52 protein-coding genes (2 of these 52 cut by a window edge) are annotated in these 55,154 nt (G+C 74.6%); 27 read left to right on the top strand and 25 right to left on the bottom strand.

Annotated elements, in window-relative coordinates:
• Positions 1 to 722, top strand: partial view of a LysR family transcriptional regulator gene (locus ACFVN3_RS01605; RefSeq protein WP_378229876.1) — the 3' portion only. It extends 199 nt beyond the left edge of the window; only the last 722 of its 921 coding nucleotides appear in the window; its start codon lies beyond the left edge, outside the window; it ends in the stop codon at positions 720 to 722.
• Between the two features lie 6 nt (positions 723 to 728).
• Here the strand turns inward: ACFVN3_RS01605 and ACFVN3_RS01610 are convergent, their stop codons facing one another.
• The gene (locus tag ACFVN3_RS01610; RefSeq protein ID WP_047231031.1) at positions 729 to 1,139 is read right to left on the bottom strand and encodes a VOC family protein; all 411 of its coding nucleotides are present in this window, start codon (positions 1,137 to 1,139) and stop codon (positions 729 to 731) included.
• Between the two features lie 10 nt (positions 1,140 to 1,149).
• Entirely contained in the window at positions 1,150 to 1,683 is a 534-nt protein-coding gene (locus tag ACFVN3_RS01615; protein WP_378229879.1) for a helix-turn-helix transcriptional regulator, read from the bottom strand.
• A gap of 34 nt (positions 1,684 to 1,717) precedes the next feature.
• Here ACFVN3_RS01615 and ACFVN3_RS01620 point away from each other — a divergent pair, with 34 nt between their 5' ends.
• From ACFVN3_RS01620 to ACFVN3_RS01655, 8 genes are all read left to right on the top strand, one after another.
• Positions 1,718 to 2,479, top strand: coding sequence for an IclR family transcriptional regulator (locus ACFVN3_RS01620; RefSeq protein WP_378229881.1), 762 nt, complete (start codon positions 1,718 to 1,720; stop codon positions 2,477 to 2,479).
• A 150-nt stretch (positions 2,480 to 2,629) separates the two neighbouring features.
• A complete protein-coding gene (locus ACFVN3_RS01625) occupies positions 2,630 to 3,619 on the top strand; it encodes a metal ABC transporter substrate-binding protein (protein WP_378229883.1) in 990 nt (329 codons plus the stop codon).
• Entirely contained in the window at positions 3,616 to 4,380 is a 765-nt protein-coding gene (locus ACFVN3_RS01630; RefSeq protein ID WP_378229885.1) for a metal ABC transporter ATP-binding protein, read from the top strand. The genes ACFVN3_RS01625 and ACFVN3_RS01630 overlap by 4 nt, the downstream gene beginning before the upstream one ends.
• Entirely contained in the window at positions 4,377 to 5,249 is an 873-nt protein-coding gene (locus ACFVN3_RS01635) for a metal ABC transporter permease (protein ID WP_378229887.1), read from the top strand. The genes ACFVN3_RS01630 and ACFVN3_RS01635 overlap by 4 nt, the downstream gene beginning before the upstream one ends.
• Before the next feature lie 133 nt (positions 5,250 to 5,382).
• Positions 5,383 to 5,883, top strand: coding sequence for a hypothetical protein (locus ACFVN3_RS01640; protein WP_378229889.1), 501 nt, complete (start codon positions 5,383 to 5,385; stop codon positions 5,881 to 5,883).
• A gap of 141 nt (positions 5,884 to 6,024) precedes the next feature.
• Positions 6,025 to 7,665, top strand: a complete 1,641-nt coding sequence (locus tag ACFVN3_RS01645) for a bifunctional phosphatase PAP2/diacylglycerol kinase family protein (protein ID WP_378229891.1) — start codon at positions 6,025 to 6,027, stop codon at positions 7,663 to 7,665.
• Between the two features lie 170 nt (positions 7,666 to 7,835).
• Positions 7,836 to 8,135, top strand: a complete 300-nt coding sequence (locus tag ACFVN3_RS01650; protein ID WP_378229893.1) for a hypothetical protein — start codon at positions 7,836 to 7,838, stop codon at positions 8,133 to 8,135.
• Between the two features lie 206 nt (positions 8,136 to 8,341).
• Positions 8,342 to 9,427: an LLM class flavin-dependent oxidoreductase gene (locus ACFVN3_RS01655; protein WP_378229895.1), complete on the top strand. Its 1,086-nt coding sequence runs from the start codon at positions 8,342 to 8,344 to the stop codon at positions 9,425 to 9,427.
• 74 nt (positions 9,428 to 9,501) lie between these two features.
• Here the strand turns inward: ACFVN3_RS01655 and ACFVN3_RS01660 are convergent, their stop codons facing one another.
• Positions 9,502 to 10,566 carry an NAD-dependent epimerase/dehydratase family protein gene (locus ACFVN3_RS01660; RefSeq protein WP_378229897.1) on the bottom strand — a complete coding sequence of 355 codons (1,065 nt, stop codon included), beginning with the start codon at positions 10,564 to 10,566 and terminating at the stop codon, positions 9,502 to 9,504.
• Positions 10,567 to 10,726: 160 nt separating this feature from the next.
• On the opposite strand from ACFVN3_RS01660, the gene ACFVN3_RS01665 reads away from it, so the two are divergent.
• Positions 10,727 to 10,981: a type II toxin-antitoxin system Phd/YefM family antitoxin gene (locus tag ACFVN3_RS01665; protein WP_047231025.1), complete on the top strand. Its 255-nt coding sequence runs from the start codon at positions 10,727 to 10,729 to the stop codon at positions 10,979 to 10,981.
• On the top strand, positions 10,978 to 11,370 hold the full coding sequence (locus ACFVN3_RS01670) for a type II toxin-antitoxin system VapC family toxin (RefSeq protein WP_378229900.1): 393 nt from the start codon (positions 10,978 to 10,980) through the stop codon (positions 11,368 to 11,370). Before ACFVN3_RS01665 ends, ACFVN3_RS01670 begins: the two co-directional genes overlap by 4 nt.
• A 35-nt stretch (positions 11,371 to 11,405) precedes the next feature.
• On the opposite strand, the gene ACFVN3_RS01675 is transcribed toward ACFVN3_RS01670, so the two are convergent.
• Both ACFVN3_RS01675 and ACFVN3_RS01680 read right to left on the bottom strand, forming a co-directional pair.
• Positions 11,406 to 12,317: a siderophore-interacting protein gene (locus ACFVN3_RS01675; protein WP_378229902.1), complete on the bottom strand. Its 912-nt coding sequence runs from the start codon at positions 12,315 to 12,317 to the stop codon at positions 11,406 to 11,408.
• 104 nt (positions 12,318 to 12,421) lie between these two features.
• Positions 12,422 to 13,549 (bottom strand): epoxide hydrolase family protein, encoded by a 1,128-nt coding sequence (locus ACFVN3_RS01680; RefSeq protein WP_378229904.1) that lies wholly within the window; start codon positions 13,547 to 13,549, stop codon positions 12,422 to 12,424.
• A gap of 130 nt (positions 13,550 to 13,679) precedes the next feature.
• Here ACFVN3_RS01680 and ACFVN3_RS01685 point away from each other — a divergent pair, with 130 nt between their 5' ends.
• Both ACFVN3_RS01685 and ACFVN3_RS01690 read left to right on the top strand, forming a co-directional pair.
• Positions 13,680 to 14,630 (top strand): helix-turn-helix transcriptional regulator, encoded by a 951-nt coding sequence (locus tag ACFVN3_RS01685; RefSeq protein WP_378229906.1) that lies wholly within the window; start codon positions 13,680 to 13,682, stop codon positions 14,628 to 14,630.
• A 92-nt stretch (positions 14,631 to 14,722) separates the two neighbouring features.
• On the top strand, positions 14,723 to 15,286 hold the full coding sequence (locus tag ACFVN3_RS01690) for a GNAT family N-acetyltransferase (protein ID WP_378229908.1): 564 nt from the start codon (positions 14,723 to 14,725) through the stop codon (positions 15,284 to 15,286).
• A 10-nt stretch (positions 15,287 to 15,296) separates the two neighbouring features.
• Here the strand turns inward: ACFVN3_RS01690 and ACFVN3_RS01695 are convergent, their stop codons facing one another.
• A complete protein-coding gene (locus tag ACFVN3_RS01695; RefSeq protein WP_378229910.1) occupies positions 15,297 to 15,725 on the bottom strand; it encodes a type II toxin-antitoxin system VapC family toxin in 429 nt (142 codons plus the stop codon).
• On the bottom strand, positions 15,722 to 16,009 hold the full coding sequence (locus tag ACFVN3_RS01700; protein ID WP_154797530.1) for an Arc family DNA-binding protein: 288 nt from the start codon (positions 16,007 to 16,009) through the stop codon (positions 15,722 to 15,724). The genes ACFVN3_RS01695 and ACFVN3_RS01700 overlap by 4 nt, the downstream gene beginning before the upstream one ends.
• Before the next feature lie 108 nt (positions 16,010 to 16,117).
• Between ACFVN3_RS01700 and hrpA the strand changes: the two genes are divergently transcribed.
• On the top strand, positions 16,118 to 20,836 hold the full coding sequence (gene hrpA, locus ACFVN3_RS01705; protein WP_378229913.1) for an ATP-dependent RNA helicase HrpA: 4,719 nt from the start codon (positions 16,118 to 16,120) through the stop codon (positions 20,834 to 20,836).
• Positions 20,837 to 20,879: 43 nt separating this feature from the next.
• Here hrpA and ACFVN3_RS01710 read toward each other — a convergent pair whose 3' ends face one another.
• The 3 genes from ACFVN3_RS01710 to ACFVN3_RS01720 all read right to left on the bottom strand — a co-directional run bounded on the left by ACFVN3_RS01710 (position 20,880) and on the right by ACFVN3_RS01720 (position 24,061).
• On the bottom strand, positions 20,880 to 21,815 hold the full coding sequence (locus ACFVN3_RS01710; RefSeq protein ID WP_378229915.1) for an endo alpha-1,4 polygalactosaminidase: 936 nt from the start codon (positions 21,813 to 21,815) through the stop codon (positions 20,880 to 20,882).
• Positions 21,816 to 21,899: 84 nt separating this feature from the next.
• Positions 21,900 to 22,748 (bottom strand): class II fructose-bisphosphate aldolase, encoded by an 849-nt coding sequence (locus tag ACFVN3_RS01715; RefSeq protein ID WP_378229917.1) that lies wholly within the window; start codon positions 22,746 to 22,748, stop codon positions 21,900 to 21,902.
• Positions 22,745 to 24,061: an alpha-glucosidase/alpha-galactosidase gene (locus ACFVN3_RS01720; protein WP_378229919.1), complete on the bottom strand. Its 1,317-nt coding sequence runs from the start codon at positions 24,059 to 24,061 to the stop codon at positions 22,745 to 22,747. The genes ACFVN3_RS01715 and ACFVN3_RS01720 overlap by 4 nt, the downstream gene beginning before the upstream one ends.
• Positions 24,062 to 24,203: 142 nt before the next feature.
• Between ACFVN3_RS01720 and ACFVN3_RS01725 the strand changes: the two genes are divergently transcribed.
• Positions 24,204 to 25,043 carry a DeoR/GlpR family DNA-binding transcription regulator gene (locus ACFVN3_RS01725; protein WP_378229921.1) on the top strand — a complete coding sequence of 280 codons (840 nt, stop codon included), beginning with the start codon at positions 24,204 to 24,206 and terminating at the stop codon, positions 25,041 to 25,043.
• A gap of 31 nt (positions 25,044 to 25,074) precedes the next feature.
• On the opposite strand, the gene ACFVN3_RS01730 is transcribed toward ACFVN3_RS01725, so the two are convergent.
• The 6 genes from ACFVN3_RS01730 to ACFVN3_RS01755 form a co-directional block, all read right to left on the bottom strand.
• Complete coding sequence (locus tag ACFVN3_RS01730; protein ID WP_378229923.1) at positions 25,075 to 26,010, bottom strand: 1-phosphofructokinase family hexose kinase; 936 nt, start codon at positions 26,008 to 26,010, stop codon at positions 25,075 to 25,077.
• On the bottom strand, positions 26,007 to 27,011 hold the full coding sequence (locus ACFVN3_RS01735) for a carbohydrate kinase family protein (RefSeq protein ID WP_378229925.1): 1,005 nt from the start codon (positions 27,009 to 27,011) through the stop codon (positions 26,007 to 26,009). Before ACFVN3_RS01735 ends, ACFVN3_RS01730 begins: the two co-directional genes overlap by 4 nt.
• Positions 27,008 to 27,943 carry a carbohydrate ABC transporter permease gene (locus tag ACFVN3_RS01740; RefSeq protein WP_378229927.1) on the bottom strand — a complete coding sequence of 312 codons (936 nt, stop codon included), beginning with the start codon at positions 27,941 to 27,943 and terminating at the stop codon, positions 27,008 to 27,010. The genes ACFVN3_RS01735 and ACFVN3_RS01740 overlap by 4 nt, the downstream gene beginning before the upstream one ends.
• Positions 27,943 to 28,863: a carbohydrate ABC transporter permease gene (locus ACFVN3_RS01745; protein ID WP_378229929.1), complete on the bottom strand. Its 921-nt coding sequence runs from the start codon at positions 28,861 to 28,863 to the stop codon at positions 27,943 to 27,945. Before ACFVN3_RS01745 ends, ACFVN3_RS01740 begins: the two co-directional genes overlap by 1 nt.
• Positions 28,860 to 30,158 (bottom strand): ABC transporter substrate-binding protein, encoded by a 1,299-nt coding sequence (locus ACFVN3_RS01750; protein WP_378229931.1) that lies wholly within the window; start codon positions 30,156 to 30,158, stop codon positions 28,860 to 28,862. Before ACFVN3_RS01750 ends, ACFVN3_RS01745 begins: the two co-directional genes overlap by 4 nt.
• Positions 30,159 to 30,287: 129 nt before the next feature.
• The gene (locus ACFVN3_RS01755) at positions 30,288 to 31,175 is read right to left on the bottom strand and encodes an SIS domain-containing protein (RefSeq protein WP_378229933.1); all 888 of its coding nucleotides are present in this window, start codon (positions 31,173 to 31,175) and stop codon (positions 30,288 to 30,290) included.
• 196 nt (positions 31,176 to 31,371) lie between these two features.
• Here ACFVN3_RS01755 and ACFVN3_RS01760 point away from each other — a divergent pair, with 196 nt between their 5' ends.
• A complete protein-coding gene (locus tag ACFVN3_RS01760; protein WP_378229935.1) occupies positions 31,372 to 32,466 on the top strand; it encodes an amidohydrolase family protein in 1,095 nt (364 codons plus the stop codon).
• Positions 32,467 to 32,475: 9 nt separating this feature from the next.
• Here ACFVN3_RS01760 and ACFVN3_RS01765 read toward each other — a convergent pair whose 3' ends face one another.
• The gene (locus ACFVN3_RS01765) at positions 32,476 to 33,231 is read right to left on the bottom strand and encodes a hypothetical protein (protein ID WP_378229937.1); all 756 of its coding nucleotides are present in this window, start codon (positions 33,229 to 33,231) and stop codon (positions 32,476 to 32,478) included.
• A gap of 202 nt (positions 33,232 to 33,433) precedes the next feature.
• On the opposite strand from ACFVN3_RS01765, the gene ACFVN3_RS01770 reads away from it, so the two are divergent.
• From ACFVN3_RS01770 to ACFVN3_RS01780, 3 genes are all read left to right on the top strand, one after another.
• On the top strand, positions 33,434 to 34,642 hold the full coding sequence (locus ACFVN3_RS01770; protein WP_378229939.1) for a beta-ketoacyl-[acyl-carrier-protein] synthase family protein: 1,209 nt from the start codon (positions 33,434 to 33,436) through the stop codon (positions 34,640 to 34,642).
• Between the two features lie 10 nt (positions 34,643 to 34,652).
• Positions 34,653 to 35,189 carry an O-acetyl-ADP-ribose deacetylase gene (locus ACFVN3_RS01775; protein ID WP_378229941.1) on the top strand — a complete coding sequence of 179 codons (537 nt, stop codon included), beginning with the start codon at positions 34,653 to 34,655 and terminating at the stop codon, positions 35,187 to 35,189.
• A 110-nt stretch (positions 35,190 to 35,299) separates the two neighbouring features.
• Positions 35,300 to 35,518, top strand: a complete 219-nt coding sequence (locus ACFVN3_RS01780; RefSeq protein WP_378229943.1) for a PspC domain-containing protein — start codon at positions 35,300 to 35,302, stop codon at positions 35,516 to 35,518.
• Between the two features lie 91 nt (positions 35,519 to 35,609).
• On the opposite strand, the gene ACFVN3_RS01785 is transcribed toward ACFVN3_RS01780, so the two are convergent.
• Complete coding sequence (locus ACFVN3_RS01785) at positions 35,610 to 38,660, bottom strand: esterase-like activity of phytase family protein (protein ID WP_378229945.1); 3,051 nt, start codon at positions 38,658 to 38,660, stop codon at positions 35,610 to 35,612.
• A 412-nt stretch (positions 38,661 to 39,072) separates the two neighbouring features.
• Here ACFVN3_RS01785 and ACFVN3_RS01790 point away from each other — a divergent pair, with 412 nt between their 5' ends.
• Both ACFVN3_RS01790 and ACFVN3_RS01795 read left to right on the top strand, forming a co-directional pair.
• Positions 39,073 to 41,337: a hypothetical protein gene (locus ACFVN3_RS01790; protein WP_378229947.1), complete on the top strand. Its 2,265-nt coding sequence runs from the start codon at positions 39,073 to 39,075 to the stop codon at positions 41,335 to 41,337.
• A 208-nt stretch (positions 41,338 to 41,545) separates the two neighbouring features.
• Positions 41,546 to 42,340, top strand: a complete 795-nt coding sequence (locus tag ACFVN3_RS01795) for a hypothetical protein (RefSeq protein WP_378229949.1) — start codon at positions 41,546 to 41,548, stop codon at positions 42,338 to 42,340.
• Between the two features lie 75 nt (positions 42,341 to 42,415).
• Here ACFVN3_RS01795 and ACFVN3_RS01800 read toward each other — a convergent pair whose 3' ends face one another.
• Genes ACFVN3_RS01800 through ACFVN3_RS01810 form a run of 3 tightly spaced genes read right to left on the bottom strand, consistent with a single transcriptional unit; the run spans position 42,416 to position 44,905 of the window.
• On the bottom strand, positions 42,416 to 43,012 hold the full coding sequence (locus ACFVN3_RS01800; protein WP_378229951.1) for a GNAT family N-acetyltransferase: 597 nt from the start codon (positions 43,010 to 43,012) through the stop codon (positions 42,416 to 42,418).
• A gap of 40 nt (positions 43,013 to 43,052) precedes the next feature.
• Positions 43,053 to 43,904 (bottom strand): ABC transporter permease, encoded by an 852-nt coding sequence (locus ACFVN3_RS01805; RefSeq protein WP_378229953.1) that lies wholly within the window; start codon positions 43,902 to 43,904, stop codon positions 43,053 to 43,055.
• A complete protein-coding gene (locus tag ACFVN3_RS01810; protein ID WP_378229955.1) occupies positions 43,901 to 44,905 on the bottom strand; it encodes an ATP-binding cassette domain-containing protein in 1,005 nt (334 codons plus the stop codon). Before ACFVN3_RS01810 ends, ACFVN3_RS01805 begins: the two co-directional genes overlap by 4 nt.
• A gap of 120 nt (positions 44,906 to 45,025) precedes the next feature.
• Between ACFVN3_RS01810 and ACFVN3_RS01815 the strand changes: the two genes are divergently transcribed.
• Positions 45,026 to 45,901, top strand: a complete 876-nt coding sequence (locus ACFVN3_RS01815; protein ID WP_378229957.1) for a TetR/AcrR family transcriptional regulator — start codon at positions 45,026 to 45,028, stop codon at positions 45,899 to 45,901.
• 96 nt (positions 45,902 to 45,997) lie between these two features.
• On the opposite strand, the gene ACFVN3_RS01820 is transcribed toward ACFVN3_RS01815, so the two are convergent.
• Positions 45,998 to 47,707 carry a tetratricopeptide repeat protein gene (locus ACFVN3_RS01820; RefSeq protein WP_378229959.1) on the bottom strand — a complete coding sequence of 570 codons (1,710 nt, stop codon included), beginning with the start codon at positions 47,705 to 47,707 and terminating at the stop codon, positions 45,998 to 46,000.
• Between the two features lie 20 nt (positions 47,708 to 47,727).
• The gene (locus tag ACFVN3_RS01825) at positions 47,728 to 49,308 is read right to left on the bottom strand and encodes an AAA family ATPase (RefSeq protein ID WP_378229961.1); all 1,581 of its coding nucleotides are present in this window, start codon (positions 49,306 to 49,308) and stop codon (positions 47,728 to 47,730) included.
• Positions 49,309 to 49,470: 162 nt separating this feature from the next.
• Here ACFVN3_RS01825 and ACFVN3_RS01830 point away from each other — a divergent pair, with 162 nt between their 5' ends.
• The 4 genes from ACFVN3_RS01830 (at position 49,471) to ACFVN3_RS01845 (ending at position 52,515) form a co-directional block, all read left to right on the top strand.
• On the top strand, positions 49,471 to 49,932 hold the full coding sequence (locus ACFVN3_RS01830; RefSeq protein WP_378229963.1) for a hypothetical protein: 462 nt from the start codon (positions 49,471 to 49,473) through the stop codon (positions 49,930 to 49,932).
• Positions 49,929 to 50,288, top strand: coding sequence for a winged helix-turn-helix domain-containing protein (locus ACFVN3_RS01835; RefSeq protein WP_378229965.1), 360 nt, complete (start codon positions 49,929 to 49,931; stop codon positions 50,286 to 50,288). The genes ACFVN3_RS01830 and ACFVN3_RS01835 overlap by 4 nt, the downstream gene beginning before the upstream one ends.
• 87 nt (positions 50,289 to 50,375) lie before the next feature.
• Positions 50,376 to 51,002, top strand: coding sequence for a DNA-3-methyladenine glycosylase I (locus ACFVN3_RS01840; RefSeq protein WP_378229967.1), 627 nt, complete (start codon positions 50,376 to 50,378; stop codon positions 51,000 to 51,002).
• Positions 51,003 to 51,072: 70 nt separating this feature from the next.
• The gene (locus tag ACFVN3_RS01845; RefSeq protein WP_378229969.1) at positions 51,073 to 52,515 is read left to right on the top strand and encodes an L-serine ammonia-lyase; all 1,443 of its coding nucleotides are present in this window, start codon (positions 51,073 to 51,075) and stop codon (positions 52,513 to 52,515) included.
• 66 nt (positions 52,516 to 52,581) lie between these two features.
• Here the strand turns inward: ACFVN3_RS01845 and ACFVN3_RS01850 are convergent, their stop codons facing one another.
• A complete protein-coding gene (locus ACFVN3_RS01850; protein WP_378229971.1) occupies positions 52,582 to 53,124 on the bottom strand; it encodes a DapH/DapD/GlmU-related protein in 543 nt (180 codons plus the stop codon).
• Between the two features lie 29 nt (positions 53,125 to 53,153).
• The gene (locus ACFVN3_RS01855) at positions 53,154 to 54,458 is read right to left on the bottom strand and encodes a glycosyltransferase (protein ID WP_378229973.1); all 1,305 of its coding nucleotides are present in this window, start codon (positions 54,456 to 54,458) and stop codon (positions 53,154 to 53,156) included.
• Between the two features lie 153 nt (positions 54,459 to 54,611).
• On the opposite strand from ACFVN3_RS01855, the gene ACFVN3_RS01860 reads away from it, so the two are divergent.
• Positions 54,612 to 55,154 carry the 5' portion of a TetR/AcrR family transcriptional regulator gene (locus tag ACFVN3_RS01860; RefSeq protein ID WP_378229975.1) on the top strand. Its footprint extends 108 nt past the window's final position, so the window shows 543 of its 651 coding nt (coding positions 1-543); it begins with the start codon at positions 54,612 to 54,614; the stop codon falls past the right edge of the window.

Here is a 55,154-nt window from a genome sequence, read left to right on the forward strand (position 1 = left end):
ACCTCGAGGCCGGGTACCGCCGGATCCTCGAGGGCGTCGAGTCCGCCGCGAGCACCGCGCGGGCCGCGCGCGAGACCTTGACGTTCGGCGTCATGGGCCCGCTCTGGCAGGAGCTCGCCCCCGTCACGGCGCTCTTCCGCGCCCGCAACCCCCACGTCGACCTCCGCATGCGCGAGGTCCGCATCGACGAGCCCTTCCGCCTCCTGCGCGACGGCGAGGTCGACGTCGCGCTCCTGTGGCTGCCCGTCGAGGAGAAGGACCTCGCCGTCGGTCCGGTGACCTTCACCGAGCCGATCGTGCTCGCCGTCGGGCGCACGCACCCGTTGGCCGCGCGCTCGTCGGTGTCCGTCGCGGAGCTCGCCGACGAGAACGTCCTCCCGTCCGGGCTGCCGGTCCCCGACTACTGGGAGGACGCCGTCAGCCCGGTCCCCCGCAGCGAGCCCGACCGCGGCGGCACCGCCCCGACGCGCGAGGAGGTGCTGTGGCGCGTCATGTCCGGCGACGGCGTCGCCGTCGCGTGCGCCCAGGGCATCCGGTACCTCGAACGTTCGGACGTGGCCTACGTGCCGCTCGACGAGCGGCCGGTGCTGCGCTGGGGTCTCGTCCGACGCGCCGGGCCGATCCCCCCGCTCGTCGCCGAGTTCTCGCAGGTCGCGGCCGAGCTCGGGCCGCTCGCGCTCACGCTCGACCTCGAGGCCGCCGGATCGAGCGGCCGGGTCTGACGACCCTCAGCGGCGCTGCTGGATGCGGATCTCGTTACCCGCGGGGTCGCGGAACGCGCAGTCGCGCACGCCGTAGGGCTGGTCGATCGGCTCCTGCACGACCTCCGCCCCCGCCGCCTCGATCCGCGCGAACGTCTCGTCGACGTCCGCCGTCGCGAGGTTCACGCCGAAGTAGGCGCCCTTCGCGACGATCTCCAGGAGCGCGCGCTTGTCGTCGTCGCTGAGGCCGGGCGTCGCGGCCGGCGGGTGCAGCACGATCGCCGTGTCCGGCTGGTCGGCCGGGCCCACGGTGATCCACCGCATCCCCTCGTAGCCGACGTCGTTGCGGATCTCGAAGCCGAGGACGTCGCGGTAGAAGGCCAGCGAGGCGTCGGGGTCGGTCTGGGGAAGGAAGCTGGAGTTGATGGTGAGGTTCATGGGAACGACGCTAGGACCGTCGTCCCGCCGGCGCTTCTCGATTCCTGACCGGTCGCGTGACGCGGCGCGCGACGCACGCCGGCATCCCGTCCAGGCGCTCCGCACCGGGGTCGGCGCCGGTCCCGATGCCGCGTGAGGCGGCCGCGGCGGCCGCCCGGGACTCCACGGGCGCGGGAGAAGCGGCGTCGGGTTCCGCCGCACGGCGCCGGTAGACGCTCGGCGGTACGCCCACGAGCTCGGTGAACCGCGTGCTGAACGTCCCCAGCGACGAGCACCCCACGGCGAAGCACACGTCCGTGACGCTCAGGTCGCCGCGCCGCAGCAGCGCCTTGGCGCGCTCGATGCGCCGCGTCATGAGGTACGCGTACACCGACTCCCCGTACGCCGCCTTGAACTCGCGGCTCAGGTGCCCCGCCGACACGTGCACGCCGGCCGCGAGCGCGGCGACGTCCAGCGGCTGCGCGTACTCGCGGTCGATCCGGTCCCGGACGCGACGCAGCCGCGCGAGGTCGCGCAGGCGCTGGTCGTCGGGCAGGGTCGTCACGCCTCGATCGTGCCACGCGCCTACCGTGGTCTCCATGCCGAGCGACGTCCCCGCCGCGCGCCAGGCCGTCCGCGTGCTCACCTACCTCGCCGCGCAGGCGGGCCCGTCGCCCGCGGCCGCCGTCGCGCAGGGCCTCGGGCTCCCCCGCTCGACCGTGTACCACCTGCTCTCCGTCCTCGTGGACGAGGGGTTCGTGACGCACCTCCCCGAGGAGCACCGGTACGGGCTCGGCACCGCGTCGCTTGCGCTCGGGTCGGCGTACGCGCGCCAGGCGCCGCTCGCCCGCCTCGCGCGGCCCGTCGTCGCGCGCCTCGTCGAGTCCACCGGCGAGAGCGCACACCTCGCCGTCCTCAACGGGCGCGAGGTCCTCTACCTCGTCGAGCAGCGCGCGCCGCGCCGCCCGACGCTCGTGACCGACGTCGACGTCCGCCTCCCCGCCCACCTCACCGCGAGCGGTCGCGCCGTCCTCGCCGGCCTGCCCGCCGCCCAGGTCCGCGCCCTCTTCCCGAGCGCCGCCGCGTTCGCCGACCGCACGGGCGTCGGACCGCAGTCCCTCAGGGCCCTGCGTGAGGTCCTGCGCGGTGTCCGACGGCGCGGGTGGGCCGAGGAGGACGGCGAGGTCACCCCCGGTCTCGCGTCCGTCGCCCACGCGGCGGTGGACCACACCGGCCTCCCCGTCGCCGGCATCGCCCTCACCTTCTGGGCCGACGACGCCCCGCCCGCCCGACGTGCCGAGCTCGCCGCCGCCGTCGGACGCGCCGCGACCGAGGTGAGCCGCCGCCTCGGCGCGAGGTAGAGGCCTGGTAGCGCCAGGTAGAGGCGTGGTACGCCCGCGCTGCTACCAGGCCTCTACCTCGGCGGACCAGGGCTCTACCTCGGCAGTCAGGTGCTCTCGTGGGTGGCGCGGGCGTTGCGTTCACCGGTCTCCCGGACTAGATTTTTCGGTATGCCGAACTTTGCTTCCCGGGCTACCGGAGGATCCCTCGTTCGCGTGGCCGTCGCGGCCGGGGTGGCCGCGCTCGCCGTCGCGGGGTGCTCGGCCGGGACCGACGCCGGGAGCGGGGCTTCCGTCGACGACGGGCGGCCCGTCGTCCTGACGACGTTCACCGTGCTGGCGGACATGGCGCAGAACGTCGCGGGCGACCACCTGCGCGTCGAGTCGATCACCAAGGTGGGCGCGGAGATCCACGGCTACGAGCCGACGCCGGGCGACCTCCGCAAGGCGGCGGACGCGGACCTGATCCTCGACAACGGCATGGGGCTCGAGGCGTGGTTCGGGCGGTTCGTCGACGGGCTGGACGTGCCGCACGTCGTCGTGAGCGAGGGCGTCGACGCTCTTCCCATCGAGGACCCGCTCGGCGATGACACGGCCGAGGAGTACCAGGGCAAGGACAACCCGCACGCGTGGATGTCGCCCGTCAACGGTCAGCTCTACGCGCAGAACATGGCCGACGCGTTCGCCGAGCTCGACCCGGCGCACGCGGACGACTACGCGGCGAACGCCGCGGCGTACTCGACCGAGCTCGCGGCCGTGCACGACGAGCTCACCGACGCGCTCGACACGCTCCCCGAGGGCCACCGCGCGCTCGTCTCGTGCGAGGGCGCGTTCTCCTACCTCGCGCGCGACGCGGGCCTCGCCGAGCAGTACCTCTGGGCGGTCAACGCGGAGCAGCAGGCGACACCGCGGTCCGTGGTCGGCGCGATCGAGTTCGTCGAGGAGCACGACGTCCCGGCCGTGTTCTGCGAGTCCACGGTCTCGGACAAGGCGATGCGCCAGGTCGCGCAGGAGTCCGGGGCGGCGTTCGGCGGCACGCTCTACGTCGACTCGCTCTCGGAGCCCGGCGGCCCCGTGCCGACCTACCTCGACCTCCTGCGGCACGACACGAGGACCATCGTCGCGGGCCTCGCCGGCACGACGACCGAGGGCGACGCGTGAGCGCGGGCGAGCGGGCGCCGTCGGGCACGCCCGCGATCGACGTGCGCGACCTCACCGTCCACTACGGCGACGTCCTCGCGCTCGACGGCGCGACCCTCGCCCTCGGGTCGGCGCACGGTCCGGGGACCGTGTGCGGGCTCGTGGGCATGAACGGGTCGGGCAAGTCGACGCTGTTCAAGGCGGTCATGGGCATGGTGCGCCCGGACCGCGGCACCGTCCTGGTCGACGGCGCACCCCCGGCGCGCGCCCGGCGCGCCCAGGCCGTGGGGTACGTACCGCAGAGCGAGGACGTCGACTGGGCGTTCCCGCTGAGCGTGCGCGACGTCGTCATGACGGGCCGCTACGGGTACCAGGGCTTCACGCGGCGCACCCGGCCCGCGGACCGGGAGGCGGTCGAGCACGCGCTCGAGCGCGTCGAGCTCACCGACCTGGCCGACCGGCAGATCGGCGCGCTCTCGGGCGGGCAGCGCAAGCGCGCGTTCGTCGCGCGCGGGCTCGCGCAGGGCGCGACCATCCTCCTGCTCGACGAGCCGTTCGCGGGCGTCGACAAGCGCACGGAGGCCACGATCACCGCGCTGCTGCGCGAGCTCGCGGCCGGCGGCGCGACCGTCCTCGTCTCGACCCACGACCTGCACGCCCTGCCCGAGCTCGCGGACGAGGCCGTGCTGCTCCAGCAGCGCGTCCTGCTGCACTCGACGCCCGCAGAGGTCCTGCGGCCGGAGAACCTCGCGCTCGCGTTCGGCGTGGAGGTGGCCCCGTGACCGACCTCCTCGCCACCCTCCTCGAACCCCTGTCGTTCGAGTTCTTGCGCACCGCGCTCGCCGTCACGGTGACCGCCGGGATCGTGTGCGGCGTGCTGTCGTGCTGGCTCGTGCTCGTCGGATGGTCGCTCATGGGCGACGCCGTCTCGCACGCCGTGCTGCCCGGCGTCGTGCTCGCGTACGTGGTGGGGGCGCCGTTCGCGCTCGGGGCGCTCGTCTTCGGGCTGCTCGCGGTCCTGCTCATCGGCGCGGTCCGAGACACGAGCCGCGTGAAGGAGGACGCGGCGATCGGGGTCGTGTTCACGACGCTCTTCGCGCTCGGCCTCGTGCTCATCTCCGTCACGCCCAGCCAGACCGACCTCAACCACATCCTGTTCGGCAACCTGCTCGGGGTGTCGCGCGCCGACCTGGTGCAGGTGCTGGTCCTCGGCGCGGTGACGCTCGCGGTCGTCGTGCTCAAGCGGCGCGACCTCACGCTCTACGCGTTCGACCCGACCCACGCGCACGCGATCGGGCTGTCGCCACGGCGGCTCGGCGCGCTGCTCCTCGGCCTGCTCGCGCTGACCGTCGTCGTCGCGCTCCAGGCGGTCGGCGTCGTGCTCGTGGTCGCGCTGCTCATCACTCCCGGCGCGACGGCCTACCTGCTCACCGACCGGTTCTCCCGCATGCTGTGGATCTCGCCGCTCGTCGCGGCGGTGTGCGGGGTCGTCGGGATCTACGTGAGCTACTACCTCGACACCGCGTCGGGCGGCACCGTCGTGGTCGCGCTCGGCGTCGCGTTCGCGCTCGCGTACCTGTTCAGCCCCCGCCACGGCCTGATCGGGACCCGCGTGGCCGCCGCACGGCGCCGCCGCCTCGTCCGGGTCTGACCCTCCGCTCGGCGGGATGCGCACGTTCCGGACGTCGGGCGACGTGTCGCCCCCGTGCGCTGTGTGCGAAATCTCCATGAATTCGCCCACGATTCCCTGGCTCTTCTCAGGTTCGACCGGGAGACTGGGTGCCATGTCAGCGAGGACGAGCGAGCCCACGACGCCGCAGCGCACGCGCACGTCTGCCCGGTTCGCCGCGGCGAGCCTGCTCGCGCTCTCCATGATGCTCCCGATGTGCGCCACGGCGACCGCCGCCGAGGTCCAGCAGCTCATCGCCGACGCGCAGGTCCAGACCGAGACGATCGGTGACGACCTCGACCGCGTCCACGCCCAGCTCCCCGCCCTCCACCCCGTGCTCCGCAACGACGTGCTCGACGCCGTCGAGTCGGTCCAGGCAGCGACGGACGAGGCCCGTTCCGCTCTCGACCGCGCGACCGACGGCGACGAGGCCGCGGACGGCCGGGCCGCCGTCGCGCTGGCGGACGCGCAGGTCGCCCTCGATGCCGCGTCCGCGCAGCTCCGGTACGCGACGGACCTCGCGCACGACGCGGGCGAGGGCGTCGCCGTCGCGCTCGAGCGGCTTCAGGCACACATCGACGTGCTCCGTGGCGAGACGAGCCGCGCCGGGGTCTGACCCGCCCTCCCCAGCTCTCGCGAGATCGACCCGCACGGTCGAGATCGACCCTCGGGAGGTCGATCTCGTGACGGAGGGGTCGACCTCGCGGGAAACCAACGCCGCCGCGCGGTCCGTCGTCACGCTTCCTACGATGGCGGGATGCCGCGCGTCACCGGGATCGTCAAACCGCACGAGGCGTTCCCCGGGGTCGCCCGGCTCGACCGCGCGGTCAACGGCTGGACCAACCGCCGCGCCCTGGGATCCCTCGCGGACGCAGCCCTCTCGCGCCTGTCGACCGCGGCCGACCACAGCGTGCTGTGGGCGGGCACGGCCCTCGGGATCGCCGCGACCGGCCGGCTCGGGCGCGAGGCGGCGCTGCGCGGCTACGGCTCGCTGCTCGTCTCGAGCCTCCTCGCGAACGTCGTCGGCAAGACGGTGTTCGGCGGCGAGCGACCCTCGCTCGAACCGCTGCCCCTGTGGCGCCGGCTCGCCGACCCGCCGACGTCGCCGTCGTTCCCGTCCGGCCACTCGGCGTCGGCGGCGGCGTTCGTCACCGGCGTCGCGGTCGAGTGGCCCACGCTGGGCCTGGCGCTCGCGCCGTTGGCGGGAGCGGTGATGTACTCGCGCCTCCACACCGGCTCGCACTGGTTCTCGGACGTCGCCGCGGGCGCCGCGCTCGGGGCGGGGGTCGCCCTCGTGGGTCGTGCGCTCGTGCCCGGCGGGGCAGAGCGCGGCCCCGACGTGCCCGCCGGCCCGCCCGCCGTCGTCCCGGCGCTCGACGACGGAGTGGGGCTCTTCGTCGTCGTCAACCCCGCGGCAGGGTCGGGCCGCCTGCTCAAGGAGGACCCGCTCGTCGCGCTGCGCGAGGGCCTCCCGCGCGCCGTGGTGCACGTGCTGAGCGAGGACGACGACCTGCGCCGCCTGTACGACGACGCCGCCGCGGACGGCGCACGGGCCCTCGGCATCAGCGGTGGCGACGGCACCGTCGCCACGGCCGCGGCGGCGGCCCGCGCGCACGACCTGCCGCTCGCCGTCTTCCCCGGCGGCACGCTCAACCACTTCGCGCGGGCGGCCGACCTCACCTCCATGGGCGCGACGGTCGCGGCTGTCCGCACCGGCTCGGGCGTGACGATCGACGTCGCGGACCTCGAGGTCGACGGGGACGACGGCCCGCCACGGACGGTGCTCAACACCTTCTCGGCGGGCGTCTACCCGGAGCTCGTCACCGAGCGCGAGAAGCACGAGCACCGCCTCGGCAAGTGGCCGGCGGCGGTGCTCGCCGCTGCGCGGGTGCTGCGGCGCGCGCACCGGGTGCGGATGGCGGTGGACGGGCACGAGGGTGAGTACTGGTCGCTGTTCGCGGGCGTGAACCGCTACTACCCGCAGAGCCTCGCCCCGGTCGAGCGGCGCCGGCTGGACGACGGCGTGCTCGACGTCCGCACGGCCCGCGCGGAGCGGCGCGCGAGCCGGCTGCGCACGTTCCTCGAGGTCGCGGCGGGCGACACGGGAACCCGCCTCGCGCGCCGGGTCCCGGGCGTGCGGCGGCACCTCGTCGTCGACGCGACGGCGGTCCCCTCGCTCGAGCTCCGGTTCCCGGCGCGGGGCGCGGTGGTCGGCCCGGACGGACCCGACGGCGGGCCCTCGTCAGGGGCCGCCTCGGCGCCGCCCGTGGTGCTCGCGCACGACGGCGAGACGCTCGCGCTCGACGGCGCCGCGGGTGCCGGACCGGTCACCGTCCGTCTCACGATGCGGCACGGTGCGGTGCGGCTCTACGCGCCGAGCGACCCGACGGCGGGGTAGTACGTCGCCCCTATCCCTTTTGTCGCTCTTTCACTGACATCGGGGAGAACTCCCCCTGTTCAGGCACACGCGCCATGCCCCACAATGAGGCCCGCAGTCGCGCGGACGGCACCCCGTCTGCGCCCCGTCCGGACTCGACCACGTCGGCCCCACCAGAAAGCAGAAGAATCATGGCCCAGCAGTACCCCGCCGCCCCGCAGGCTCCCGCCGGCTACTCGGCTCCGATCGAGGACCCGGGCAAGACCCTCGGCATCGTCGGCTTCGTCCTCGCGTTCGTCTTCGCGATCGCGGGCATCGTCGTCAGCGCGATCGCGCGCAAGAAGAGCAAGGAGGCGGGCTTCGACAACCAGCTCGCCAAGTGGGGTCTCATCCTCAGCATCATCTTCACCGTGCTCGGCGCCATCGGCTTCATCATCTACGTCGTCGCCATCGCGGCGCTCGTCGCCAGCGGCGACGTCTCGACCTACTGAGTCGGCGCGCCGCGCGCCGGCGCCACGCCCGACGGCCGTCGTCCCCTCCCGGGGCGGCGGCCGTCGTCGTGCCCCGGCCGCGAGTCGCCGCGGGACCGGACGGGTCGCGGAAGAAGGACGGACCCGGCACGGTTGAGACGGCGCACGACCGCGCCGCCGGTGAGAGCACCGGTCCCCCGACGGTCGACCGACCGCAGGAGCAGACGATGACCGACGACACGACCTCCCCGACCGCACCCGACCGCACCCCGGCCGACCCCGCCGCCGTCGAGCTCGGCCTCGACACGTTCGGCGACGTGACCGCAGGCCCGGACGGTGCGCTGCTCAGCGGGGCACGCACGATCCGTGACGTCGTCGAGGAGGCGGTCCTCGCGGACCAGGTCGGCGTCGACTTCTTCGGCGTGGGCGAGCACCACCGCGCGGACTTCGCGATCAGCGCGCCGGAGGTCGTGCTCGCGGGGATCGCGACGCGGACGTCGCGCATCCGGCTCGGCTCGGCGGTGACCGTGCTCAGCTCCGACGACCCGGTGCGGGTGTTCGAGCGGTTCTCGACGCTCGACGCGCTGTCCGGCGGGCGGGCGGAGGTCATCCTCGGGCGCGGGTCGTTCATCGAGTCGTTCCCGCTGTTCGGGTACGACCTCGCCGACTACGAGGTGCTGTTCGAGGAGAAGCTCGACCTGTTCGTCCACCTCCTCGACGAGGGTCCGGTCACGTGGTCCGGCACGACGCGCGCCGGGCTCGCCGACCAGGAGGTCTGGCCCAAGACCGAGAGCGGTCGGCTCCGCACGTGGGTCGGCGTGGGCGGCTCGCCCGAGTCGGTCGTGCGGACCGCGCGGCACGGGCTCGGCCTCATGCTCGCGATCATCGGCGGGGAGCCCGAACGGTTCCGGCCGTACGTGGACCTCTACCACCGCGCCGTCGAGGAGCTCGGCAACCCGATGCTGCCGGTCGGCGTCCACTCGCCCGGCCACGTCGCCGACACGGACGAGCAGGCGCAGGAGGAGGTCTACGAGCATTTCGCGGCGATGAACAACCGCATCGGGCGCGAGCGCGGCTGGCCCGCCTACCACCGCGGGCGCTTCGCCCACGACGTGCGCGACGGGTCGCTCTACGTCGGCTCGCCCGAGACGGTCGCGCGCAAGATCGCCCGGACGGTGCGACTCCTCGGGGCCGGCCGGTTCGACCTCAAGTACTCGACCGGCACGCTGCCGCACGCGACGATGCTCCGCAGCATCGAGCTCTACGGGACGCTGGTCATCCCGCGCGTCCGCGAGCTCCTCGCGGAGCGCTGAACCCCACCCGCCCCCGCCCGACGGCGAGCAACGTCATGCTCGGGCAGGGTGGGCTGGGTCGGGGGCCCGTCTGCTCAGCCTCCGGCAGCGCGGAGAGCAGCAGTCTCGAGGTCCGGCGGGAGCCCGACGGCGGGGCGGTCCGCACGCTGCGGCGTCGCCTCGCCCGCGGCGTCGAGCGTGCGGAGCCAGGCCCAGGTGTCGTGCACGGTCTCGCGCACGTCGCGCGTGCGCAGGCCGAGCGCGTAGGCGCGCGAGGTGTCCGAGCCGTGGAGCGCGTCGTGCAGCTCACCGGGCGGGAGCCAGACCGGGAGCTGCGTCCACGGCGCGATCCCCGCGGCGAGCACGGCCTCCGGCTCGACCCACACCAGCTCGGCGGGCGGGTTGCCGGCGGCCGCGGCGTCGTCCGCCGTCGCCGCGACGCACGCCGCGAGCAGCTCGCCCATGGTCGTGTGACCGGGGGCGCTGACGACGTCGACCGGTCCCGACGCGCCCGCGAGCGCGGGGTTCGTGGAGAGGTCGAGCGCGAACGCCGCGAGGTCGCGCGCGTCGACGTACTGCAGCGGCAGGTCCGCCGGCCCCGGCGCGAGCACCGGCCCGCCGCGCGCGACGCGCCGCAGCCACCACGGCAGGCGGCCGACGTTCTCGCGCGGTCCGAGGATCAGCCCGGCGCGGAGCAGGATCGCGCGGTCGCCGAGCGCGTCCACCGCGGCGATCTCCGCGCCACGCTTGGCCCGCGCGTAGTCGTCGGACGCCTCGTCGTCCAGGTCCCCCTCGACGAGCGCGGCGCCCTCGTCGGCGCCGCGCGCGGGCGGGAACGGGTACACCGACCGCGACGACACGTAGACGTACCGGCTGTCACCGGGGAGCCGGCCCGCGAGCGCGCGCGCCGCGTCGCGCACCGCGACGGGCGCCCACGACCACGTGTCCACCACGACGTCCCACGTCTGCGGGACGTCGTCGGCGAGCAGCGCGTCGAGGCCGTCCGGCCGGGTGCGATCACCCACGAGCTGCCGGACGCCGTCCGGCATGGGGGTGCTGCCCCGGTTGAGGGCCGTGACGTCCCACCCGCGGGCGAGGGCGTCGTCGAGGATGGCGCGCCCCACGAAGTCGGAGCCGCCGAGGACCAGGAGACGCGTCATGACCTCACTCTCCCCCGGCGCGGGATCACCCGCAGCCGGTTTACGCCTCCGGCAGACGGCCGGTGGCACGCGCCCGGACAGATCTCCTCCACGGGGTTCCGCCCGACAGACCTGGCCAGGTATCCTGGCCATCAGGTCGTCGGAACACCGAGGAGGCGCCGTGCAGGTCAATGTGCTCGAAGCCAAGAACAACCTCTCTCAGCTCGTCAACCGTGCCGCGGCGGGCGAGGACGTGGTCATCGCCCGCCGCGGTGTACCGCTGGTCCGGCTCGTGCCGGTGAGCGCCGACCTCGCGCACGGGACAGGCGCGGCGATCGTCGAGTGGCTGGACGACCACCCGCACGCGACGCGTTCGCCCAGGCCCGCGGAGCAGGTCGACGCCGCCATCGAGGCCGAGCGCGAGGGCTGGGAGTGATCTATCTCGACACGTGCCTCGTGAACTACCTGGTCGAGGACGCGGAGCGCGGGGCGCACGTGCGCGGGCTGCTCGCCAGGCACGGCGAGGAGGAGTTCGCGATCAGCCCGCTCGTCCGGCTCGAGTGCCTCGTCGGGCCGCTCCGGTCCGGGGACGTCGAGCTCGAGGACCGGTACCGCGCGGCACTCCGGCTGTTCGCCGAGGTGCCGCTCGACGCGACCGTCTTCGAGCGTGCCGCGCGTCTCCGCGCAGCCTCGTCGCTCCGCACGCCCGACGCGCTCCACCTCGCCGCCGCGCAGGTGCACGGGTGCACGGCCCTGTGGACGAACGACGCGCGGCTCGCCGTCGCCGGGCGCGGGCTCGCCGTGGACGTGCTCCACGGCGGCTGACCCGGGTCCCCCGCGCACACGAACCGGGCCCCCGCTCAGTCGGGGTCGGTTGGGTCCAGAGGTGCGTCGGGGTCGAGGTTGACCACGCCGCGGCGCCAGTAGCCGTGGAGTGCGAGCTGGGCGGGACGTGCGCAGCCCCGCCGCAGGTCGCGGCGCACCTGGGCGAGGTCGGTCGCCTCTCCGGCGCCGAACACGTACTCGCCGGCGTCGAGCGGGCCGAGCGCGCGCACCGCCTCCGCAAGCTGGCCCGGCCCGTCGGTGCGGTACAGGAGCTCGAGCGTCGCGCGGCCGAGCTCGTCCTCGACGAACGCCTCGTCCACGTCGTCGCCGATCTCCACGATCGCCGTCACCGGCACGTCCGCCCCGACGGCGTCGACCCAGCGCGCGAGCGCCGGCAGCCCGGTCTCGTCCCCGACGAGCAGCAGCCGCGCGACGCCCTCCGGCACGCCCCGGCTCGTCGTCGGACCCGCGAGCACGACCTCGTCGCCGATCCCGGCACCCGCAGCCCAGGCCGACGCCGGGCCGCCCTCGCCGGTGGGCGGCGCACCCGGGTCGCCGCCGCCGTGCAGCACGCAGTCGACGTCGACCTCCGGGACGCCGTCGACGGTCCGCGTCGCCCGCACCGTCAGCTCGCGCGAGATCGACACGACGCCCGTCGGGCGCTGGAGCGCGCCGTCGGTCGTGAGCGTCGGGGCGTGCAGGACGCCGGTCGCCGGGTCAGGCAGGAAGACCTTGACGTGGTCGTCCGGGCCCGGTGCGCGCAGCGTCGCGAGCGAGGTCCCGCCCGAGTCGTCGGCACCCGGCCCGGCCACCCGCCCGTCGTCGTGCCCGGTCGGGACGGCGTCACGGAACGTGATGCGCCGCAGCGCCCCGGACGTCTCCTGCACGGCGTGCACCCGGACACGGCGCGGGAGGGGCTCGAGGCGGGTGACGGGTCGGTCGAACACCGCCCCATTCTGCGCCGAGCACGACGTCGCTGTCGTCATCCGGCCGATGACGACAGCGACGTCGTGGTCGAGGGCGCGTCGCCCCGTTCTCGACGACCCCGGTGTCAGGCGAAGAACACCCGGAGGTCGGCGACGACGTCCAGGGGGACCTCGAGCGACGCGTAGTGGCCGCCGCGCGGGAACTCGGACCAGTGCTCGATCCGGGCGTTGTCGCGCTCGGCGAAGGCGCGGATCGTCTGGAAGTCGTCCTTGAACACCGCGACGCCGATCCGGCCCTGGCTGACGACCGGTTCCACGCCCGACCGCTGCTCGGCGTAGTGGTAGCGCGCGGCGGTCGCGTAGGAGTTCGTCAGCCAGTAGAGCGTCGCCTGCGCGAGCACCTGGTCGGCGCTCACGAGGCTCGTCCCGTTGCCGAAGCTCTCGAACAGCTCGTGGTACGCGAGGACGGCGACGGGCGAGTCCGCGAGGCCGGCGGCCATCGTCTGCGGGCGGGACGCGTTCATCGTGTTGTAGGCGCCCACGGACTGGAACCACTGGAGGTGACCGAGCGCCGCGAACTCCTTCTCGCCGAAGCCGTCCATCTCGCCCGCCGCGCCGGACGGGAAGGAGAAGAGCTGGAGCACGTGGGCGCCGCGGAAGCCCTCCGGGTCGAGGATCGCGAGCTCGCGCGAGACCATCGCGCCGCCGTCGCTGCCGTGGATCCCGTAGGACGCGTAGCCGAGGTCGCGCATGAGCACGTCGTAGGCGCGAGCGACGTGCGCCATGGTCCAGTCGGTGTCCCCGACGACGGGCGTGGAGAACCCGAAGCCCGGCATGGACGGGATCACGAGGTGGAACGCGTCCTCGGGCCGCCCGCCGTGCGCGACGGGGTCGACGAGCGGGTCGATCATGTCGAGGAAGTCGAGGAACGACCCGGGGTACGAGTGCGCCAGGAGCAGCGGCGTCGCGTCCTCGTGCTGCGAGCGCACGTGCAGGTAGTGGATCGGCTGGCCGTCGATCTCGGTGCGGAAGCCCGGGTAGGCGTTCACCCGGTCCTCGACGGAGCGCCAGTCGAACGCCGTCCAGCGCCCGACCATGTCGTGCAGGTAGGACGCGGGCGTGCCGTAGTCCCAGGAGTCGCCGGGGGCGGCCGGCGCGAAGCGGGTCCGCTCGAGGCGCTCGCGCAGGTCGTCCAGGTCGGCCTGCGGGACGGCGACGGAGAACGGGCGGTGCTCGAGGGTCGTGCTGCTCATGATTGCCTCCTCGGTCGGGCGGGGCCTCGTGCCCTGCTCTGGTACCGACGTTACGCAGGGTTCAGGAACGGTTTGTTCCGTTATTCTGGCTCGGTTCCGACTTTCTTCCGGCGCTCTCTCGGAGGGACCCGTGGCCTCCACCTCGGCCCGCATGCTCGCCCTGCTCGGGCTGCTCCAGTCTCGTCCCGACTGGTCGGGCGCCGAGCTCGCCGCGCGCCTCGACGTCACGGACCGCACCGTCCGCAACGACGTCGCGCGCCTGCGCGAGCTCGGCTACCCCGTCGACGCCGTGCGCGGGCCGGGCGGTCGCTACCGGCTGGGCGCGGGCGCCCGGCTGCCCCCGCTGCTGCTCGACGACGCCGAGGCCGTCGCGGTCGCCGTCGGGCTGCGGGCCGCGACCGGCACGGCGGGGTTCGAGGAGTCCGGTGCGTCCGCGCTGGCCAAGCTCGAGCAGGTCATGCCGGACCGGCTGCGCCGCCGCCTCGTCGCGCTGCGGTCCGCGAGCGCCGCCGGGCCGGCGAACACCGACTCGAACGTCGAGGACCCGGTCGTCGACCCGGACACGCTGACCGCCCTCGCCGACGCAGTGCGCGACCACCAGGGCCTGCGCTGCTTCTACCGCGACGAGCCGCTGGAGCTCGAGCCGTACCGCCTCGTCGCGTGGCAGCGCCGATGGTTCCTCGTCGCGCGCGACCCGGAGACCGGCGCGTGGGGTCCCTACCGCGTCGACTGGCTCGTGCTGCGCGTGCCGGGCGGGCGACGTTTCACACCGGTGGACTTCCCCGGGGACATGACCGAGTTCGTCGTGCGGGAGGTCGCGCGCACCGGGTGGACCGTCCACGCCCGGGTCGTCGTCGACGCGCCCGCCGAGGAGGTGCTGCGGCGCATCAACCCGACGGTCGGCACGGTGGAGCCGCTCGACGACGACCGTTGCGTCCTCGTCACCGGCGGCGACAGCGTCGAGGTCGTCGCGGTGTGGGTCGGGATGCTGGGCCTGGACTTCCACGTGACGGAGCCGCAGGCACTCGTCGACCACGTGCACGCTCTCGCCGCCCGGTACGCCCGCGCGACGCCCGACTGACTCGTCGGGGCGGTCTGCGCCCGCCCCACCCCCGGCGTGAGGCCCGACGGCGGCGCTCGCCCGCGTGGGTGGGCGCGCCTAGCCTGGGCGGGATGGACGTGGAGGTGCGCTCCGCCGTCGGGCGCTACGACGACTTCGCCACCGTGGTGGGCCCGCGGAAGGAGGGCGTGCGCGGGTGCTGGTGCATGTCCTACCGCGACAGCCGGGTCAGCGCGGAGGACCGCCCCGGGTTCATGGCCGACCTGTGCACGACCGACCCCGGGCCGGGCGTGCTCGCCTACGTCGACGGCGAGGTCGCGGGCTGGTGCTCCGTCGCGCCGCGCAGCACCTACCGCCGGTTGATGAACGCCCGGACCATCCCGTTCGTCGACGACCTCGACGCGTGGAGCGCGGTGTGCTTCGTCGTCCGGGCCGGGTACCGGCGCCGCGGGCTGATGCACCGCCTGCTCGCCGGCGCGGTCGAGCACGCGGCCGCGCACGGCGCGCCGGCCGTCGAGGGCTATCCCGTGGACACGGGCGGCGAGCGCGTCGACGTGATCTCCGGGTACGTCGGCACTGTCGCGCTGTTCGAGCGGGCCGGGTTCGTGCGCGCCGCCCCGACCACCGGCGTGAGCGGCGGCGTGCCGCGCGTCGTCATGCGCCACGCGCTCGGCTGAGCGCGCTCGGTCAGGACGGCCCGGTGCCCCACGGGTCGACGACGGCCACGCCGGTGCCGATGAAATCGCGGACGTTGCGCGTCGCGAGCGTCGCGTCGTGCACGCGACAGATCGCGGCGATCTGCGCGTCGGCCATGCTCATCGGCCGCCCCGCTCGCTCGCGGAGCGCGAGGAGGGTGCCACCGACGCGCGCGGCGTCGGCGTCGTACGCGAGCACCCGGCCCGAGAAGGTCGTGGTGACGTGCTCCTCGATGAGCGCGGCGAGGCGGTCCCGGCGCCGCCCCTCGGGCAGCCGAGCCACGCCGTGGACGATCTCGCCGACGGTGACGGCCGTGATCCACAACGCCTCCGGAGCCTGCGCGTCGAGCCAGCGGAGCACGCGCGCCTCGGGTACCGGGCGAATCGCCTCGGACACGACGTTCGTGTCGAGGACGATCACGCGTCCGCGACCTCGCGGTCCGACCCGCCCGGCTCGTCGGAGAAGTCGACGGCGCGTCCGTGCTCCGAGCGCGGGGGCAGGTCGAGCTCGACCGTCAGCCCGGCGTCGGCGAACGAGCTGTGGATGAAGGTGCCGAGCCCGCGTTCCAACCCGCTCGGTGCCGTCACCGCAGACGTGAGGATCGCGCGGATCTCCGCCTCCATGGACCGGCCGTGCTCTGCGGCCCGGGCACGCAGCCGTTCGCGCACGTCGTCGTCGAGCCCTCGGATCGTCAGCGTCGCCATCTCGACCACCTCCGAGAAACCACGCTAGCAAGATGACAGCACTGTCCGCCAGGGTCGTCCCGCCCTCGGGAGCAATGAAGTTGCGACGGGTTGAGAGAATGGACCGTCGTGAGTACCGAGCCCGCAGCGAACCAGCCTGACGCGCGCCCTCCCCAGCGGGACGGCGCCGCCGAGGGCACCCCGCGCGAGGGTCGCCGGCGCCGCGGGAACCGCCGCGGCCGTGGTCGAGGCGACCGCCCGACGTCGGGCACCTCGACGACCACGGGGCCGACGCGACGCGGGCGGGGCGAGCGGACGGCGTCGGGCCCACGGCAGGTGAGCCGCGCGCAGCTCGAGCGGGCCGCGCAGGCGCGCGAGAGCGTGACGGTCCCGCCGATCACGTACCCCGAGCAGCTCCCCGTCAGCGCGCGGCGCGCGGACATCGCCGCCGCGATCCGCGACCACCAGGTCGTCATCGTCGCGGGCGAGACGGGCTCCGGGAAGACGACGCAGCTCCCCAAGATCGCGCTCGAGCTCGGCCGGGGCCGGGCGGGCCAGGTCGGGCACACCCAGCCCCGCCGCATCGCCGCGCGCACGGTCGCCGAGCGCATCGCGGAGGAGCTCGGCACGGAGCTCGGCGGCGTCGTCGGGTACCAGGTGCGGTTCACCGACACCTCCAGCGAGGACACGCTCGTCAAGGTCATGACCGACGGCATCCTGCTCGCGCAGATCCAGCGCGACCCGGAGCTGCTCGCGTACGACACGATCATCGTGGACGAGGCGCACGAGCGGTCCCTCAACATCGACTTCCTGCTCGGCTACCTCGCGCGGCTCCTGCCGCGCCGCCCCGACCTCAAGCTGATCATCACGTCGGCGACGATCGACTCCGAGCGCTTCGCGCAGCACTTCTCCCCCGCGCACCTCGCGTCGCTCGGGGGCGCCCCGGACTACGTGGTCGACGCGCTGCCCGACGCCGCGCCCGTCGTCGAGGTGTCCGGCCGCACCTATCCGGTCGAGATCCGGTACCGGCCGCTGTCCCCCGACGTCGACCCCGGTTCCGGGAAGGCGAAGGGTCGCGCCGGCGCCGAGGAGAAGGACCTCGTGACCGGCATCGTCGACGCGTGCGACGAGCTCATGCGCGAGGGGCACGGCGACATCCTCGTGTTCCTGTCCGGCGAGCGCGAGATCCACGACGCCGCCGACGCGCTCACCGGACACCTCAAGGACCGCGTGACCGACGCGAAGCACCCGCAGCGCGTCGAGATCCTGCCGCTGTACGCGCGGCTGTCGTCGGCCGAGCAGCACCGGGTGTTCCAGGCGCACTCCTCGCGGCGCATCGTGCTCGCGACCAACGTCGCCGAGACGTCGCTCACCGTGCCGGGCATCCACTACGTCGTCGACCCGGGCACCGCACGCATCTCGCGCTACTCCAAGGCGACCAAGGTGCAGCGGCTTCCCATCGAGCCCGTGTCCCAGGCGAGCGCCAACCAGCGCTCCGGCCGCTCGGGCCGAGTCGCCGACGGCATCGCGATCCGGCTCTACTCCGAGGACGACTTCGTCTCCCGGCCCGAGTTCACCGAGCCCGAGATCCTGCGCACGTCGCTCGCGTCCGTGCTGCTCCAGATGATCTCCGTCGGCGTCGTCGAGACCCCCGACGAGGTCGCCCGATTCCCGTTCGTCGAGCCCCCGGACACGCGCGCCGTGCGCGACGGCGTCCAGCTCCTCACCGAGCTCGGCGCCCTCGCCTCGTCCGACGGCGTCACGCGCCTCACCGAGGTCGGGCGCGTCCTCGCGCAGCTCCCCATGGACCCGCGCCTCGCCCGCATGATCTGGGAGGGCTCGAAGCTCGGCGTCGCGCGGGAGGTCGCGATCATCGCCGCCGTCATGTCGATCCAGGACCCCCGTGAGCGCCCCGCCGAAGTCCGCGCGCAGGCCGACCAGGCGCACGCGCGCTTCACCGACCCGCACTCCGACTTCCTCACGTACCTCAACGTCTGGGAGTACGTCCGCGAGCAGCAGCACGAGCTCTCGTCGTCGGCCTTCCGCCGCCTCTGCAAGGCCGAGTACCTCAACTTCCTGCGCATCCGCGAGTGGCAGGACGTCGTCGCCCAGCTCCGCGAGATGTCCAAGCCCCTCGGTATCGACATGTCGTACAGGCCGCGCGCCGGGCGCTCCGGCTCGGGTTCGGCGGCGGAGGGTGCGTCGGGCTCACCCGCCGCGGACCCCACCACGGCTCCCGACCCGGCCGCTGCCGAGACGAGCGCCGCGTACAAGCGCGCCTGGGACGGCGACACGATCCACAAGGCGCTCCTGTCCGGGTTGCTGTCGCAGATCGGGATGCAGGACACGGGCGACGTGAAGGCGTCGTCGGTCGCGCACCTCAAGGGCGAGGCCCGGGCCAAGGCGCTGCGGCGCGCGCAGAAGCAGGCGCGCAACGAGTACACCGGCGCGCGCGGCGCGCGGTTCGCGATCTTCCCCGGCTCGCCGCTGAGCAAGAAGCCGCCGGCGTGGATCATGGCGGGCGAGCTCGTCGAGACGTCGCGGCTGTGGGCGCGCGACGTCGCGCGCATCCAGCCCGAGTGGGCCGAGGACCTCGCAGGCGACCTCGCGCGGCGCACGTACTCCGAGCCGCACTGGTCGACCAAGCGCGGCGCGGCGATCGCGACCGAGAAGGTGCTGCTGTACGGCGTGCCGATCGTCGCCGACCGCAAGGTCCTCTACGCCAAGGTCGACCCCGAGGCCGCGCGCGAGATGTTCGTGCGGCACGCGCTCGTGCAGGGCGAGTGGACGACGCACCATCAGTTCTTCCGCGACAACCGCAAGCTCCTCGACGAGGCCGAGGAGCTCGAGGCGCGCTCGCGCCAGCGCGGGCTCGTCGTCGACGACGACGTGCTGTTCGACTTCTACGACGAGCGCGTGCCCGACGACGTCGTGTCCGCCGCGCACTTCGACCGCTGGTGGAAGACGGCGCGGCGCCGCGACCCCGACCTGCTCACCTTCACGCTCGAACAGCTCGTGCCCGACGCCGAGCAGATCGACACGTCCCAGTTCCCCGAGGCCTGGCCCCAGGGCGAGCTCACCCTGCCGCTGACGTACCAGTTCCAGCCCGGGACCGAGGCCGACGGCGTCACCGTGCACGTCCCGATCTCCGTGCTCAACCGCGTCGTGCCCGACGGGTTCGACTGGATGGTCCCCGGTCTGCTCGACGAGCTCGCCACCGCGACGATCCGCTCGCTGCCCAAGCCGGTCCGCGTCCAGCTCGTGCCCGCGCCCGACGTCGCGCGCGACGTCGTGGCCTGGCTCCGCGAGCACACGCCCACCTGGGAGGACATGGCCCGCGCGGGCGACATGGCCGAGCCGTTCCACGTCGCGTTCACGCGCGCCGTCCGGGCGCTGCGCGACGTCGTCATCCCCGACGACGCGTGGGGCCCCGAGCAGGAGGCGCGCCTGCCCGCGCACCTGCGCATGACGTTCCGCGTCGAGGACCCGCGCGGCCGCGGCGGGTCCGTCGTCCTCGACGAGTCGAAGGACCTCCTCGCCCTCCAGCGTCGCCTCGCCGCCCAGAACCAGGCCGCGGTCCGCGCCGCGGTGAAGGGGGCGGTCGGTGCGGCGTTGCGCGAGGCGGGATCTCGGGCGGGGACGGGCGCCGCGGGTGCGGGGCCGGGTCCGGCGGCGGAGGGGGCGTCGGTGCTCGGGCTACCATCCGCGCCGCTCGTTCCTCACGGCGCTCCCGCCAGTCCCACCACGCCCTTCGCATCCGACGCCCACTCCACCACCTCCGCGTCCGGCTCACCGACACGCGACAGCCAGGCCACGGGGCCCGACGACGGGCGGGCGGCCACGGCGATCGGCTCGCCCGGGCGAGGTGCAGGACGCGCAGCGGCAGCCGCCGGGGACCCGACCGCGCTCGTCACCGAGCAGACCGGTCTCACGACGTGGCCCGAGCTCACGGGCGGCGAGCTGCCCGCGGCGGTGTCGACGGACCTCGGGGGTGGGGTGGTCGTGCGGGGGTACCCCGCGGTCGTCGAGGAGCAGGACGCGAAGGGCAAGCCGGTCGTCGCGCTGCGGGTGCTCGCCGATGCCAACGTGCAGGCGCGTGAGCACGCGCGGGGTGTGCGGCGTCTGCTGCTGTCCGAGACGGCGCTCCAGACGGGGCGCATCACGAGCCGGTGGAACGGGACGCAGTCCCTCACGATGGCGGCCAGTCCGTACCGGAACACGGACGCGCTCGTCGCGGACCTCCAGCTCGCCGCGGTGATCGCGCTGACGAGCGGGGGCAGCGGGCAGTACGGCACGCAGCCGGAGGTCGCGACGATCCGCGATGCCGAGGCCTACGCGGCGGCGCGGGCGTTCGTGCGGACGCACCTGGAGGACCAGGTGCACCAGGTGGTCGGGCACGTGGTCGCGGCGCTCACGGCGTCGCGGAACCTCGACGCGGAGATCCGCGCGTCGAACAGCCTCGCGCTGCTCAACACGCTCACCGACCTGCGCGACCAGGCCGCGGGCCTGATCCACGACGGCTTCGTCTCCCAGACCCCGCCCCGACGGCTGCCGCACCTCACGCGCTACCTGCGCGCGGCGTCGTACCGGCTGGAGAAGGCGCAGGCGAACCCGAACCGCGACGCCGAGCTCGCGTGGCGCGTGCACGACGTCGAGGAGGCGTACCAGCGCGCCCGTGCTGCCTACGCCCAGGGCCCGGCCGACCCGGTCCGCGCCGCGGACCTCGCCGAGGTGCGGTGGCTGGTCGAGGAGCTGCGTGTCTCGCTGTTCGCGCAGCAGCTCGGCACCGACGGCCCGGTGAGCGAGAAGCGCATCCGCAGGCTCCTCGCGCCGCCCGACGGCTGGTGACACGGGGCGGCGGACGGCGTGGGCGCCGCCCGCGGCACCGCAGTCAGCAGGTCTCGAAGACGTACGAGTACGGCTCGCCCGTCTCCTCGACCGGGTCGAACCCGCTCACGTCGGTGTCCGGCGTGACGAGGTAGAGGTCGCGCAGCACGGTCAGGGGCGCGCGGTCGCCGAGAGCGCAGACGTCGGCGAACGTGAGGCCCTCGCCCGCGAGCGGGCCAGGGTACTCGACCTGCAGCACGTGGTCGCCGTACACGTCGGTGTACGCGGAGCACTCGTCCCAGACCGCGCACTCCTCGGTCACGGCGAAGTCGAAGCCGAGGTCGTCGTGCGCGACCTGCGTGATCTCCGCGGCGTTCTTCTGGGCGATGGCGAGACCCGCGTCGTGCGCGAGGGCGACGTACGCCGTGGCGAGCGCGTGCGCGCCCGCCTCGTCGATCTGGTCGAACCTGGTCCAGGTGTCGAGGTTGTCGATCTCGACCGCGTCGAACCCGTCGTCGGCGCATCCGGTGACCACCGGGCCGAGGACGTCGAGGATCCCCTCGCGCTGTGCCGCGGTCGAGGGGTCGAGCACGAACTCGTCCGGCCAGTCCGGGTCGATGACCAGCTCGCCGCCGGCGTCGTGCAGCAGCAGGTCCTCGTGCGCGAGCCAGACGTCGGCGTCGTCGGGCTGCGTCTGGAAGCCGTTCACGTAGCAGACGTTGTACGCCCCGGAGAGCGGCGTCGCGGTCGCGTCGCGCACCACGACGTCGGGGGTCACCGGACCGGAACCGGCGTCGACCTCGTCGTACGCGCCGCCGAGCTGATAGTCGAGGATCCCGCTCGTGGGCGGCAGTTCGACCGCGGCCGCGCTCGTGACGTCGGTCGTGGTCGTGCGCGCCGAGTCCGGGACGGGGTTCGTGTCGCCGACGGCGGGGCCGCTCGCGCACGCGGTCAGCGCCAGCGCCGAGCCGAGGGCCAGGCCGGTCGTCGTTCGTCTCATGTGCTCGTTCCTCTCGTCGTGACGCGCTGCCCGCGCGCCATGGTGGGGGTGCCGATCAGGAGATGCAGGACGGTCCGAGGTGCGTCAGGCGAACACCTGCGTGCAGAGCCGGTCGACGGCGTCGCGTACGGCTCCTCGCGCCGGGGCGAGGTAGGTGCGGGGGTCGGTGACGGCGTCGTGCGCGTCGAGGAAGTCTCGCACCTGGCGCGTGTAGCCGACGTTGAGCGCCGTCCCGACGTTGATCTTCCGGATCCCGCGCGCGACGGCGTCGCGCAGCATCGCGGCGGGCACGCCGGACGACCCGTGCAGCACGAGCGGGACAGGGACCTCGGCAGCGATCCGCTCGACGAGGTCGAGGTCGAGCTCCGCGGTCGCGCTCGTCATCGCGTGCGAGCTGCCGACGGCGACGGCGAGCCCGTCCACGCCCGTCGCGGCGACGAAGGACGCCGCCTCGTACGGGTCGGTCCGCACACCGGGCGCGTGCGCACCGTCCTTGCCGCCGATCTCCCCGAGCTCGGCCTCGACCCACAGCGTGGTGTCGTGCGCGGACCGCGTGAGGTCGCGGGTCGCGACGACGTTGTCCGCGTAGTCGAGGTGCGCCGCGTCGACCATGATCGAGGTGATCCCGAGGCGCCACGCCTGGTCGACGACCTGGCGCGCGAGGCCGGCGTCCTGGACGTGGTCGAGGTGCAGCGAGACGGGGACGCGCGCGCCGACGGCGATCTCGCGGCAGGCCGCGACCAGCGCCGTCATGCGGCCCTCGTGGTAGCGGACGGCGTTCTCGCTGATCTGCAGGATGCCGGGAGCCCCGGAGTCCTCGAGGCCGGCGACGATGCCCTCGGCGTGCTCGAGCGTGATGACGTTGAACGCGAGCACGGCCCCGCCGTCGCGCGCCGCCGCAGCGACGAGGTTGCCCGTCGCGGCCAAGGTCACAGGGCACCCGCCGGCACGAGGGCGCGCAGCGGCTCGGGGAGCAGGTCGCCGTGCGCCGTGACGAGCTCGTCGCACAGGGCCCAGATCTGCTCGGGCGTGAGGGTCGAGGACGCGTTCGGGTCCATGAGCACGGCCTGGCGCACGAGCCGGGGGTCGCCCGTGCGCGCCGCCTCCACGGTGAGCGCCCCGACGGAGACGTACGGCTGGTTGAGCGCCGCGCACTGGACCGGGAGCGAGCCCATCGGCACGGGACGCAACCCGTCTCCGTCGACCTCCGCCGGGACCTCGACGACCGCACCCTGGGGCAGGTTGTCGATCAGTCCGTGGTTGGGGACGTTGACGTGCACCTCGCGCGGCGTCCCGGTGACCAGCGAGTGGATGATCTGGGGCGCGTACTCGCTCGCGCCGTCCTCGAGCGCGAGGTCCTCGCCAGCGGCGAGCGCGCGCCGCGCGGCCTCGAACTCGGCGACGTTCTCCCGGCTGATGCCGACGTACTCGAGCGGCTGGAGGCGGTAGCGCTCGATCTGCTCGTCGGAGCGGAGGAACCACGGCAGGTACTCGGACGAGTGCTCGCTCGTCTCCGTCGGGTAGTACCCGAGGCGGCGGAAGATCTCGACGCGCACGCGGCGCTCGAGCCCGGGGTCCCGGCGGATCGTCTCGCGCAGCCGGGGGTACAGCGACTCTCCCTGGTGCTCCCACTCGAGCAGCCACGCCTGGTGGTTGACGCCCGCGGCCCGGTACCGCGTCTCCTCCACCGGGACGCCCACGAGCTCCGCGAGGTCGTGCGCGGTCCAGTAGACGGAGTGGCAGAGCCCAGCGACCTTGAGGTCAGGGGCGACCGTGGAGATCCACCACACGTTCATCGCCATCGGGTTCGTGTAGTTGAGCAGCCACGCCTGCGGGCAGAGCTCGCGCATGTCGTTCGCGATGCCCTCGAGCACCGGGAACGTGCGCAGCGCGCGGAACACGCCGCCGACGCCGGTCGTGTCGCCGATGGTCTGGCGCAGGCCGTGGCGCGCGGGGATCTCGAGGTCCTTCAGCGTCGCGTCGATGCCGCCGACCTGGATCATGTTGACGACGAAGTCGGCACCGTCGAGGGCCCGGCGACGGTCGGCGTACGCCTCGACGGTGGCCGACGCCCCGAGCTGGCGGCTCACCTGACGCGCGGTGCCCTCGGCGACGCGGAGTCGCTCAGGGTCGATGTCGTGCAGCACGAGGCGGGCGTCGGCGAGCTCCGGGTAGCGCAGGATGTCGGCGACGAGCTGGCGGGTGAAGACGACGCTCCCGGCGCCGACGAACGCGATGCTGACCATGTCGACGATCCTGGGCGCCGTCGAGCGCACTGTGCAAGAATACGATCAGATTTCGGTGATAACACTCACTTTGAGTGAGCGATTTGCCTCGTCCGCTGCCGAGAGCATCGGGCACCCACCCGCAACCGCCGGAAGGAAGCGCATGTCCGTCGCACCCGACGCCGCGCCCCGCGCGATCTCCCACAAGCGCAGCGACCGCATGATGCGGGCGCTGACGTACGTCAACGAGCACGGCACGGCACGCCTCACGGAGCTGGTCCGTGAGCTCGGCGTCTCCTCGGCCACGATGCGGCGCGACCTCGCGGACATGGAGGAGCAGGGCCTCGTGCTGCGCACGCACGGCGGGGTGCGCGCCCTCGACCCCACGACGGAGGTCCCGGTGCTCCTGCGCGACTCCCGGTTCCGCGAGGCGAAGCTGCGCATCGCCCAGCACGCCGCCGGGCTGCTCCCGCCGGGACGCTACTCCGTCGCGATCAGCGGCGGCACGACGGCGGCCGCCGTCGCACGCGCCCTCGCGACGCGCCCCGACCTCGCGATCGCCACGAACGCGCTGACGACGGCGACCGAGCTCGCCGCGCGCAGCAACCTGCAGGTCATCATGACCGGCGGGTTCGTCCGGTCGAGCTCGCTGGAGGCCGTCGGCGTGCTCGCCGAGCACACGTTCAACGCGATCAACGTCGGCACGGCCTTCCTGGGCACGGACGGCATCAGCGTGCGCGGCGGCGCAACGACGCACGACGAGACCGAGGCGCGCACCAACCACGCGATGGTCGCGCACGCCGAGCGCGTCGTCGTGGTCGCGGACGGGTCGAAGGTGGGGCGCGTGACGCTCGCCAAGATGGCGGACCTCGAGGAGATCGACGTGCTCGTGACGGACTCGTCCGCCGACCCGGCGGCGCTGGAGGCAATCGCGTCGGCCGGCGTCGACGTCCAGGTGGTGCCCGACGACGCCCCGGTCACGTCCGGGCGGCCGACCGAGTAGCCGACCGAGCTGCACTGCCCCCGGTCGGGGGCTACGCCACGGGGACGGCCGACGTCTCGACCGTGACCTCGTCGACCAGGCGTCGGACCAGCTCCGGGTCCAGGACGGCCGCTCCAGGGACCTGGGCGTTGGCCGTGCCCGCGGCGGCACCGAGCGCCACCGCCTCGGCGAGGGACGCCCCCGCGTCGAGCGCGACGAGCATCCCGCCCAGGAACGAGTCGCCGCTCCCCACCGGGAACGGGCCGACGTGGCCCTCGAGCCGCACGCGCAGGACGCTCGTGCCGTCGCTCGCCCACGCCCCCTCCGCGCCGTCCGTGACGACCACGAGGCCGCCCGACCGGAGGCGGATCCCGGTGACGAGCCCTGGACCCGGCGTGTCCGCAGGGACGCCCAGCAGCTCCGCCGCCTCGGCCCGGTTCACCTTGACCAGGTCCGGTCGCTCCTCCACGGCGCCCGCGAGCGCCGGACCGTGGCTGTCCACCGCCACGTAGGCACCCGCCGCCCGCAGCCGACCGACGACGGTGCCGACCACGCTCGGCGCGATGGTGCCGGGGAGCCCTCCGGACAGCAGCCACCATCCGCCCTCGTGCGCGGCGAGGTCGAGCGCGAGCCCGACGGCACGGTCGAGCGTGGCCGACCCCACCGGGACGGCACGTTCGTAGATCTCGGTCAGCGCACCTGTCCCCGCGGCCAGGACCGAGACGCAGGTGCGCGTCGGGTGCTCTCCCGGCACGACGTGCAGGTCCACGCCGTCGGCTCTCGCCCCTGCCGCGACGTCCTCGCCCGACCCCCCGGCGAGGACCGCCACCGCCGCCGTGCGCGCGCCGAGCGTCGCGGCGGCGCGGGCCGCGTTGAGCGCCTTGCCGCCGCCGACGCGACGGACCTCGCGCGGGCGCTGGATCCCCTCGAGCGCGTCGACGACGTACGTGACGTCGAGCGAGGGGCTGAGGGCGAGCGCGGAGATCATACGAGCGCGGCCCGCAGCACGGCGAGCGAGGCCTGCGCTCCAGTGCCTCCCGGGCCGAGCGTCGACAGCGAGCCGGCGCAGGCCGCCCAGCGCACCCGCTCGGCCTCGTCCTCGATCCCGTGCGCGAGGGCCGCGAGGTATCCGGCGTCGAAGCTGTCACCGGCGCCGGTGGTGTCGACCACGTCCACGGCGAGCCCCGGGACGCGCACGACGACGCCTGCGCGTCCCACGGACCACCCGCCCCGCGCACCGTCCTTGACCACGACGCGGGGGCCGCGCGCAGCGACCGCCCGGGCGAGCGCGACGTCGGACTCGTCCGCCGAACCCTGCGGCGAGCGGGCGCCCAGGGCGGCGGCGACGGCGCGCAGCTCGTTGCGGTTCGGCAGCAGGACGTCCACGTGGGGCAGCAGGTCCGCGAGCCCGGTCCAGCGCTCGGCGGGGTCCCAGTTCGTGTCGAGGCTCGTCGCCCACCCGCGCTCGTGCGCGTCCGCGAGGACGGTGGGCAGGTCGGCGGCCAGGCGCGGCTGGAGGAAGTACGACGCGACGTGCACGACGCCAGGAGGTCCGGCCCAGCCGTCGAGCACGGCGAGCGCGTGCGAGCCGGTGAGGGTCGGGATCGTGCCCGGGACGGTGAGGATCGCCCGGTCGTCGGGGGTGGAGAGGATCACCGAGAGCCCCGTCGCCTCGTCTCCGGCGACCTCGACCGCCGACACGTCCACGCCCGCACCACGGAGCGCGTCGAGCGTGAAGGCGCCGAACGTGTCCGCACCGACCCGCGCGACGAGCGTCGTCGGCACCCCGAGGCGCGCGACACCGGCGGCCGCGATGCTCGCCGAGCCACCGAGGACGAGGTCGCCTGAGTCGGCGAGCTGCTCGGCCTGGCCGAAGCGCGGGACGACGTCACCGCGCAGCACGAGGTCGACGTTCGCGTCCCCGACCACGACGACGGGTCGTGGGGCGGTCCGGTCGGCTGCTGCGGGCAGGGCGGAGGGCGTGGTCATCCCTTGACTCCCGTGAAGGTCATGGTGGCGATGAACTGGCGCTGGGCGAACAGGAAGAACAGCACCAGCGGCAAGGTCGCGACGACGTTGCTCGCCATGAGCAGCGACCAGTCGGTCCGGCGTGCGCCCTGGAAGTTCGTGATGCCGAGCTGGAGCGTGAACGACGACGGGTCGTTGATCGCGATGAGCGGCCAGACGAGGTCGTTCCACGAGCCGAGCAGCGTGAAGATCGCGAGCGTCGCGAGCGCGGGCCGCGCGAGCGGGAGGATGATCCGCCAGAACGTGGAGAGCCGTGAGCACCCGTCGAGGACGGCCGCCTCCTCGAGCTCGGGCGGCAGCGACAGGAAGAACTGGCGCATGAGGAAGATCCCGAACGCCGACGCGAGCCACGGGACCATCGCGGCGGCGAGCGTGTCGATGATGCCGATGCGCGCGAAGAGGACGTACGTCGGGACCATGAGGAGCTGGGTCGGGATCATGATCGTCGCCATGATCGCGAGGAACCCGAAAGTGCGGCCCGGGAACTTGAGCCGCGCGAACCCGTACCCGGCGAGCGAGCAGAGCACGATGTGGGACGCGACGGCGACGACCGAGACGAGGACGGTGTTCGTCGTCCAGCGCAGCACGTCCGTCTCGGTGAAGAGCTTGACGTAGCCGTCGAGCGTGAGCTGCGAGGGCCAGAACCGCGGGGGGAACCGGTTGATCTCCGCCTCGGGCGTGAGCGACGTGAGGAACATCTGCACGAACGGCGTCGCGAACAGCGCCGCGACCGGAACGAGCAGCAGGTGCCACAGCCAGGAACGCCGCCGCCGGCGGCGCGGTGCGGGCGTCGCGGCGGCGGTCGGCGGGCCGTCCGGGGCGCCGGGTGGCAGCGCGTGCGGTCCGCCGGGCAGCGCGACGGGGGCAGCGGGTCCGGGAACGGTCGTCGGCATCAGAGTCCACCAACCTTCGTGCGGCGGGAGTAGAGCGTCACGGCGATGGTGATGAGCAGGGTCACGGCGAACAGCCCGTACGCCACGGCCGAGGCGTACCCGAACTCGAGCTCCTTGAACGCCGCCTTCCACAGGTAGTACACGACCGTCTCCGTCGACCCGAGCGGGCCGCCGCGCGTCGTCGTGTAGACGAGGTCGAAGAGCTGGATCGCCTGGATCGTCTGCCAGATGGCGACGAACACCGTGACCGGTGCGAGCTGGGGGAACGTCACGTGCCAGAACGACTGCCACCGGTTCGCCCCGTCCACGCGGGCGGCCTCCGCGAGCTCGACCGGGATGTCCTGGAGCGCGGCGAGGTAGATGACGGTCGTGAACGCGGCCTGCCCCCACAACGACATGATCGTGATGACGACCATCGCCTGGGACGGGTCCTCGAGCCAGCCCTGCTGCGGGAGGCCGAGGACGCGGAGCACGTTGTTCACGAACCCGAACTGCGGGTTGAACAGGTAGGTGGTGAGGATGCCGGTGGCTGCCGCGGAGACCACGAACGGCAGGAACACGAGGGTGCGGTAGATCCCCACCAGGACGAGCCGGCGGTTGAGCGCGACCGCGAGGCCGAGCCCGAGGAAGAGCGAGGCCGGGACGAACAGCGCGGTGTACAGGAGCGTGTGCCCCACCGCGGCGCCCAGCTCGGCGTCGGTCAGCATGCGCCGGTAGTTGTCCGCGCCCACCGGTTCGGGGGTGGAGAAGCCGTTCCAGTCCTGCAACGACAGCAGGAACGCCCAGACCGCGGGGAAGATCGACAGCCCGACGACGAGGAGCGTCGCGGGAGTGACGAAGCCCCACCCGGCGAGCGCCTCCCCCGTCCGGCGGCGCCGCGGGGCGCGCCGGGCGGGGGTGGGCGCGAGCGTCGTCGTCACTGGTCCGCCAGCGCGTCGTTCGACTCGGCGGCGGCGTGCTCGAGCGCCTCGCGCGGCTCGCCCTTGCCCTGGAGGACCTCGGAGACGGCCGTGCCGACCGCCTCGGAGAGGTTCACGTACCCCGGCACGGTCGGGCGCGGGATCGTGGCGTTCTCGCTGTTCTGCGCCATGACGTCCAGGCCGGGCATCGCGGCGACCTGCGCCTGGAACTCCGGCGAGTCGATCTCGCTCTCGCGCAGCGGGAGGTTGCCGTAGACGACGTTCCAGCGCACGTCCTGCTCGGGGTCGGTCAGCCACTTCGTGAACTCGTAGGCCCAGTGCTCGCGGTTCGCGTCCTGGTGGTCGAACAGGACCCACAGGTCGGCGCCGGAGATCGTCGTGTGCTCGCCGTCGTAGGCGGGCAGGGGGACCACGCCGTACTCCGTGCCCGCGACCTGGAGGTCGTACAGGGTCCACGGCCCCGACGTGACCATGCCGATCTGGTCGCTCGCGAAGATCTGCGTGAACTTGGTGTCCGTCTGGTCGAGGTAGACCGACCCGTCCTCGACGGCCATGTCGCGCAGGAACGTCAGCGCGTCCACGCCGGCGTCGGAGTCGAACGTCGCCGTGGTGCCGGACTCGTCGAGGATCTCGCCGCCCCGCTGCCACAGGTGCGGCCAGAACTGCCAGGTCGTCTCCTCGGAGCCGGAGACGCCGTACGCGTAGCCGTAGGTGCTCGTCGCGGGGTCCGTGAGCTCCTTCGCCGCGGTGCGGAAGTCGTCCCAGGTCCAGTCCTCGGTGGGGTAGTCCACGCCGGCGGCGTCGAACACCGTCTTGTTGTACAGGAGGGAGAGGTTGTCGACGACGGCCGGGAAGCCGATCGTCGTCTCGCCGTCCGGCTGGGCGGTGGCGCGGGCGGCCCCGGAGAACTCGTCCCAGCCGACGTCAGGGTCGCTCACCTGGTCGGTGATGTCGAGCGTGCGCTCCGACTCGGCGAGCTCGCTCGCCCAGGACCCGAACGCGTAGGAGATGTCCGGGTAGGTGCCTCCCGCGAACGAGGACGACAGCTTCTGCAGCAGGTCCTCCGTCGAGGGCGCCCCCGAGGACACCTCGATCGTCACGTTGGGGTGGAGCTCCTCGAACTCCTCGGCGAGGCCCGTGAGGATGGTCTGGGCCTGGTCGGCCTGACCGGTCCACCACGTGAGCGTGACGTCGGCCTCGGGGTCGAGGGTCGTGGCCCCCGGCGTCCCCGACGAGCACGCGGCGAGCAGCAGCGCGCCGGACACGACGACCGAGGCTGCGGCTCCCCGGGCCACGGCGTGGGGACGGTCGGGACGGCGGCGGGTGGGATGACGGAACATTGTCGGCCTTGTCTCTTGGGCGGTCTCTTCGTCGAGTGTCCGGGTACTGCGTCCCCGTCGGTGACGGGCTGTCGCGGGTCGTCCTCAGCCGAGGACGACGGAGCGGGTGAGGTGGCGCGGCGCGTCGGCGTCGAGGCCGCGGTCGGTGGCGAGGGCGACGGCGAGGCGCTGGCACTGCACGAGCTGGACCAGCGGGTCCCCGTCGAGGTGCACGACGGTCGCCCCGGTGCGCCGCACGTCCTCGGCGAGCGCCGGGTCGTCGTCGCCGAGCAGCGTCACGAGCGTCGCGTCGGTCGCGACGGCGACCGGCCCGTGCCGGTAGTCGAGCGCCGGGTAGGACTCGGACCAGGCCTGCGCCGCCTCGCGGATCTTCAGCGCTGCCTCCTGAGCGAGGCCGTAGGCCCACGAGCGGCCGAGGAACACGAAGTGCTCGAACGCGCCCGGCTCGACGGGCAGCGGCGCCGCGAGCGCCCGCTCGGCCTGCTCGACGAGATCGGAGAGGTTCTCCCCGAACGCCTGGCGGGCGACGGCGAGCACGGTGGTCGGGAACCGTGTCTGGACGACCGACTCCTCGTCCGCGAGGTCGAGCACGAGGACGTCGTCCGCGGCGAGGGCGACGGGCGTTCCGGCGACTCCGACGACCGCGGCGGTGCGCGTGCCGGCCGGGACGGCCGCGAGCGCCTCGAGGCACTCGCTCGTGGTCCCGGAACGGCTGATGACGACCACGCGGTCGTAGCGACGCGTCGGGTGCCACTCCGACGCGTACGCGGCGTCGGTCTCGCCGAGGCCGGCGTCCTCGCGCAGGACGGCGATCGCCTCGGCGACGAACGCGCTCGTCCCGCACCCGAGCACGAGGACGCGCTCGCCGGGCGCGCCGAGCACGGAGCCGGTGGCAGGTCCGCCCGCGAGGGCCTTGGCCCACACCTCGGGCTGGCTGTGGATCTCACGCTCGGTGACGGCGCTCGGGCTCACGTGCTTGTCCTGTCGTCGGCGGGGCCGTGACCCCGGGTCCAGCGGTGGGTGGGTACCGCGCGCTGCGGACCCGATGCCCAAGATCCTGCTCATCCTCTGCGCGATAGTCACGCAGAGTGGCGCATTCACTCACTCCAGATGATCGATTCGCGTAACATCCGTGAAATCTGCGCGCGCGGGACTGATGCTCGGAAGCGTGACCGAACCCCTCCACCACGCCACCCCGCCCCCGGCGCCGCCCGCACCCGACCTCCGGCTCGCCGACTGGGAGCCGCGCGCCCGCGTGCAGCTCCCCCGGACCGACGTCCCCCGGGCCGCGGTACCCGCCGTCGACGTCCACAACCACCTGGGCCGCTGGCTCACCGGGGACTGGTGCGCGCCCGACGTCCCCGCGCTGCTCGACCTCCTCGACCGGACGAACGTGCGCACGGTCGTCAACCTCGACGGGTTGTGGGGGGACGAGCTCGAGGCCAACCTCGACCGCTACGACCGTGCGCACCCGGACCGGTTCCTCACGTTCTGCCAGGTCGACTGGACCGCGCTCGCCCACGCCGGCGGAGAGCTCCAGGTGCAGCGCCAGCTCCGCGACGCCGCGGCGCGCGGTGCGCGCGGGCTCAAGGTGTGGAAGAACCTCGGCCTGACCGTCACCGGCCCGGACGGCGCGCTCGTCGCGCCCGACGACCCTCGCGTCGTCGAGACGCTCGCGCTCGCGGGCGAGCTCGGGCTGCCCGTCCTGATCCACGTCGCCGACCCGAAGGCGTTCTTCGACCCGCTCGACCGGTACAACGAGCGCGTCGACGAGCTCGCCGCGCAACCGTCGTGGTCGTTCGCGGACCGCTCCCGGTACCCGTCGTTCGAGCACCTGCTCGATGCGTTCGAGCGCCTGCTGGTCGCGACGCCCGGGACCACCTACGTCGGCGCGCACGTCGGCTGCGTCGCGGAGGACCTCGACCACGTCTCACGGCTCCTGCGGGCCGCTCCGAACCTCGTCGTCGACGTCGCGGGCCGGTTGGGCGAGCTCGGGCGTCAGCCACGGCGCTTCCGCCGGCTCGTCGAGGACTTCCCCGACCGGGTCCTGTTCGGCACCGACGCGTTCCCGTTGTCCCGCGAGCAGCTCGAGACGCACTTCCGGTTCCTCGAGACGGCCGACGAGCACTTCTCCTACGCCCCCGGCGAACCGGTCCCGCCGCAGGGCCGGTGGGCCATCTCGGGAGCGGACCTCCCCGCACACCTCCTGCCGGCGCTCTACGCGGGCAACGCGAGCCGGGTGCTCGGGCTCGACGGGGCCTGACCCGCCGGGTCAGGGCAGCACGACCTCCCGCGCCGGGTGGACCGACACGTCGAGGACGACGCGGCCGCCGAGCGGCTCGTCGAGCTCGACGACGAAAGGCGTCGGCGGGTTCGACGGGCAGCTCGCCCCGCCCGTGCGCGGCTCGACGCCGACGGTCACCTCGACGGCGTCGTCGCGCACGGCGAGCGCGGACAGCCGCACCCGACCCTCCGCGTCCTCACCGTTGTTGCACGCCATCTCGGTGACGAGCAGGTGCAGCTCGCGCGCGTCGGGCACCGGCGGGTGCTCCGGGTCGAGGGTGAGCGTCGCCGTGCCGAGCCCGCCGAGGTCGGCGCGCAGCGCGCAGGTCTGCGCGGCGGTGAGGAACCACGTGGGCGACGGGTCGAGGTTCGGCGCGTCGGTCCACTCGATCACCAGCATCTCGTGCGTGCGCACGTCGCCCGCGCCCAGGTCCTCGGGGTCGTCGAGCTCGCGCAGGAGGGCGACCCGCTCGGCACCGTCCTCGACGACGGTCCACTCGGTCGGGTCGATCGGCGGCACCTCGGTGCCGTCGAGGGCGGCGCTCCCCTCCGGGCTGAGCCGGTCCGCCGTCACGCCCCCCTCCAGCGCGTCCTCGGGGACCACCGTCTCCCAGCACCGGTACGACCCCTCGCCCGCGGTCCCGCCCGCCGGCCCGTCCGCCGTCGCGCAGGCTCCGAGGCCCAGGACGGCCGCCAGCCCGGCCCCGACCACCCGCCCAGCACGGCCCACCTTGCGCTCCTCCATGTCCCGTCTGTGTGCCGACCGTACGCGACCTTGCGAGCCCGTCGTGGTCGGATGACCGACCCGCCGCTTCACTCGTGGTGGGTGACAGCGTGCGCACTGTCACACTGTCGGACAAGACAAACCCCATACGGATGTCTTGAAATGGGACCCATCGACCACAACCGTCGTCCGACGAGGCGACGCCCGCAGGTAGGGGGACACCATGACACGAGCCGTCGTCACCGGCTACGGGGCGGTGACCCCGGTCGGGCTCACCGCGGCGGACACCTGGGACGCGCTGCTGCGCGGAGAGCCCGGGGTGCGCGCCATCAAGGAGGACTGGGCCGCCGACCTGCCCGTGCGCATCGCGGCGCGGGTGGACGACGCCTTCGCGGAAGGGCTCGCGGTGCGCGAGGCGCGCCGGACGGACCGGGCGGAGCAGCTCACGCTCGTCGCGGGCCGCGAGGCCTGGGCCTCGGCGGGGTCGCCCGACGTCGACCCCACGCGCCTCGCGGTCGTCGTCGGGTCCGCGAACGGCGGCATCGCGACGACGCTCGACCAGTCCCACGTGCTCGACGAGCAGGGGCCCCGCCGCGTCTCGCCGCACACCGTGACGATGCTCATGGCCAACGGGCCCGCGGCGTGGCTGTCGATCGACCTGGGCGCCAAGGCGGGCGCGCGGGCGCCGATCAGCGCGTGCGCCGCGGGGTCGGAGGCGATCACGATGGGCCGCGAGATGATCCTCGCCGGGTCCGCGGACGTCGTCGTGTGCGGCGGCGTGGAGGCAGGGGTCCGGCCGTTCTCCCTCGCCGCGTTCGCCGCGGCGCGGGCCATGTCGACCCGCAACGACGAGCCCGAGCGCGCGTCGCGACCGTTCGACGCGCACCGCGACGGCTTCGTCATGGGCGAGGGGTCGACGCTCCTCGTCCTCGAGAGCGAGGAGCACGCGCGGGCCCGCGGCGCGGCGGTGCACGGCGTCGTCTCCGGCGCCGCGCTGACCTCCGACGCGTTCGACATCGTCGGCGGCGACCCCGAGAACCAGGCCCGGACGATCGGGATGGCCCTGCGGTCGGCAGGCCTCTCCCCCGGCGACCTCGGCCTCGTCCACGCGCACGCGACGTCGACCCCGGTGGGCGACGTCAACGAGTCCGATGCCCTCCACGCCGCGCTCGGCATGCCGCCGCCCGTGACCAGCACCAAGGGCGCGACGGGTCACCTGCTCGGCGCCTCGGGCGCGCTGGGCATCCTCGTCGCGCTGCTCGCCGTGCGCGACGGACGCGTGCCGCCCACGCTCAACCTCGACGCGCAGGACCCGGCGATCGACCTCGACGTCGTCCGCGGCAGCGCCCGGGAGACGACCGCCCGGCACGCGCTGGTCAACGCGTTCGGCTTCGGCGGCCACAGCGCGAGCGTCGTGGTCTCGCGCGACTGACGATGTGATCATGGACCTCGACGCCCGCCTCGCCGACATCACGACGCTCACCGTCGACGCGATCGTCAACGCCGCCAACTCGTCGCTGCTCGGCGGCGGAGGCGTGGACGGCGCGATCCACGCCGCGGCCGGGCCCCGGCTCCTGGAGGAGTGCCGCCGGATCCGGCGCACGACCCTCCCCGACGGCCTGCCCGTCGGTGACGCCGTCGCGACCGGCGCCTACGACCTCCCCGCCCGCTGGGTCGTCCACACCGTCGGGCCGAACCGCCACCGCGGCCAGACCGACCCCGCGCTCCTCGCGTCGTGCTTCACGCGCTCGCTCGACGTCGCCGCGGGCCTCGGCGCCGCGACCGTCGCCTTCCCCGCCGTGAGCGCGGGCGTCTACGGCTGGGACGTCGACGACGTCGCGCGGGTCGCGGTGGGGGCCGTGCGCGGGTGGTCCGCCGCCCGTCCGAGCGCCGACCCCGGCGACGGCGTCACGGCGGTGACGTTCGCGCTCGCGTCGCCCCGCGCCCTGGCGGCGTTCGAGGCCGCCCTCGAGAGCTGAGCCGGGCTCTCTGGAGCTGGGCCGGGGTCAGGGTCGGCGTCCCGAGGATCAGGGTCGGTTCGGGGGACTTCCCGATACCGCCGCGGCGGGCGCGCTCCTACCGTCGAGGTATGAGCACCTCAGACGCCTCCGCAGCCTCGTTCCGGCCGACCCTGTCCCGGCCGCGCCACGGTCGGATGATCGCGGGCGTGTGCGCAGGGATCGCCCGCCGGTTCGGGTGGGACCCGACCGTCGTGCGCATCGTCGCCGCCGTCTCGATCCTGCTCCCCGGCCCGCAGATCATCGCGTACCTCGTCCTCTGGGCCCTCATGCCCAACGACCGCGACTGAGCCCCGGCCGCTCGCGGCCGAGCCCGGGGTTGCGGGCGGTCTCGGCCTTCGAGACCGCCCGCAAGCCCGGGTTCGGCGACGTGCGGGGTCGTCAGCCCGGGAGGCCGCGCATGCGGCGCCGGGCGACGACGATCGTCGCGCCGCCGGCGACCAGCACGACGGCGAGGCCCACCAGGGCGCCGACGTGCGACCCGGTCGTGGCGAGCCCGTCGGGCCGGCCCGACCCCTCGCCGTCGGACCCGCCGGCCGCGCCGTCCACCGCGAGGACCTCGAGCTCCGTCCACAGGACGCGGCCGTCCACCTGACCGACGATCGCGAACCGGTGCTCGCCGGCCGCGACGTCGGCCGGGATCGTCACGGTCGCAGTGAGAGTGCCCGACGCGTCGGCCCGGACCATGCCCAGGTCCGCCGGAGTCGAGAACAGGGTGGCGGAGACCCACTCGCCCGGCGCGAAGCCGTCGGCCGTCGCGGTGACCTGCCCGCCCGCACGGACCCGCGCCGGGGAGAGCGTGACGCCGCCGTGGTTCGCTTCGGTGAGGTCGTCGGCCCCGACCGTGTGCAGCGGGGTCGACGGCGGCTGCTCGCCCGCACCGGGCGTCCCGCCGGGCTCGCCCGGGCCGCCCGGGTTCTCGCCGTCGAGGTGACCCTCGAACACGTCCGAGGCCGCGCCGAGGCTCAGGAGGACGGTCTCGCCCGTGGCGTCGGCGAGGCCGTCGTTGTCGGTGATGGCCCAGACCGTGCCGTCGCCGCCGACCGTGAGGCCTTCGAGCTTCTCCTGCGTCCAGCCGTTCGTGGCGCGCAGGTCTGGCAGGACGTCGTGCGCGAGCGTCTTCTCGACCGCCACGGGGGTCGCGCTCGCCGCGCCGACCGCGGTCTGCGGCACGTCGACGGCGTACACGCGCTTGACCGCCGCCGCGGGACCGTTGAGCTTGTCGCGCTCGATCACGGCGAGGGTGTCGTGGTCGACGACGGTCACCTCGCTGAGGCCCATCCAGTCGCCGTCGGTCGTGGTCTGCTCGAGCGGGTACGCGAACCAGTCCCACGCGCCCGACGCGACGTCGTAGCGGCCGAGACGGGCGGTGCCCGCCGTGCCGCCCTCGTCGGTGGTCAGGCCGCGCTGGAGCGCGACCCACACCTGCTCGCCCGCAGCCCCGTCTGCCGTCGAGGCGGCCGCGACCGCGACGCCCTCGATGCCCTGCTTGCCGAGGCCCGCGGCGACCGCCTCGGGCAGCGCGACCGACTCGACGACCGCACCGGTGGCGTCGACGCGCACGATCGCGTTCTCCGCGCCCTTCGCGCCCTCGACCCCGAGCCAGAAACCGCCGTCGGCCCGCGCCGCGACGCCCTCGACGTCGAGGCCCACCGGGGCGCCGTCGCGCGTGAGCGTCACGGTCCGGTCGACGACGGCCGGCGTGCCCGTGCCGTAGCCGCTCACGTCGAGCGACAGGAGCCGCGTCGTGGCGTAGGCAGCGTCGGTCGCCGTCCACAGGCGCTGGGGATCGGCGGGGTCGGCGCTCAGCGCACCGAGCGCGCCCCACCCGATCGGGGCGCCGGCCTGCGCGCCCTCGGTCGCGTCCGCCGAGACGACGCTCGGGAACTGCGGCGACCCGCCGCCGTCGGCCCACTGCGCACCCCGCCCGAACACGGTGACGGCCGAACGCACGCCCGCACCGGCGTCGTCCTCCTCGCTCGACACGACGAGCAGGTCGCGCTCCGGGACGACGAGCAGGCCCTCGGGACCGTTGGTCGTCGCGAGCACCTGGACGAACCGCGGGGCGCTCGGGTCGGAGACGTCGTAGACGGCGACGACGTTGGACCGCTCGGAGCCGACGAAGGCGTAGCGCGTCCCGCCGAGCGTCGCGACGGTCAGACCCTCGGGCTCGACGCCCTTCTTGGCCGCGCGGTCCTCCGTGTGCAGGCCGACGCGGACGGCGAGGCGCTCGAGCTCGGCGCCCGCGTCCCACACGACCTCGCCCGACGCGGCGTCGAAGACCGACCAGCCGCGCGAGCCGCCCTTCCAGTCGCCCTCGTTCGCGGTCGCGACGTGCGCGTCGTCGAGCCAGCCGATCGCGTCGGGCTCGCGCGGCGTCGCGGCGATCGACCCGGTCTGGTCGATCACGCCGTCCTTCTTCACGTCGATCCCGGACACGGCGACCGCGCCCGCGGAGAAGACGGTCTCGATCTCGCCCGTGGCGACGTCGACGACGGCGACGCCGTTGTTCTCCTGGAGCGTCACCGCGACCTTGGTGCCCGCCGGGTTGACGGCGACGTACTCGGGCTCGGGGTCCTCCGGGGTGTCGAGGCCGGCCGCCTCGACCACGGGGAGCGGCGCACCGGACTCGTCGAGGAACGAGACGGCGCGGGTCGACCAGGCCGCCGGGTCGTCGCCGGGCAGGTCGAGGACCTGGAGGAAGCCGCCGGGGAGCTGCGGGAGGTCGCCCTCGTCGCCCCCCTCGGGGGTGACCTCCTCGTCGCGCTGGTTCTCGATCGCGACGACGGCGTGCGTGCCGTCGGGCGTGACGGCGATCGAGTCGGGCTGGCCGCCGAGGTCGAGCGACCGCACGCGCTCGCGCGTCGCGAGGTCGACGACGTCGAGGCGACCGCTCGGCTCGGTGAAGCTCACGGACGTGTCCACGACGACCAGGACGTACCCGCCGACGATCGCGACCGACGTCGGCTCGTCGTGCTCCGACCCGAGCTCGGCGAGGCTCAGCGTGCCCAGGCCCTTCGGGGCGGTCGGGTCCGTGAGGTCGAGGAAGCCGATGCGGCGCGCGAGCGCGTCCGTGTGGACGACCGTGCGCCCGTCCTCGCTGACCGCCGAGATCTCGGCGACCGTCTCGGCGGCGGCGTCCTCGCCGGCCGGGCGGTTCTGGAACACGGGGTAGGTGGCGAGGCGGTGGAACGTCTCGTCCGCGGTGGGCGTCGTCCAGGCGCCCGCCGTCGCGAGCGCCGTCTTCGGGGCCGACGCCGCAGCGCCGGCCGGGTGCGCGGGAGCCGCGGCGAGCGCGGGCAGCGCGCCCAGGCCCAGGGTGAGCGTCGCGCCCGTGGCGACGAGCGCGGCGAGACGCGTGCGGCGGGCCGGGGCGCGCTCGGAGGTGCGCGCCGCAGGTCGCTCAGGGGCCCGCTCAGGGATGGCTGACATGTCTCTCCTTCGACGAGGGTCGAGCAGAGGGTGGTGTCCTGCGGTGGCGCGCCGACGACCGTCCCGGGACCGCCGCGTGACGGGTGGATGAACAGTGCGTACCTGCAGGCCCGGGGCCGCCGGCGCCCCGCCCGTTGCCCCGAGCGACAGGTTCCGGGGCGGAGTACCTGATACTTCGGCCCCGTGACCGAATCGTGACGGCGAAAGTACCTAGTACTCGCTGTCCGCCCTGTCCTGGTGGTTGCTAGCGTCGTTCGGGATTTACCTGCTACTCCACGTCCCGCCAACGTTGGCGGGACGTGGTCCCGGCGCACTCCCGCGGCGGGCACGCACGTGACCCCGCCTCTCTCCCGCTCTTCTCCCCTCTTGCCGACCGCCCTGCGACGACGCCGGGCGCGAGGAAGGACGACAGATGACGCAGCACGCCTCTCCCCGACCGTCGCGCACCCACACGGTCCTCACGTCCGTCGCGCTCGCCGTGCTCGCCCTCGCGGTGGCCGGCCTGATCGCGTTCCTGCTCGTGTACAACGGCAAGGTCGCCGACGGCGCCACCCGCCTCGACGACGGCGCCGCACAGCTCTCCGACGGCGCCGCGACCCTCGCCGACGGGACCGCCGAGGCCCAGGACGGCGCCCAGCGCCTCGCTGACGGGGCCGGCGACCTGGAGGACGGCGCCGGCGACCTCGTCGCCGGGGCGCAGAAGGCGTCCGACGGCGCGGCCCAGCTCGCCGCGGGCGGCACCACCGCGCTCGACGGGGCGACCGAGCTCGCCGCCGGCGCGGACGAGCTGAACGCCGGAGCCGCGCGCCTCGCCGCGGGCACGGGCGACGCCGCGAGCGGCGCGGCCCGGCTCGCCGCGGGCAGCACGGACCTCGACGCCGGGGCCGCGCGCCTCGCGGCCGGCAACGCGCGTGCCGCCGACGGTGCGTCGCAGATCGCCGACGGCGCCAGCACGCTGAAGGACGGCGCCGCCGAGCTGTACGTCGGCAACGCGACCGCCGCGCACGGCGCCGGGCTGCTGGCAGAGGGCACCTCGGCCCTCGCCACCGGCGCATCCGATCTCGCCGACGGCACGGCGCGGCTCGCCGTCGGGGCGAGCACCCTCGCGGACGGGGCGTCGACGGTCACCACGGGTCTCTCCGGGGCTGCGTCCGGCGCGCGTGACCTGGCGACCGGTGCGAGCAGCGTCTCCGCGGGCGCATCGACCCTGCGCGACGGTGTCGCCGCCACCGCGCGAGGCGCGAGCGCGCTCGCACCGGGGGCGGCGACGGTCGCGGAGGGGGCCGGGCAGCTGTCCGCCGGGGCGGGCTCGCTGCAGGCGGGCACAGCACTTCTGGCACCGGGTGCTCAGCAGGTCGCGGCCGCGTCCGCGCAGCTCCGGGACGGCGCGTCGGGGCTCGCCACGGGTCTCTCCTCGGCCCGCGACGGTGCGGCCCGGCTGGCCGACGGGACGCGTTCGGTGGCCCAGGGCGCCGACCGGGTCCACGCGGGAGCGGACTCCCTCGCGGCACAGCTCCAGGGACTGGCCGCGGCGACCGACGACCCGGCCCTCAAGGCGAAGCTCGACGCGCTCGCGGGTGCAGCGGGCTCGGTGCGCGACGGCGCGGCGCAGGTCGACGCCGGCGCCGGGGGGCTCGTCGCCGGGGCGGCCGCTTTGCGCGACGGACTCGCGGGTGACCAGGGCGCCGCGGCGGGCGCGGCTCGGCTCGAGGCCGGTCTTCGGGACCTGAGCATCGGAGCCGCACGGGTGTCCACCGGCGCCGAGGAGGCGAACGCGGGCGCGACGCGGCTCGCGGAGGGTGCGGCCGGGCTCGCCTCCGGCGCCGCCACGGTCTCCGGCGGAGCACAGAGTCTCGCCACCGGGACGGCTCAGCTCTCCGGAGGGGCCGAGGCGCTGGCCGCCGGTGCGAGCACGGTCTCGGCGGGCAACGCCTCGCTCGCCGGGGCGACCCGCGCTCTCGCCGACGGTGCCGCTCAGGTGTCCGGAGGCGCGACGACCCTCGCCGCCGGGAACGCCGCGACGGCGGACGGCGCCGCCCGGCTCTCCGCGGGGAACACGGGAGCAGCCGAGGCCTCGGCGGCGCTCGCCCAGGGCACGACCCAGCTCGCCGAGGGCGCCTTCCAGATCGCAGGTGGCAACGCGTTCCTCGCGACGAAGACCTCCGAGCTCGCGGCGGGCACGTCGGACCTCGCCACCGGTGCCTCCGACCTCAAGGCCGGGACGGCCAGGGCCGCGACCGGCGCGGTGGACCTCTCCGCCGGCACGGTGCGGCTGCGCACGGGCGCGGGCGACCTGTTCGCCGGGACGACGCGCCTGGAGGACGGGACGCTGCGCCTGCAGAACGGGCTCACGACGCTGTCCACCGGCGCGACGACCCTCGCGGCGGGCAACGCCGCGCTCGCCGAGGGCTCGACGACGCTGCACGCCGGGACGACGACGCTCGCCGACGGCGCGTCCGACCTGCACGACGGCAGCACCCGCATCGCGGACGGCGCCGCCACGCTGTCCGACGGCACGGGGACCCTCTCCGACGGCACGGCGGAGCTCAAGGACAGCGTCGAGAACAGCCCCGTCGGACGGGTGTCGCTCGGCATGTCGGCGCTCGTCGGCGGGACCGTGCTCGCGGGTGTCGCGGGCGTCGGGCTCGGGCTGCGCCGTCGGCTCGCGGCGGTCTGACCGACCGCCGCGCACGGCCGGGCGGGGCCTCCTCACCGCCCGGCCCCCGACTCGGGGGCGGCCTCACGTCGACGGTGTCGCCCTCGCGGGCGGCGGTCCCGGTGGACAGGACTCCGGGACCGCCGCCCTTCTTCGTGTCCCGGACGCCTGGTGCCCCGCGAGCGGTGGGGAACGCTGCCACCGGACCGGCACCGGCTAGCGTGACCGCGTGACGCTGCTCCTCAAGCTCGTGCTGGCGCCGGCCCTGGTGGTCGCGTCCACGCTCGCCGGACGGCGCTGGGGGGCGCGGCTCACGGGGGTGCTCGTCGGGCTGCCCGTCGTGGCCGGGCCGATCCTGCTCATCACCACGCTCGACCACGGCACCGCGTTCGGCGCCGCCGCGGCCTCCTCGGCGCTCCTCGGCCTCACGTCCCTCGCCCTGTTCGCCGTGGTGTTCGGCTGGTGCTCGCGCCGGACCGGGTGGGTCGGGGCGCTCGCGGTGTCCTGGGCCGCGTGCCTCGTGGCGGACGTCGCCCTCGCCCGGCTCACGCTTCCCGGCGGGATCGCGTTCGTGGTGGCGCTCGCGACGTTCTGGGGCGCGTCCCGGGTCATGCCGCCCGACGCGCCGGGCCCGCCACCGTCGGCCGTCCCGTCGCCCTGGTGGGACCTTCCCGCCCGTGCCGCGACGACGGCGGCGCTCGTGCTCGCCGTCACCACCGCGTCGGGCGCGCTCGGGCCCGCGATGACGGGTGTGCTCGCGCCGTTCCCGATCGCGTCGAGCGTGGTCGCGGCCTTCGCGCTCGCGCAGCGCGGGTCGGCCGAGACGGTCCGCCTGCTGCGCGGCCTGCTCGCCGGACTCACCGGGTTCGCGGTCTTCTGCCTCCTCGTCGCGCTCCTCGTGGAACGGCTCGGCGTCGCCGCGGCGTTCTCGGTCGCGCTGGTGTCCAGCCTGGCCGTCCAGGCCGTCGTCCCTCTCGCCGGGCGGCTCGCCACGGGCAGCGCGGGCCGGCGCAGGCGCTACTGACCACGGCGCCCCGCGAGCACCCCGGCGCCGCCGCTCACCGGGGAGGCCGGCCGACGGGCACCGCGCGGGCCGTGGTCACGACGCGACGTCCCGGGTGCGGCTCATGGTGACGTACGCCGAGAACCCCGCCCGTCGGGCTAACCGCACCGGGCGGCGCCCCGTCTCCGTGAACCCGAGCCTGCGGTAGAGCCCGAGCGCCGGGGCGTTGGTGTCCTTGATGTCGCGCAGCACGAGCTCGTCGTACGGCAGCTCCATCAGGTGGCGCATGAGCGCGGTGCCCACGCCCCGGCCCTGGTGCTCGGGCGCGGTCGTGACGAACCCGATCTCGGCGAGGCCGTCCCGCGCGCCGTCGTACGCGCCGAGGAACTGGCTCCGGACGATCCGGTAGCTGATCGCGCCGTGGACACGACCCAACACGTCCCGGAAGGGGCGCTTCCGGGGTGCGAAGCACTCCTGCGTGCCCTCGGTGACGGAGGCGACCGCGGCGGGCTCGCCGTCGACGACCGCGACGTAGAACCGTTCGAGGACGAGCATGTGCGCGAACGCGTCCGCCAGCACGCGCGGGTCCTTCGAGAAGTACGCGAAGTCGTCCGCGAAGCCGCGGACGAGAACCTCGGTGATCTGCCGCCGGCGGCTCTCGCCGAGCTCGTCGCCGCGCCTGATCTCGATCATTCGGTCCCTGCTCTCTGGGTGTGGTCGCCGCACGGAAGCTCTACCGGCGGCGACGGCGCGCGAACACGGCCGCCGCCGCGCCGAGGAACACCAGGACCAGGCCGGCGCACCACGCGAGGGCGAGGGCCGCCGTCGGGCCCAGGTCCGTGACCGGCGCGCCGGTCGAGTCCATGCCGACGAGCAGGCCGCGGATCGTCTCGATCACCGGCGTGACGGGCTGGTGCTCCGCGAACCCGCGCAGCCACGACGGCATGGTCTCCGGCGGCACGAACGCGCTCGACACGTAGGGCAGGAACAGCATGAAGAAGCTGAACCCTCCGGCCGCCGCGGGCGAGCGCACGAGCACGCCCACGAAGGCCGCGATGCTCGTGATCGCGAGCACGTACGCCGCGACGACCCCGACGGCCCCCAGCCACTCGAGCGCGTTCGCGTCGGGCCGGAAGCCGATGAGGAACGCGACGCCCAGCACGACGGCCGTCGTCACGAGGTTCTTCACGACGCTCGCCACGACGTGCCCCACGAGCACCGTCCAGCTCGCGATCGGCATCGACCGGAACCGGTCCATGATGCCGCCGGACATGTCCTGCTCGACGGCGATCGCGGTGTTCGACGCCCCGTACCCCGCGCAGAGCAGGATGATCCCCGGCGTCGCGTACGTGACGTAGTCCGTGCCGACGCTCATCGCGCCGCCGAACACGTAGACGAACAGGATCATGAGCATCACCGGCAGCACGAGCGCGAGGATCAGCTCGTCCGGCTCGCGGCGCACGAGCCGCAATGAGCGCGCGACCATCGTCCCGGCGTCGGCGAGCACGTGGCGGCCCGGCCGGGCCACGGGTGCGGGAAGCCGCGCGGCCGTGCCCGACGGCGCGAGGGAGGTCTGGGCGGTCATGCTGCGGTCTCCTCGTGGTCGGTCTCGGTCGCGGCGTCCTCCCGGTCGCGCGTCCGCGCGGCGTGGCCCGTCAGGGTGAGGAACACGTCGTCGAGCGTCGGCTCGCGCACCTCCCACCGCACGGGCTCGACGCCGGTCGCCGCCACCGCGGCGAGGACGTCGCGCACGTGCTCGACCGACCCGTCGGTGGGGACGCGGAGCGTCGCGGAGGTGGGGCCGAGCGCCTCCGGCCACGGCCCCGCGGTCCCGACCGACGCTGCCTCGGCGACCGACGCGAACGTGAGCTCGATGCTCGCGTCGCCGACGCGGCGCTTGAGGTCCGACGGCGAGCCCTCGGCGACGACGCGGCCGTCGTCGATGAGCGCGACGCGGTCGGCGAGCTGGTCGGCCTCCTCGAGGTACTGCGTCGTGAGGAACAGGCTCGTGCCGTCGGCGACGACACCGCGGATCACCTCCCACATGGTCTGGCGGCTGCGCGGGTCGAGGCCGGTGGTCGGCTCGTCGAGGAACATGACCTGGGGACGCGTGAGGAGCCCGGCCGCGAGGTCGAGCCGACGGCGCATGCCGCCCGAGTAGGTACCGACCCGGCGGTCGGCGGCAGCGGCGAGGTCGAACGCGTCGAGCAGGCCGTCGACGCGGGCGCGCGCGGCCCGGCGCGGCAGGTGCGCGAGGCGACCCATCATCGTGAGGTTCTCGCGTCCCGACTGCTTCTCGTCGACCGCCGCGTACTGGCCGGTGAGGCTGATCAGCCCGCGCACGCGCGCGGCGTCGCGCACGACGTCGTGGCCCGCGACGGTGGCCGTCCCGCCGTCGGGCCGCAGGAGCGTGGCGAGGATGCGGACGGTGGTGGTCTTCCCCGCGCCGTTGGGGCCGAGGAGAGCGAGGACCTCGCCTCGGTGCAGCGTGAGGTCGACGCCGTCGAGCACGCGCACGGGCCGGCGCGCGGAGCCGTAGCTCTTGCGCAGGCCGTCGGCACGCACGAGCACGTCAGGTGCGGGCATGAGGACTCCCTGGATCGGACGAGCGAACCGCGTCGAACGAAAACTGTTTACGACACCTACTATTCTGTGTACGGTAGACACGATTTCGCGGGCGGTCAAGACCCGCGGGAGGATGACGAGATGACCGGGACCGACCCCAGCGAGGCGCGCAGCACCGATCGACCGACCCCCGGTGCGGAGCTGCCTCCCGTCATCGCGCGGCTGTGGGGACGCGGCGCCGCCCCGCGTCGTGGTCCCAAGCCCGCGCTGACCGTCGAGCAGGTGGTGCGCGCCGCCGTCGACCTCGCCGACGCCGAGGGCCTGCCCGCGGTGTCCATGGCGCGCGTCGCCGAGTCGCTCGGGTACTCGTCGATGGCGCTCTACCGCTATGTCGAGAGCAAGGACGAGCTCCTCGTCCTCATGGCCGACGCCGCCGCGGACGTGCTCGCGCTCCCCCCGTACGACGAGGGCGACTGGCGCGCCGGGCTCGGGGCCTGGACGCGTGCGCAGATCGAGGGCGTCCTCGCGCGCCCCTGGTTCCTCGACCTGCCGCTGACGACCGCGCAGGTCGGCCCGAACCGCCTGCGCTGGATCGACCGCGCGTTCGCGATCCTCGCCCCGCTCGACCTGACGACGGACGAGAAGCTGCAGATCGTGGGCCTCCTCGCGCAGCACGTGCTCGGCGAGGGGCGCGTCCAGGTCGAGACCCGGCGCGCCGCCGCCGAGGCCGTGCGCCACGCGCAGGGCCTCCCCGCCGACACGCCCGAGGCGGACCTCGACCAGGACGCGGTCGCGGCCGCCAACCCGTACGCCGACTACGAGCTCGTGCTCACGCGGCTCGTCGACCCCGAGACGTACCCCGCGCTCACCGGGGCGCTCGCCGCGTGGACGCCCGCCGAGACCCAGCCCGACGACTGGGAGAGCGACATCGGGTTCGGGCTCGACATCCTCCTCGACGGGATCGAGGCGTTCGTCGCCAAGCGCGCCGCTGCCCGCGGGGTCGCCGGGCGCGACTGACCGCCGCTGACCGCCGCTGACCGCAGCTGACAGCCATGCGGTACCGGGCCCAGGGGTAGGGCGGCGCCCCACCCGCTCGCCCGGTGCCTCACCGCGTCAGGGGGTCGGCTGGACCGGGGCGTCGGGCACCTGGACGTCGGGCAGGTCCGGCAGGTCGAGCGTCGGGACGTCGATGCTCGGGATGTCGATGTCCTCCATCCGGTCGCGCAGCTCCTCCTGCCGGATCCGGTTGTTCTCCTGGATGCAGGAGAGTCGGGTCACGGGCCGGCCCGCGCACTCCTGGACGTCCGAGTCCGGGTCGCGCGGGGCCTTCGGCTCCTGGACGTAGCGGCCGTCGGCGTCGTGCTCGCCCGGGCTCACGGGCAGCGCGGCGAGCGCCGCCACGCCGCCGAGCGCGAGGAGCGCCGTCGTGACGAGGAGGACCGCCGCACCCAGCCCGGCACGGACGGCGGCCGCGGTGCTGGCGACCGGACGCTCGTCCGACGCCGCGCGCTGCTGGGCGGCCACGCGCCAGGCGACCCACAGGCCGACCGCCACCGGCAGGACGAACGCCACGGCGGCGAGCGCCGCGACAGGCCGGGCGTCCCCGCGCGCGAACCCTCCCGGCCCGATCGCGGCGACCACGATCGCGACGAGGCCCATGACGACCGTGCGACGCACGACGGCGCCGCGCAGGCCCGACCGCAGCCCGGCGATGCGGGCCGCCCCCGTGGGACCGGACGGCAGGTACCCGAGCTCGCGCGTCTGCGTGAGCATGGCCGCGTGCAGGACCGCGGACGTCACGGCCGTGACCGCGAGCACCACGCCCAGACCGACGAGGAACCAGCGCACGACGACGGCGTCGCGCACCACGTAGAGCAGGGCCAGACCCGCGAGCACGCCCACCCAGCCCACGACCACGGCGGCGACGGTCCCGCCACGGAACGGCGTCCGGCGCAGCGTGCGGCGCAGCAGGCCGCGCGGCACCTGGAGGAGGACGGGCAGCACCCGCAGGGCGGTGATCCCGGTCCACAGCAGGACCACGATCCCCCAGACCGGGACGCTGCCGACGTACGAGTCGCTCATCGAGAAGGCGACGACCAGCGCGACCGCCCCGACGAGCAGGACCGGCATCTCGACGAGTCGCAGGATCTGCTGCCACACGCTGAGGTGCAGCAGGTAGCCGGCCTCGGCGTGCTCGGGGTTCATCGCGAGGACGCCGCTGTACCCCTTCGCGCTGCGTCCCGCGTCGAGGGCGAGCGCGGCGTCGAGGTAGAGCAGGTCCTCGTGCTCCGGGGCGACGGCGAGGCCCTGGCGCACGAGCGTGCGCGCCCGGTCGTCGTCGCCGAGCCGCGACCAGAGCCGTGCGGCCTGCACGATCCGGTCCGGGTTCTCGGGCGCGAGCTCGAGCGCGGACGCGACGCGCTCGCGCGCGAGCCGCCGGTCCGGCCCGCGTACGCGACCCGACAGGTGCGTGTCGGCGAGCTGGAGGTGGTACCGCGCGTCGTCGGGGTCGAGCTCGAGCGCCCTCGCCGCGGCGTCGCGCGCGCCCGGCACGTCACCGGTGTTCTGCCGCGCGATCGAGAGGAGGTACAGCGCGCCGTCGGCCGCGGGCTGGGCGCCCACGACCTGCTCCAGGAGCGGCAGCGCCTCGGCCGAGCGCTGGAGCCGCAGCCGCACCCAGGCTGCGGTGAGGAGCAGCCGCGGGTCGTCGGGCAGGCTCGCGAGCGCGTCGTCGACCTCGTCGAGCGCGCGCTCGGGCCGCCCCATCTGGACGAGCAGCTCCGCGCGCGAGGCGACGGCGCGCGGGTCGGTCGTGGTGCTCACGGTCCGGGTTCCTCCGGTGCTCAGAGCATGCGCCGCGCGCGCAGGTACGCGGCGAGGTCGTCGTAGCGGCCGTCGTTGTTCGCGAAGGTGACGACGTTGCGCGCCGACTGGAGCCACGCCGTCGTCGAGGGCCGCACGTCCGCGAGCGCCGCGTCCAGGTCGGCCATGGTGATCGGCCGCACCTGCCCCGACGCGATGGAGTCCATCATCGCCTTCTCGGCCGCCGTCGCCGCGAGGTGCTCCAGGTCGGCGCCGGAGAAGCCGTCGGTGCGCTGGACGACCGAGCGCAGGTCGATCCCCGCGACCGGTCGGCCGGCCAGGTGGTGGCGCAGGATCGCCTCGCGCGCCGGCTCGTCGGGCGGCAGCACGAGCACGACGCGGTCGAACCGCCCCGGCCGCAGCAGCGCGGTGTCGACGTCCCACGGGTGGTTCGTGGCGCCGAGGACGAACAGCCCGTCGTTGTCGGAGCCGATGCCGTCCATCTCCTGGAGGAGCTGGTTGACGACGGTCCGCATGCCCGACGAGCCGGAGTACTGCGCGCGCTTGCCGCCGATCGCGTCGACCTCGTCGAGGAACAGCACGGCGGGGGCGAGCTGTCGCGCCTTCTGGAACAGCGCGTGGAGGTTCTGCTCGCTCTCCCCGATGTACTTGTCGAGGATGTCCGCGAGCGTCACCGTGAGGAAGCGCGCCCCGAGCTCGCCCGCGACGGCCCGCGCCATGTACGTCTTGCCGGTCCCGGGCGGGCCGTAGAGCAGGAGCCCGCCGCGCAGCGACTTGCCGAACGCCTTGGCGATCGCCTGGTTCCGCATCGGCTCCAGGAACGCCTCGCGGATGCGTTGCTTCACCGGCTCGAGGCCACCGACGTCCGCGAGCGTCACCGTCTCGCGCGAGACCTCGAGCAGGCCGGACCCGTCGTCGGGGGCGTCGTCGCGCGCGGGGACGAGGAACGGCTGGCCACCCGGTGCGGGCGGGACGGTGCCGTCGTCCTCCCCGAGGGGCGTGCCGCCCGGCCCGCCGGGCGGCACCCCGGGCACCTCTCCGGGCGGCGCCTCGACGCCGGGTGCCTCGACGAACGGTGCCGGGACGTGGACGCCCACCTCGTGCTCCAGCCGGTCCCAGTCGATGCCCGACGGCGCCGCGGGGCCGGGCGCCTCGGGGCCAGGTGCGGCGGGAACGCCGGGCGTGGTCGCGGGGGCGGGTGCCGCGGGGAACCCCGCGGTCGGGGTGCCGGGCGCGGGCGCGCCGGGCGCGCGCGGGACGGTCGCGTCGGACGGCACGCCCGTGATGATCCCGTCGTCGACGCCGCCCGGCGCTGACGTCGGTGCGTGCAGCCCGGCGACCGGGTCCGACGACGCGGCGGGACCCGTCGAGGCCGGGTCGGCCGCGGGGCGGGCTCCGGTCGCCGCGGCGACGGCCGACTCCTGGACGAGGCGGAGCGCCTCGCCGTCGGCCGGGTCGATCCGCAGGGCGGCGCTCGCCTGCTCGAGCGCCTCGACCGGTCGCCCGGCGGCCAGCAGGAGGCTCGCGTAGTGGACGCGCAGGGGGGCGCTCGACGGCGCCGCCGCGACGGCGGCGGCGAGCGCGGCCAGGGCGTCGGACATGGGGGTGCTCCTCGGGTGGCGCGGGCGGGACGACGACGCCGGCGCACCCGCGTGCGCGGCCGGCGGGGAACAGTGTGCCCCGGACCGGTGACGCCGACCATCGGCACAACTCCCCAGGGCAACTACTTGCCACATTGGAAAGTAGATGCTTGCATGGCATCCATGGCCACCGACGACACGACCGCCCGCACCGCCCCCAGCCCGGCCGAGGCATCCTCGGCGCTGGAGCACGCCGCACGGCTCGCCGCCTCGACGCGGACCCGGGGCTGGCGCTGGATCCGCCTCTACCTCTCGGGCTGGGCGGCGGCGAGCGTCGGCCTCGTGCTCGCCCTGGGCCTCGGCGGCCGGATCGGCTTCGTCGTCGGCATGAGCGCCTGGGCCGTGATCGTCACGGCAGGTGTCACGTGGGCCGCGCGCCAGGGGAGCATGGCCGCCGGGACGCGACGCCGCCTGGTCCTCGGCGCCGGCGGGTGGGCCGTCGTCTACGGCGCGACGCTCTTCGTCGGGCTCGACCGGTTCACGGGCGACGTCGCGTTCTGGGTCCCCGCCGCCCTCGTCAGCGCGGTCCCCCTGCTCCTCGCGGCGTGGCTGCCCGCGCCGCGCGACGACGCGGCGACCGCATGACCGCGGGGCGCGTCGGCGCCGCGGGCGACGCCGACGAGCACCACCCGCGACACACGCTCGACGAGGTGATCCACTCCCCCGTGCGCCTGTCGGTCGTCGCGGCGCTGTCCGGCGTCGAGAAGGCGGACTTCAAGACCCTGCGCGACACCATCGAGCTCTCCGACCCGACGCTGTCCAAGCAGCTCACGGTGCTGGAGGCTGCGGGGTACGTGGAGATCTCCAAGGAACGGTCGGGGCGGCGCGCACGCACCTGGGTCCGGCTGACCAGCACCGGGCGGGCTGCCCTCGTCGCCCACCTCGACGCGCTGCGCGCCATCGCGGACCTCCGGCTGCCTCCGGCGCCGCCGGGAACGTGAACGTGCACAGGACCGGATCGCGCGGTCCCCGTCCACAGGGGGCACCGGGAGCGGACCAGTGTCGGCAGGACCGGGCAGAGTGGACGCATGACGACCGACACGACCGCCACGACGCCCCTCGCGGTGCCCGACGACGCGCCCGCCGCCCCGCAGCCGGGTGCCCGCTGCTTCGGTGACGGCGACCCGCTCTACGAGGAGTACCACGACACCGAGTGGGCGGTCCCGGTGCACGGAGACACGGCGCTGTTCGAGCGGCTGGTGCTCGAGGGCTTCCAGTCCGGGCTGTCCTGGATCACCGTCCTGCGCAAGCGCCCCGCGTTCCGCGAGGTGTTCGCGGGGTTCGACCCGCAGGCCGTCGCCGCGTTCGACGAGCACGACGTCGAGCGCCTGCTCGACGACGCCCGCATCATCCGGAACCGGCAGAAGATCACGGCCACGATCGACAACGCGCGCGCCCTGCTCGCGCTCCAGGAGAGCGGACGCACGCTGGACGAGCTGCTCTGGTCGTTCGCGCCGCCGGCCCGCCGCGAGCGCCCCGCGACGTGGGGCGACGTGCCCGGGCTCACGCCCGAGTCCACCGCGCTCTCGAAGGCGCTCAAGAAGCACGGGTTCCGGTTCGTCGGGCCGACGACCGCCTACGCCGCGATGCAGGCGTGCGGGCTCGTCGACGACCACCTCGCGACCTGCCCGGTCGTCCTGGGCGCGCCGGGCTGACGGGGCGGCGCGAGCTTTCGCTATAGCAAAAACCGCCCGCATCGTGGGACGGGGTGCGACCATGGTCTCCATGAGCGCGTACGTGTCGGTCCTCGACCTCTTCTCCGTCGGCGTGGGGCCGTCGAGCTCGCACACCGTCGGGCCGATGCGGGCGTCGAAGGCGTTCGTCGCGACGCTGGCGGACGACGGCGTGCTGGACGCGGTCGCCGGCCTGCGGGTCGCGCTCTGCGGGTCGCTCGGGGCCACGGGTGTCGGCCACGGCACGCCGGACGCCGTCGTCGCGGGGCTGCTCGGCCTCGACCCCGAGACATGCGACCCCGCCCGGGTCCCCGGCTCGTGGGAGAAGCTGGGCGACGGCGCGCCCGTCGCGCTGCTGGGCCGGCACCGCGTCACGATGACGAGCGAGGACGTGCGCCTCGCGCCGCTGACGCGTATGCCCGGCCACCCCAACGGCATGCGCTTCACCGCGCTCGACGCCGAGGGCGCGACGCTCGCCGAGGAGGCGTACTACTCGGTCGGCGGCGGGTTCGTCCTCACGGCTGCCGAGCTCGAGTCCGCGGCGGCGAACGAGGCCGCACAGCTCGGCGCCGAGCTCGCGGGCGAAGCGATCGACCCGCGCACCGAGCCGTCGGGCGTGCCGTTCCCGTTCGCCAACGCGGCCGAGCTCCTCGCCCTGTGCGAGCGCGAGCGCACGTCCATCGCCGCCGTCGCGTGGGCGAACGAGTCCGCCCTGCGCCCCGCCGCCGAGGTCGAGGCGGGGGTCGACCGGATCTGGGACACCATGAGCGCGTGCGTCGACGCCGGGCTCGAGCGCGACGGGGTGCTGCCCGGACGCCTCAAGGTCCGCCGTCGGGCGCGGGCCCAGCGCGAGCGCCTCGAGCTCGCGGACGAGCGCGGCGCCGACACGACCATCGAGTGGCTCCAGGCGTTCGCCATGGCCGTCAACGAGGAGAACGCCGACGGGCGTCGCGTCGTCACCGCCCCGACGAACGGCGCCGCGGGCATCATCCCCGCGGTCGGCCGGCACTTCCTGCGCACCCACCCGGACGTCGCCGCGGACCCCGCGCGCCGGCGTCGGGCCATGCGCACGTACCTCCTCACGGCCGCCGCGATCGGCGCGCTCTACAAGCGCAACGCGTCGATCTCCGGCGCGGAGGCCGGCTGCCAGGGCGAGGTCGGCTCGGCGTGCTCGATGGCGGCGGGCGCGATCTGCGCCGTGCTCGGCGGCACACCCGCCCAGGTGGAGAACGCGGCCGAGATCGCGATGGAGCACAACCTCGGGCTCACGTGCGACCCCGTCGGCGGGCTCGTCCAGGTCCCGTGCATCGAGCGCAACGCCATCGCCGCCTGCACCGCCGTCTCCGCGGCGCGCCTCGCGCTCCAGGGAGACGGCTCGCACGTCGTCTCGCTCGACACCGTCATCGAGACGATGCGCCAGACCGGCGTGGACATGTCGACCAAGTACAAGGAGACCTCGACCGGCGGCCTCGCGGTCAACGTGGTCGAGTGCTGAGCCGGAGCGCAGCGAAGCAAGCGCAGGCTTCAGCACGACCGACAGAAGGAGTGCTGAGCCGACCGGTCACCACGTGCGGCGCACCGCCGCCTTGGTGCCGGTGACGAGGCTGCGCGGCGGGACGTCGTCGGTCACGACCGCGCCGGCGGCGACGACCGCGTCGTGGCCGATGGTCACGCCGGGCAGGATGGTGGCCCCGGCCCCGATCCACACGTTCTCGTGCACGTCGATCGGGCCGCCGGTCAGCCAGACCTTGCGGTCGTCGGTGTCGACGGGGTGCCCGACGGTGATGAACGTGACCTTCGGAGCGACCATGACGCGCTCGGCCAGCCGGATGCCCGCGTAGTCGAGGAACGTGCAGTTCTGGTTGACGAACACCCGCTCCCCCAGGTCCAGGTTCAGGCCGTGGTCCGTGAAGAAGGGCGGGTAGATCGTCACGCGCGGCCCCAGCGGGCGGCCCAGGATCTGCTCGAACAGCCGCGCCCGGCCCTCCTCGTCGTCGAACGGCAGGACGTTGAGCCGCGAGGTGAGCTCGGTGGCTCGCAGCACCCTCTCGGACATGGCGCGGAACTCGGGGCCGTGGATGCGCATGAGCAGGTCGCTGGGCATCCTCCGATCCTGCCTCGATCCTGACCCGGTCAGGGGACGGCGCGCGACGCCTCCCGGGCGGCGACGACCTCCTCGACGACGTCGACCACGCCGTCCTCGCCCGGCGAGGCGGCGATGCGCTCGCCGAGGCGTGCGCTGGCTCGCGCGTACGACGGGTCGGCGAGCAGACGCCGGACCGCGCGCCGCACCTGGGCGGGCCGCGGCGTGCTCGTCCGCAGCCGCACGCCGGCGCCCGTCCACGCGACGCGCGCCGCGACCTCGGCCTTGTCCTCGGTCTTGCCGGCGACGACCACGGGCACGCCGTGGCGCAGCGCGTGATGGACGCCGCCGTAGCCGCCGTTGGTCACGAGGACCGACGTGCGTGGCAGCAGCGCGTCGTACGGGAGGTACTCGGCCGCGCGCACGTTCGCCGGGAGCGACCCGAGCGAACCGACCGGACGGCCGCCCGTCGCGGCGACCACGAGCACGTCCTCGTCGGCGAGCGCGCGCAGCGTGGGGACGAGGAGCTGGGTCGGGTCCTCGTTCGCGACGGTCCCCTGGGTGACGTGGACGACCGGTCGGCGGGTGTCGAGGTCGCCCCACCACCCCGGGAGGTCGACGCTGCCCGGCGCCGGGCGCGGGGGGCCGACGAACCGGACCGGGGTCGCGACGTCGGGCCGCGGGTACTCGAGCTCGCGGACGGTGAGCTGCACGACGGCCTCCGCGTCGGCCGGCCACCCGAGGAAGAAGGTGCCGCTCGGCTCCCCGCCCGCGGCGCGGACCATGTCCTGCGCGGCGCGCTGCGGGGCGGCGAACGCGACCTGCTCGACGAACCGGTGCAGCACCCTGTTGCGCGCCACACCGAGCGGTCCGCGCGCGGGCAGGACCCCGAGGCCGAACGGCGCGGTCCGGTCGCTCCTGAGCCCGAGCGGGAAGATGCCGAGCGCGAGGACGGGCGGCCGACCGTCGGCGGGCGACGCGACGAGCGGCATCGCGCCGAGGAACAGCGGCTCGACGAGCACGACGTCGGCCGGGCGCGACGCGAGAGCGTCGACCATCGCCCGGTGCTGCGCGATGCCAGGGCCGACGAAGATCTCCAGCATGTCGTGCCGGATCGCGTCGAGACCCGTGCGCCCCGCACGACCCGGGAACGCCGCCGCGAGGTCCCGGTCGTCGAAGTCCGCCTCCGCAGGGAGCGGGAGGAACGTTGCGCCCGCTGCCTCGACGGCCGCGGCGAACCGGGACCCCGTCAGGAACCGGACGTCGTGCCCGCGGGCGACGAGCGCGCGGGTGACGGCGAGCAGCGGGGTGACGTGGGCGTGCACGGGGGTGGAGCAGAGCAGGACGTCGGCCATCGGTGGTGCCTCTCTCGTGGCGGCGCGGTCGCGCCGTGAAGACGGGAAGGCGCAGGACCGGGCCGTCTGCGCGGGGGCGCCGGTGGGGAGCCGGCGTGTGAGAAGATCGATCAACCGTCAGGAGTATTCATCACCTTCGAGGGGTAGTCAATAGTGGTCCCGCGCGCCTACACGTCCGACCTCCGCGCCGAGCAGGCCGCGCGCACGCGCGAGCGGGTCGTGCGCGCCGCCGCGCAGGAGCTCGCCGAGCGCGGCTACGAGCGCACGACCCTCGCGCGCGTCGCCGAGCGCGCGGGCGTGTCGCTGGAGACGGTCAAGGCGCACGGGCCCAAGCGCGCGCTGCTCCTCGCCGCGTTCGAGCTCACGTTCGCCGGGTCCGAGGGGCGGGAGTCGCTCGGCGAACGGCCCGAGGGCCGCTCCGTCGCCGGCACCGCCGACCCCGAGGAGTTCCTCGACGGGCTCGTCGCACTCGTCGCGGCGGCGAACGCTCGCGTCGCCGGCCTGTGGTCCGCCTTCACGTCGGCGGCACGCTCCGACGAGGCCGTCGCCGCGGAGCTCGACGCGCTCCTCGGACGCCGCCGCGCCGACCTGCGCGCGAGCGTCGACGTGCTCGTGGCGCACGGGTTCCGCCCGCACTCCTCCCGGGAGGAGGCGGCCGAGGCCCTCTCCTACCTGCTCGCGCCCGAGGGCTGGGGC

It is taken from the genome of Cellulosimicrobium sp. NPDC057862 (assembly GCF_042797035.1).
Taxonomy (GTDB): domain Bacteria; phylum Actinomycetota; class Actinomycetes; order Actinomycetales; family Cellulomonadaceae; genus Cellulosimicrobium.

What these genes read in the sequence shown, in the direction of transcription:
- ACFVN3_RS01610 (WP_047231031.1), bottom strand. Translation starts at nt 1,139, where the DNA reads ATGAACCTCACCATCAACTCCAGCTTCCTTCCCCAGACCGACCCCGAC.
- ACFVN3_RS01620 (WP_378229881.1), top strand. Translation starts at nt 1,718, where the DNA reads ATGCCGAGCGACGTCCCCGCCGCGCGCCAGGCCGTCCGCGTGCTCACC.
- ACFVN3_RS01625 (WP_378229883.1), top strand. Translation starts at nt 2,630, where the DNA reads ATGCCGAACTTTGCTTCCCGGGCTACCGGAGGATCCCTCGTTCGCGTG.
- ACFVN3_RS01640 (WP_378229889.1), top strand. Translation starts at nt 5,383, where the DNA reads ATGTCAGCGAGGACGAGCGAGCCCACGACGCCGCAGCGCACGCGCACG.
- ACFVN3_RS01645 (WP_378229891.1), top strand. Translation starts at nt 6,025, where the DNA reads ATGCCGCGCGTCACCGGGATCGTCAAACCGCACGAGGCGTTCCCCGGG.
- ACFVN3_RS01650 (WP_378229893.1), top strand. Translation starts at nt 7,836, where the DNA reads ATGGCCCAGCAGTACCCCGCCGCCCCGCAGGCTCCCGCCGGCTACTCG.
- ACFVN3_RS01655 (WP_378229895.1), top strand. Translation starts at nt 8,342, where the DNA reads ATGACCGACGACACGACCTCCCCGACCGCACCCGACCGCACCCCGGCC.
- ACFVN3_RS01660 (WP_378229897.1), bottom strand. Translation starts at nt 10,566, where the DNA reads ATGACGCGTCTCCTGGTCCTCGGCGGCTCCGACTTCGTGGGGCGCGCC.
- ACFVN3_RS01680 (WP_378229904.1), bottom strand. Translation starts at nt 13,549, where the DNA reads ATGAGCAGCACGACCCTCGAGCACCGCCCGTTCTCCGTCGCCGTCCCG.
- ACFVN3_RS01690 (WP_378229908.1), top strand. Translation starts at nt 14,723, where the DNA reads ATGGACGTGGAGGTGCGCTCCGCCGTCGGGCGCTACGACGACTTCGCC.
- ACFVN3_RS01700 (WP_154797530.1), bottom strand. Translation starts at nt 16,009, where the DNA reads ATGGCGACGCTGACGATCCGAGGGCTCGACGACGACGTGCGCGAACGG.
- ACFVN3_RS01710 (WP_378229915.1), bottom strand. Translation starts at nt 21,815, where the DNA reads ATGAGACGAACGACGACCGGCCTGGCCCTCGGCTCGGCGCTGGCGCTG.
- ACFVN3_RS01720 (WP_378229919.1), bottom strand. Translation starts at nt 24,061, where the DNA reads ATGGTCAGCATCGCGTTCGTCGGCGCCGGGAGCGTCGTCTTCACCCGC.
- ACFVN3_RS01725 (WP_378229921.1), top strand. Translation starts at nt 24,204, where the DNA reads ATGTCCGTCGCACCCGACGCCGCGCCCCGCGCGATCTCCCACAAGCGC.
- ACFVN3_RS01730 (WP_378229923.1), bottom strand. Translation starts at nt 26,010, where the DNA reads ATGATCTCCGCGCTCGCCCTCAGCCCCTCGCTCGACGTCACGTACGTC.
- ACFVN3_RS01735 (WP_378229925.1), bottom strand. Translation starts at nt 27,011, where the DNA reads ATGACCACGCCCTCCGCCCTGCCCGCAGCAGCCGACCGGACCGCCCCA.
- ACFVN3_RS01740 (WP_378229927.1), bottom strand. Translation starts at nt 27,943, where the DNA reads ATGCCGACGACCGTTCCCGGACCCGCTGCCCCCGTCGCGCTGCCCGGC.
- ACFVN3_RS01765 (WP_378229937.1), bottom strand. Translation starts at nt 33,231, where the DNA reads ATGGAGGAGCGCAAGGTGGGCCGTGCTGGGCGGGTGGTCGGGGCCGGG.
- ACFVN3_RS01770 (WP_378229939.1), top strand. Translation starts at nt 33,434, where the DNA reads ATGACACGAGCCGTCGTCACCGGCTACGGGGCGGTGACCCCGGTCGGG.
- ACFVN3_RS01775 (WP_378229941.1), top strand. Translation starts at nt 34,653, where the DNA reads ATGGACCTCGACGCCCGCCTCGCCGACATCACGACGCTCACCGTCGAC.
- ACFVN3_RS01780 (WP_378229943.1), top strand. Translation starts at nt 35,300, where the DNA reads ATGAGCACCTCAGACGCCTCCGCAGCCTCGTTCCGGCCGACCCTGTCC.
- ACFVN3_RS01785 (WP_378229945.1), bottom strand. Translation starts at nt 38,660, where the DNA reads ATGTCAGCCATCCCTGAGCGGGCCCCTGAGCGACCTGCGGCGCGCACC.
- ACFVN3_RS01790 (WP_378229947.1), top strand. Translation starts at nt 39,073, where the DNA reads ATGACGCAGCACGCCTCTCCCCGACCGTCGCGCACCCACACGGTCCTC.
- ACFVN3_RS01800 (WP_378229951.1), bottom strand. Translation starts at nt 43,012, where the DNA reads ATGATCGAGATCAGGCGCGGCGACGAGCTCGGCGAGAGCCGCCGGCGG.
- ACFVN3_RS01805 (WP_378229953.1), bottom strand. Translation starts at nt 43,904, where the DNA reads ATGACCGCCCAGACCTCCCTCGCGCCGTCGGGCACGGCCGCGCGGCTT.
- ACFVN3_RS01810 (WP_378229955.1), bottom strand. Translation starts at nt 44,905, where the DNA reads ATGCCCGCACCTGACGTGCTCGTGCGTGCCGACGGCCTGCGCAAGAGC.
- ACFVN3_RS01815 (WP_378229957.1), top strand. Translation starts at nt 45,026, where the DNA reads ATGACCGGGACCGACCCCAGCGAGGCGCGCAGCACCGATCGACCGACC.
- ACFVN3_RS01825 (WP_378229961.1), bottom strand. Translation starts at nt 49,308, where the DNA reads ATGTCCGACGCCCTGGCCGCGCTCGCCGCCGCCGTCGCGGCGGCGCCG.
- ACFVN3_RS01830 (WP_378229963.1), top strand. Translation starts at nt 49,471, where the DNA reads ATGGCCACCGACGACACGACCGCCCGCACCGCCCCCAGCCCGGCCGAG.
- ACFVN3_RS01835 (WP_378229965.1), top strand. Translation starts at nt 49,929, where the DNA reads ATGACCGCGGGGCGCGTCGGCGCCGCGGGCGACGCCGACGAGCACCAC.
- ACFVN3_RS01840 (WP_378229967.1), top strand. Translation starts at nt 50,376, where the DNA reads ATGACGACCGACACGACCGCCACGACGCCCCTCGCGGTGCCCGACGAC.
- ACFVN3_RS01845 (WP_378229969.1), top strand. Translation starts at nt 51,073, where the DNA reads ATGAGCGCGTACGTGTCGGTCCTCGACCTCTTCTCCGTCGGCGTGGGG.
- ACFVN3_RS01850 (WP_378229971.1), bottom strand. Translation starts at nt 53,124, where the DNA reads ATGCCCAGCGACCTGCTCATGCGCATCCACGGCCCCGAGTTCCGCGCC.
- ACFVN3_RS01855 (WP_378229973.1), bottom strand. Translation starts at nt 54,458, where the DNA reads ATGGCCGACGTCCTGCTCTGCTCCACCCCCGTGCACGCCCACGTCACC.